The organism is Hahella sp. CR1 (assembly GCF_029813005.1).
Classification (GTDB): Bacteria; Pseudomonadota; Gammaproteobacteria; order Pseudomonadales; family Oleiphilaceae; genus Hahella.
In genome coordinates this window covers 1-57,671 of sequence record NZ_JAPELK010000012.1, presented here as the reverse complement: position 1 = coordinate 57,671, position 57,671 = coordinate 1, and the positions used below count along the sequence as shown (strand labels likewise).

At 54.3% G+C, this 57,671-nt stretch carries 52 protein-coding genes (1 of these 52 running past the window's edge); 21 read left to right on the top strand and 31 right to left on the bottom strand.

Annotated features, from left to right (window positions below):
- The 3 genes in view from narJ to ONV78_RS24560 are tightly spaced (at most 13 nt apart) and all read right to left on the bottom strand, a layout consistent with a single transcriptional unit that may run on beyond the window.
- Positions 1-28, bottom strand: partial view of a nitrate reductase molybdenum cofactor assembly chaperone gene (gene narJ / locus ONV78_RS24570; protein WP_279507082.1) — the start only. It extends 707 nt beyond the left edge of the window; the window shows 28 of its 735 coding nt (coding positions 1-28); its start codon is at positions 26-28; the stop codon falls past the left edge of the window.
- A gap of 2 nt (positions 29-30) precedes the next feature.
- The gene (narH, locus tag ONV78_RS24565) at positions 31-1,563 is read right to left on the bottom strand and encodes a nitrate reductase subunit beta (protein ID WP_279507081.1); all 1,533 of its coding nucleotides are present in this window, start codon (positions 1,561-1,563) and stop codon (positions 31-33) included.
- 13 nt (positions 1,564-1,576) lie between these two features.
- The gene (locus ONV78_RS24560) at positions 1,577-5,302 is read right to left on the bottom strand and encodes a nitrate reductase subunit alpha (protein ID WP_279507080.1); all 3,726 of its coding nucleotides are present in this window, start codon (positions 5,300-5,302) and stop codon (positions 1,577-1,579) included.
- 293 nt (positions 5,303-5,595) lie between these two features.
- Here ONV78_RS24560 and ONV78_RS24555 point away from each other — a divergent pair, with 293 nt between their 5' ends.
- Together ONV78_RS24555 and ONV78_RS24550 are read left to right on the top strand one after the other, a co-directional pair.
- Entirely contained in the window at positions 5,596-7,458 is a 1,863-nt protein-coding gene (locus ONV78_RS24555; protein WP_279507079.1) for a HAMP domain-containing protein, read from the top strand.
- A 693-nt stretch (positions 7,459-8,151) separates the two neighbouring features.
- Entirely contained in the window at positions 8,152-9,075 is a 924-nt protein-coding gene (locus ONV78_RS24550; protein ID WP_279507078.1) for a hypothetical protein, read from the top strand.
- 49 nt (positions 9,076-9,124) lie between these two features.
- Here ONV78_RS24550 and ONV78_RS24545 read toward each other — a convergent pair whose 3' ends face one another.
- Positions 9,125-9,589: a hypothetical protein gene (locus ONV78_RS24545; RefSeq protein WP_279507077.1), complete on the bottom strand. Its 465-nt coding sequence runs from the start codon at positions 9,587-9,589 to the stop codon at positions 9,125-9,127.
- Positions 9,590-9,836: 247 nt separating this feature from the next.
- Between ONV78_RS24545 and ONV78_RS24540 the strand changes: the two genes are divergently transcribed.
- Complete coding sequence (locus ONV78_RS24540) at positions 9,837-10,547, top strand: phosphoadenylyl-sulfate reductase (RefSeq protein ID WP_279507076.1); 711 nt, start codon at positions 9,837-9,839, stop codon at positions 10,545-10,547.
- 66 nt (positions 10,548-10,613) lie between these two features.
- Here ONV78_RS24540 and ONV78_RS24535 read toward each other — a convergent pair whose 3' ends face one another.
- Positions 10,614-11,666, bottom strand: a complete 1,053-nt coding sequence (locus ONV78_RS24535) for a hypothetical protein (protein ID WP_279507075.1) — start codon at positions 11,664-11,666, stop codon at positions 10,614-10,616.
- A gap of 185 nt (positions 11,667-11,851) precedes the next feature.
- Here ONV78_RS24535 and ONV78_RS24530 point away from each other — a divergent pair, with 185 nt between their 5' ends.
- The gene (locus ONV78_RS24530; protein ID WP_279507074.1) at positions 11,852-12,712 is read left to right on the top strand and encodes a cytochrome c oxidase assembly protein; all 861 of its coding nucleotides are present in this window, start codon (positions 11,852-11,854) and stop codon (positions 12,710-12,712) included.
- Between the two features lie 30 nt (positions 12,713-12,742).
- Entirely contained in the window at positions 12,743-13,330 is a 588-nt protein-coding gene (locus ONV78_RS24525) for an SCO family protein (protein WP_279507073.1), read from the top strand.
- Positions 13,331-13,456: 126 nt separating this feature from the next.
- Here ONV78_RS24525 and ONV78_RS24520 read toward each other — a convergent pair whose 3' ends face one another.
- Positions 13,457-15,073, bottom strand: coding sequence for an antiporter (locus ONV78_RS24520; protein WP_279507072.1), 1,617 nt, complete (start codon positions 15,071-15,073; stop codon positions 13,457-13,459).
- Positions 15,074-15,478: 405 nt separating this feature from the next.
- On the opposite strand from ONV78_RS24520, the gene narL reads away from it, so the two are divergent.
- Entirely contained in the window at positions 15,479-16,117 is a 639-nt protein-coding gene (narL, locus tag ONV78_RS24515; protein ID WP_216738058.1) for a two-component system response regulator NarL, read from the top strand.
- Between the two features lie 96 nt (positions 16,118-16,213).
- Positions 16,214-17,344, top strand: coding sequence for a hypothetical protein (locus ONV78_RS24510; protein ID WP_279507071.1), 1,131 nt, complete (start codon positions 16,214-16,216; stop codon positions 17,342-17,344).
- Positions 17,345-17,406: 62 nt separating this feature from the next.
- On the opposite strand, the gene ONV78_RS24505 is transcribed toward ONV78_RS24510, so the two are convergent.
- From ONV78_RS24505 to ONV78_RS24460, 10 genes are all read right to left on the bottom strand, one after another.
- Positions 17,407-18,348, bottom strand: a complete 942-nt coding sequence (locus ONV78_RS24505) for a cation diffusion facilitator family transporter (RefSeq protein ID WP_216738060.1) — start codon at positions 18,346-18,348, stop codon at positions 17,407-17,409.
- A 262-nt stretch (positions 18,349-18,610) separates the two neighbouring features.
- Complete coding sequence (locus ONV78_RS24500; RefSeq protein WP_279507070.1) at positions 18,611-20,389, bottom strand: ATP-binding protein; 1,779 nt, start codon at positions 20,387-20,389, stop codon at positions 18,611-18,613.
- A gap of 130 nt (positions 20,390-20,519) precedes the next feature.
- Positions 20,520-21,059 carry a response regulator gene (locus ONV78_RS24495; RefSeq protein WP_279507069.1) on the bottom strand — a complete coding sequence of 180 codons (540 nt, stop codon included), beginning with the start codon at positions 21,057-21,059 and terminating at the stop codon, positions 20,520-20,522.
- A gap of 12 nt (positions 21,060-21,071) precedes the next feature.
- Entirely contained in the window at positions 21,072-22,415 is a 1,344-nt protein-coding gene (locus ONV78_RS24490) for an HD domain-containing phosphohydrolase (protein ID WP_279507067.1), read from the bottom strand.
- Positions 22,412-24,235 (bottom strand): ATP-binding protein, encoded by a 1,824-nt coding sequence (locus ONV78_RS24485; RefSeq protein ID WP_279507066.1) that lies wholly within the window; start codon positions 24,233-24,235, stop codon positions 22,412-22,414. The genes ONV78_RS24490 and ONV78_RS24485 overlap by 4 nt, the downstream gene beginning before the upstream one ends.
- Before the next feature lie 25 nt (positions 24,236-24,260).
- Entirely contained in the window at positions 24,261-25,112 is an 852-nt protein-coding gene (locus ONV78_RS24480; protein WP_216738065.1) for an HDOD domain-containing protein, read from the bottom strand.
- 35 nt (positions 25,113-25,147) lie between these two features.
- Complete coding sequence (locus ONV78_RS24475; RefSeq protein WP_279507065.1) at positions 25,148-25,957, bottom strand: response regulator; 810 nt, start codon at positions 25,955-25,957, stop codon at positions 25,148-25,150.
- Positions 25,958-26,111: 154 nt separating this feature from the next.
- Positions 26,112-26,531 (bottom strand): oxidoreductase, encoded by a 420-nt coding sequence (locus tag ONV78_RS24470; protein ID WP_216738066.1) that lies wholly within the window; start codon positions 26,529-26,531, stop codon positions 26,112-26,114.
- Between the two features lie 196 nt (positions 26,532-26,727).
- Entirely contained in the window at positions 26,728-29,901 is a 3,174-nt protein-coding gene (locus ONV78_RS24465; protein WP_279507064.1) for an efflux RND transporter permease subunit, read from the bottom strand.
- On the bottom strand, positions 29,901-31,049 hold the full coding sequence (locus ONV78_RS24460; protein ID WP_279507063.1) for an efflux RND transporter periplasmic adaptor subunit: 1,149 nt from the start codon (positions 31,047-31,049) through the stop codon (positions 29,901-29,903). The genes ONV78_RS24465 and ONV78_RS24460 overlap by 1 nt, the downstream gene beginning before the upstream one ends.
- 339 nt (positions 31,050-31,388) lie before the next feature.
- Here ONV78_RS24460 and ONV78_RS24455 point away from each other — a divergent pair, with 339 nt between their 5' ends.
- On the top strand, positions 31,389-31,748 hold the full coding sequence (locus tag ONV78_RS24455) for a hypothetical protein (protein WP_127969953.1): 360 nt from the start codon (positions 31,389-31,391) through the stop codon (positions 31,746-31,748).
- Positions 31,749-31,887: 139 nt separating this feature from the next.
- On the opposite strand, the gene ONV78_RS24450 is transcribed toward ONV78_RS24455, so the two are convergent.
- Positions 31,888-32,898, bottom strand: coding sequence for a DUF2914 domain-containing protein (locus ONV78_RS24450; RefSeq protein WP_279507062.1), 1,011 nt, complete (start codon positions 32,896-32,898; stop codon positions 31,888-31,890).
- A gap of 476 nt (positions 32,899-33,374) precedes the next feature.
- Between ONV78_RS24450 and ONV78_RS24445 the strand changes: the two genes are divergently transcribed.
- Positions 33,375-35,288 carry an EAL domain-containing protein gene (locus ONV78_RS24445; protein ID WP_216738070.1) on the top strand — a complete coding sequence of 638 codons (1,914 nt, stop codon included), beginning with the start codon at positions 33,375-33,377 and terminating at the stop codon, positions 35,286-35,288.
- Positions 35,289-35,810: 522 nt separating this feature from the next.
- Entirely contained in the window at positions 35,811-36,365 is a 555-nt protein-coding gene (locus ONV78_RS24440) for a hypothetical protein (RefSeq protein ID WP_279507061.1), read from the top strand.
- Between the two features lies 1 nt (position 36,366).
- Here ONV78_RS24440 and ONV78_RS24435 read toward each other — a convergent pair whose 3' ends face one another.
- Positions 36,367-36,669, bottom strand: a complete 303-nt coding sequence (locus tag ONV78_RS24435) for a hypothetical protein (protein ID WP_279507060.1) — start codon at positions 36,667-36,669, stop codon at positions 36,367-36,369.
- Positions 36,670-36,719: 50 nt separating this feature from the next.
- Here ONV78_RS24435 and ONV78_RS24430 point away from each other — a divergent pair, with 50 nt between their 5' ends.
- Positions 36,720-36,911: a hypothetical protein gene (locus ONV78_RS24430; protein WP_279507059.1), complete on the top strand. Its 192-nt coding sequence runs from the start codon at positions 36,720-36,722 to the stop codon at positions 36,909-36,911.
- 51 nt (positions 36,912-36,962) lie between these two features.
- The gene (locus ONV78_RS24425; protein WP_216738073.1) at positions 36,963-38,255 is read left to right on the top strand and encodes a flavohemoglobin expression-modulating QEGLA motif protein; all 1,293 of its coding nucleotides are present in this window, start codon (positions 36,963-36,965) and stop codon (positions 38,253-38,255) included.
- A 56-nt stretch (positions 38,256-38,311) separates the two neighbouring features.
- Here ONV78_RS24425 and ONV78_RS24420 read toward each other — a convergent pair whose 3' ends face one another.
- A complete protein-coding gene (locus tag ONV78_RS24420; RefSeq protein WP_127969946.1) occupies positions 38,312-39,868 on the bottom strand; it encodes a bifunctional GNAT family N-acetyltransferase/carbon-nitrogen hydrolase family protein in 1,557 nt (518 codons plus the stop codon).
- Positions 39,869-40,376: 508 nt separating this feature from the next.
- Here ONV78_RS24420 and uvrY point away from each other — a divergent pair.
- The 4 genes from uvrY to ONV78_RS24400 all read left to right on the top strand — a co-directional run bounded on the left by uvrY (position 40,377) and on the right by ONV78_RS24400 (position 44,092).
- Positions 40,377-41,036: a UvrY/SirA/GacA family response regulator transcription factor gene (uvrY, locus tag ONV78_RS24415; protein WP_011397823.1), complete on the top strand. Its 660-nt coding sequence runs from the start codon at positions 40,377-40,379 to the stop codon at positions 41,034-41,036.
- Positions 41,037-41,139: 103 nt separating this feature from the next.
- Complete coding sequence (gene uvrC, locus ONV78_RS24410; protein ID WP_279507058.1) at positions 41,140-42,978, top strand: excinuclease ABC subunit UvrC; 1,839 nt, start codon at positions 41,140-41,142, stop codon at positions 42,976-42,978.
- Positions 42,971-43,549, top strand: a complete 579-nt coding sequence (pgsA, locus tag ONV78_RS24405) for a CDP-diacylglycerol--glycerol-3-phosphate 3-phosphatidyltransferase (protein WP_279507057.1) — start codon at positions 42,971-42,973, stop codon at positions 43,547-43,549. Before uvrC ends, pgsA begins: the two co-directional genes overlap by 8 nt.
- Before the next feature lie 246 nt (positions 43,550-43,795).
- Positions 43,796-44,092, top strand: coding sequence for a hypothetical protein (locus ONV78_RS24400; RefSeq protein WP_011397826.1), 297 nt, complete (start codon positions 43,796-43,798; stop codon positions 44,090-44,092).
- A 39-nt stretch (positions 44,093-44,131) separates the two neighbouring features.
- Here ONV78_RS24400 and ONV78_RS24395 read toward each other — a convergent pair whose 3' ends face one another.
- The gene (locus ONV78_RS24395; protein WP_279507056.1) at positions 44,132-44,875 is read right to left on the bottom strand and encodes a L,D-transpeptidase family protein; all 744 of its coding nucleotides are present in this window, start codon (positions 44,873-44,875) and stop codon (positions 44,132-44,134) included.
- A gap of 310 nt (positions 44,876-45,185) precedes the next feature.
- On the opposite strand from ONV78_RS24395, the gene ftsH reads away from it, so the two are divergent.
- Positions 45,186-47,045 carry an ATP-dependent zinc metalloprotease FtsH gene (gene ftsH, locus ONV78_RS24390; RefSeq protein ID WP_279507055.1) on the top strand — a complete coding sequence of 620 codons (1,860 nt, stop codon included), beginning with the start codon at positions 45,186-45,188 and terminating at the stop codon, positions 47,043-47,045.
- An 86-nt stretch (positions 47,046-47,131) separates the two neighbouring features.
- Here ftsH and ONV78_RS24385 read toward each other — a convergent pair whose 3' ends face one another.
- The 5 genes from ONV78_RS24385 to ONV78_RS24365 form a co-directional block, all read right to left on the bottom strand.
- Positions 47,132-47,671, bottom strand: a complete 540-nt coding sequence (locus tag ONV78_RS24385; protein ID WP_279507054.1) for an Hsp20/alpha crystallin family protein — start codon at positions 47,669-47,671, stop codon at positions 47,132-47,134.
- Between the two features lie 282 nt (positions 47,672-47,953).
- Complete coding sequence (locus ONV78_RS24380; protein WP_279507053.1) at positions 47,954-48,640, bottom strand: hypothetical protein; 687 nt, start codon at positions 48,638-48,640, stop codon at positions 47,954-47,956.
- A 129-nt stretch (positions 48,641-48,769) separates the two neighbouring features.
- The gene (locus tag ONV78_RS24375) at positions 48,770-49,351 is read right to left on the bottom strand and encodes a macro domain-containing protein (RefSeq protein WP_279507051.1); all 582 of its coding nucleotides are present in this window, start codon (positions 49,349-49,351) and stop codon (positions 48,770-48,772) included.
- Positions 49,352-49,437: 86 nt separating this feature from the next.
- Complete coding sequence (locus ONV78_RS24370; RefSeq protein WP_279507050.1) at positions 49,438-49,764, bottom strand: hypothetical protein; 327 nt, start codon at positions 49,762-49,764, stop codon at positions 49,438-49,440.
- Between the two features lie 63 nt (positions 49,765-49,827).
- On the bottom strand, positions 49,828-50,451 hold the full coding sequence (locus tag ONV78_RS24365; protein ID WP_279507049.1) for a hypothetical protein: 624 nt from the start codon (positions 50,449-50,451) through the stop codon (positions 49,828-49,830).
- A 144-nt stretch (positions 50,452-50,595) separates the two neighbouring features.
- Here ONV78_RS24365 and ONV78_RS24360 point away from each other — a divergent pair, with 144 nt between their 5' ends.
- Positions 50,596-50,898 carry a TfoX/Sxy family protein gene (locus tag ONV78_RS24360; protein ID WP_279507048.1) on the top strand — a complete coding sequence of 101 codons (303 nt, stop codon included), beginning with the start codon at positions 50,596-50,598 and terminating at the stop codon, positions 50,896-50,898.
- Between the two features lie 160 nt (positions 50,899-51,058).
- Here ONV78_RS24360 and ONV78_RS24355 read toward each other — a convergent pair whose 3' ends face one another.
- The gene (locus ONV78_RS24355) at positions 51,059-51,550 is read right to left on the bottom strand and encodes a GNAT family N-acetyltransferase (RefSeq protein ID WP_279507047.1); all 492 of its coding nucleotides are present in this window, start codon (positions 51,548-51,550) and stop codon (positions 51,059-51,061) included.
- Positions 51,543-51,947 carry a rhodanese-like domain-containing protein gene (locus ONV78_RS24350; protein WP_011397836.1) on the bottom strand — a complete coding sequence of 135 codons (405 nt, stop codon included), beginning with the start codon at positions 51,945-51,947 and terminating at the stop codon, positions 51,543-51,545. Before ONV78_RS24350 ends, ONV78_RS24355 begins: the two co-directional genes overlap by 8 nt.
- A 127-nt stretch (positions 51,948-52,074) precedes the next feature.
- On the opposite strand from ONV78_RS24350, the gene ONV78_RS24345 reads away from it, so the two are divergent.
- Positions 52,075-53,046: a helix-turn-helix domain-containing protein gene (locus ONV78_RS24345; RefSeq protein ID WP_279507045.1), complete on the top strand. Its 972-nt coding sequence runs from the start codon at positions 52,075-52,077 to the stop codon at positions 53,044-53,046.
- Between the two features lie 144 nt (positions 53,047-53,190).
- Positions 53,191-53,544: a hypothetical protein gene (locus ONV78_RS24340; protein ID WP_279507044.1), complete on the top strand. Its 354-nt coding sequence runs from the start codon at positions 53,191-53,193 to the stop codon at positions 53,542-53,544.
- A 17-nt stretch (positions 53,545-53,561) separates the two neighbouring features.
- On the opposite strand, the gene ONV78_RS24335 is transcribed toward ONV78_RS24340, so the two are convergent.
- Positions 53,562-54,335 carry an ABC transporter substrate-binding protein gene (locus ONV78_RS24335; protein WP_279507043.1) on the bottom strand — a complete coding sequence of 258 codons (774 nt, stop codon included), beginning with the start codon at positions 54,333-54,335 and terminating at the stop codon, positions 53,562-53,564.
- A gap of 153 nt (positions 54,336-54,488) precedes the next feature.
- Entirely contained in the window at positions 54,489-54,773 is a 285-nt protein-coding gene (locus ONV78_RS24330; protein ID WP_216740430.1) for a hypothetical protein, read from the bottom strand.
- A gap of 402 nt (positions 54,774-55,175) precedes the next feature.
- Between ONV78_RS24330 and ONV78_RS24325 the strand changes: the two genes are divergently transcribed.
- The gene (locus ONV78_RS24325) at positions 55,176-55,919 is read left to right on the top strand and encodes a transporter substrate-binding domain-containing protein (RefSeq protein WP_279507042.1); all 744 of its coding nucleotides are present in this window, start codon (positions 55,176-55,178) and stop codon (positions 55,917-55,919) included.
- 315 nt (positions 55,920-56,234) lie between these two features.
- On the opposite strand, the gene ONV78_RS24320 is transcribed toward ONV78_RS24325, so the two are convergent.
- Both ONV78_RS24320 and ONV78_RS24315 read right to left on the bottom strand, forming a co-directional pair.
- Positions 56,235-56,549 (bottom strand): hypothetical protein, encoded by a 315-nt coding sequence (locus ONV78_RS24320; protein WP_279507041.1) that lies wholly within the window; start codon positions 56,547-56,549, stop codon positions 56,235-56,237.
- Positions 56,550-56,908: 359 nt separating this feature from the next.
- On the bottom strand, positions 56,909-57,556 hold the full coding sequence (locus tag ONV78_RS24315; RefSeq protein ID WP_279507040.1) for a hypothetical protein: 648 nt from the start codon (positions 57,554-57,556) through the stop codon (positions 56,909-56,911).
- Between the last annotated feature and the right edge of the window lie 115 nt (positions 57,557-57,671).

Here is a 57,671-nt window from a genome sequence, read left to right as displayed (position 1 = left end):
ACCGGGATATCAACTTCAAAATGACCATGATTAATCCTCCTGCCGCACCGGAATGACCTGACGCACCGTCGCCTGTTTACCGCCAAACAGGTTCACCGGGTTGTCGCCGTCGGAGCAGCCATTGCCGAAGCTGAAGCCGCAACTGCTCTTGAGGTCATAAGCGTTCTCCGCGTATTCCCGGTGGGTGGTGGGAATCACAAAGCGGTCTTCATAGTTAGCCAGAGCCATGATGCGATACATGTCTTCCACCAGGGATTTAGTCAAACCCACCTGCTCCAGGACTTTCAGGTCCTCGACCTTATCCACGTGCTTGGCGCGCATGTAGGCGCGCATGGCGATCATGCGCTCCAGCGCCCGCACTACCGGCGCTTCATCTCCCGCCGTCAGCATGTTGGCCAGATAACGCAGGGGAATACGCAGGCTTTTCAGGTCTGGAATCTCGCCGTTCATGCCAACGTGACCTTGCTCCACCGCATTCTGGATCGGGCTGAGCGGCGGCACGTACCAAACCATGGGTAAGGTGCGGTATTCCGGGTGCAGCGGCAGCGCCACTTTCCAGTCAATCGCCATCTTATAGACTGGCGACTGCATGGCCGCTTCCAGCCAGGCCTGGGGAATGCCTTCCGCCCGCGCCGCTTCCTGCACTTTGGGATCATGCGGGTCGAGAAAAATATCGCATTGCGCCTTATACAGATCCTGATCTGAGGCGGCGGAGGCCGCGTCTTTGATGCGATCCGCGTCGTATAACAACACGCCCAGGTAACGGATGCGGCCGACACAGGTTTCCGAACAGACGGTCGGCTGTCCGCTTTCTATGCGCGGATAGCAGAAGATGCATTTCTCGGACTTACCGCTCTTCCAGTTGTAATAGATCTTTTTGTAGGGACAGGCGGAGACGCACATTCTCCAGCCCCGGCATTTGTCCTGATCGATCAGGACAATGCCGTCCTCTTCCCGCTTATAGATGGCCCCGCTGGGACAGGAAGCCACACAGGCGGGATTCAAACAGTGCTCGCATAACCGCGGCAGATACATCAGGAAGGTTTTTTCAAACTCGCCGTACATGTCCGCCTGCACCTGATCAAAGTTTTTGTCTTTGCGGCGCTTGGCGAATTCCGTGCCCAGGATTTCCTCCCAGTTAGGCCCCCATTCGATTTTCTCCATGCGGCGACCGTCAATCAGCGAGCGCGGACGCGCAGTAGGCTGATGCTTGCGATCCGGCGCGGTGTGCAGATATTGATAGTCGTAATCGAAGGGTTCGTAATACTCATCGATTGTCGGCAGGTCTGGATTGCCGAAAATATTCGCCAACACCCGATGACGGCCGCCGATGCGCGGCTTCAAAGTTCCGTCGGCGCCGCGTTTCCAGCCGCCTTTCCATTTCTCCTGATTCTCCCATTCTTTGGGATAACCGACGCCGGGCTTACTTTCCACGTTGTTGAACCAGGCGTACTCCACCCCTTCCCGCGACGTCCATACGTTCTTGCAGGTGATGGAGCAGGTGTGACAGCCGATACACTTGTCCAGATTCAGGACCATTCCGATTTGAGCGCGTACTTTCATAATCTGTCTCCAATCACTCTGTATCTAGCCAGTCAACATTGTTCATTTTGCGTACGATGACGAACTCATCGCGGTTGCAGCCGACGGTGCCGTAGTAGTTAAAGCCGTATGACTGCTGCGCGTAGCCGCCGATCATATGGGTCGGCTTCATGACCGCGCGGGTCACGGAGTTGTGGATGCCGCCGCGGGTCTGGGTCATCTCCGCTCCGGGCGTATTGATGATCCGCTCCTGCGCGTGATACATCATCGCCATGCCTTCCGGCACTCGCTGCGAGACCACCGCCCGCGCGGCGATGGAGCCGTTGACGTTGAACACTTCTATCCAGTCGTTATCCTCCAGGCCGGCCTTTTTGGCGTCGGTTTCGCTCATCCACACGATGGGGCCGCCCCGGGACAAAGTCAGCATCAGCAAGTTGTCCGAATAGGTGCTGTGAATACCCCATTTCTGGTGCGGCGTAATCCAGTTGAGCAGGATCTCCTTGTTGCCGTTGGGTTTGCTGTTCATCACCGGCGAGGTGGTTTTCAAGTTGATCGGCGGCTTGTAGACGCACATGGTTTCGCCGAAGTCGCGCATCCATTCATGGTCCTGATAGAACTGCTGACGTCCGGTGATGGTGCGCCAGGGAATCAGCTCATGGACGTTGGTGTAGCCTGCGTTATAGCTCACATGTTCATCCTCCAGCCCAGACCAGGTAGGTGAGGAAATAATCTTGCGGGGTTGCGCTACGATGTCGCGGAAGCGGATTTTTTCTTCCTCTTTCGGCCGCGCCAAGTGGGTGTGATCGAGACCCGTGGCGCGCCCCAATGCTTCCCAGGCTTTCACCGCCACATGGCCGTTGGTCTCCGGCGCCAGAGACAGAATCACTTCCGCCGCGTCGATGGCGCTTTCGATTTTGGGACGACCACTGCGGGCGCTGTCTTCGTCGTGAGTCAGGTTCAGTTTGGCGAGGAACGCCACTTCTTCTTTAGTATCCCAGTTGATGCCTTTGCCGCCGTTCCCCAGCGTGTCCAGCAGAGGGCCGACTGAGGTGAAACGGTTATAGGTGTTGGGGTAGTCCCGCTCCACCACGACCATGTTAGGCGCTGTTTTGCCGGGTATCAGGTCACATTCGCCTTTCCACCAGTGTTTGACGCCAAACGGTTGGGCGATTTCCGCCGGAGTGTCGTGCAGAATCGGCACGGTCACCAAGTCTTTTTCCACGCCCAGATGACCTTGCGCCGCCTTGGAGAACTGCTTGGCGATGCCTTTGAAGATGTCCCAGTCGCTGCGCGCTTCCCACACCGGGTCCACCGCTTTGGACAGAGGATGAATGAAAGGATGCATATCTGAGGTATTCAGATCGTCCTTTTCGTACCAGGTCGCCGTTGGCAACACAATGTCGGAATACAGACAGGTGGTGGACATGCGAAAGTCCAGCGTCACCAGCAAGTCCACCTTGCCTTCCGGCGCTTCGTCGCGCCAGGTCACGTCGTCCGGCTTGGTTTCCCCCATTTCCCCGAGATCTTTGCCCAGCAGACCATGCTTGGTCCCTAACAGATGACGCAGCATGTATTCATGGCCTTTGCCGGAGGAACCCAGCAGGTTGCTGCGCCAGATAAACATATTGCGGGGATAATTCTGCGGGTTATCCGGGTCCTCACAGGCGAATTTCAGCTGGCCTTCTTTCAACAGTTTTACGGCGTAATCTTTCGGGTCCATGCCCTCCACCGCCGCTTCTTTGGTCAGCATCAGCGGGTTCATGCCCAGCTGCGGCGCAGACGGCAGCCACCCCATACGCTCGGCGCGGGTGTTGTAATCAATGATGGAGGCGCTCCATTTGCCTTTGTCCGCCAGGGGCGACACCACCTCCGTCATCTGCAGTTTTTCATAGCGCCATTGGTCGGCATGGTTATAAAAGAAGGAGGTGCCGTTCATCTGCCGGGGCGGACGCTGCCAATCCAACCCAAACGCCAGAGGCAGCCAGCCACACTGGGGACGCAGCTTCTCCTGCCCCACATAATGCGCCCAACCGCCGCCGCTTTGGCCGACGCAACCGCACAGCATCAACATGTTGATCAGCCCGCGGTAGTTCATGTCCATGTGATACCAGTGGTTCAGCGCGGCCCCAACGATAACCATAGAGCGGCCATGGGTTTTATCCGCATTGCGGGCGAACTCACGCGCCACGCGGATCACGTCCGCCTGCGGAACGCCAGTGATTTTTTCTTGCCAGGCCGGCGTGTAGGGAATGTCGTCGGAGTAATCCTTGGCGCAGGCTGGATCGTCATAGCCATTGTCGACGCCATAGTTGGCCACGGTTAGATCGAATACGCAGGCCACTTTTACCATGGAGCCGTCCGCCAGTTGCACATGCTTCACCGGCACTTTACGGATCAGCAGTTCATCGTGATCGGTGTGCTGGAAGTAGTCATATTCGTGCTCTTGCCCGCCAAAATAGGGAAACGCCACTGGCGCGATTTCATCGCTGATATTTTTCAGACTAAGCGCCAGTTTTACTTCCGCGCCGGACTTACCGTCCAGTTGCTGGATATTCCATTTGCCCTGCTCGCCCCAGCGATACCCCACAGAGCCAGTGGGTGATATCAGCTCGCCGGTAGCTTCATTAACTGCGATGGTTTTCCATTCCGGATTGTTGTCCTGCCCCAGATTGCCGGACAGGTCTGAAGCGCGCAGAAAACGGCCTTGAATGTAACGGCCTTCGTGCTCTTCCAGCATGACCAGCATGGGCATGTCGGTGTAACGGCGCACGTAGTCGGTAAAATATTCACTGGGATTATCCACGTGAAAGTCTTTCAGAATCACATGGCCAAACGCCATGGCCAGCGCGGAGTCGGTTCCCTGTTTGGGCGCCAGCCAGGTATCGCCGAATTTGGAGCACTCGGAATAGTCCGAAGTGATGACGCAGGTCTTGGTTCCTTTGTAACGCACTTCTGTCAGGAAGTGCGCGTCAGGTGTACGGGTCTGCGGTACATTGGAGCCCCAGGCGATGATGTAGTTGGAGTTGTACCAGTCCGCCGCCTCCGGCACGTCGGTCTGCTCACCCCAGATTTGCGGAGACGCTGGCGGCAAGTCGCAATACCAGTCATAGAAGCTCAGGCAATTGCCGCCGATCAGTGACAAATAGCGGGAGCCGGCGGCATAGGACACCATGGACATGGCGGGAATCGGCGAAAACCCGGAGATACGGTCAGGACCATAACGCTTCGCGGTATAGACGTTGGCGGCCGCGATAATCTCGTTAACCTCATTCCATGAACTGCGCACGAATCCGCCCAAGCCACGGCGCTGCTTGTAGGACTTGGCCTTAGCCGGGTCTTCAACAATGCTCTCCCAGGCGTCGACGGGATCATCGTGCCTTTGCTTCGCTTCGCGCCACAGCTTGATCAGGCTTTGTCTGACTTTGGGATACTTGAGCCGGTTAGCGCTGTAGATGTACCAGGAATAACTGGCGCCTCGCGGGCACCCTCTGGGTTCATGATTGGGGAGGTCCGGACGCGTGCGAGGATAGTCGGTCTGCTGGGTTTCCCAGGTCACCAGACCGTCTTTGACGTAGATCTTCCAGCTACAGGACCCGGTGCAATTGACTCCATGGGTGGAGCGCACGATTTTATCGTGCTGCCAACGACGGCGATAACCGTCCTCCCAACTACGATCGTCTTTGGTGGTGGCGCCGTGTCCATCCGCGAAAGTCTCTCCTTTGCGTTTGAAAAACTGCAGTCTATCCAGAAAATGGCTCATGTCGGACTCCTCATCAGAACCTGCTTCGAAGCATGGAGCACAGCGTTAGAGACAGGTCGTTTTTTAATTTCAAATTCATTCTAGGAGAGCCCGGGGGACTATAATTGATGCAAATCAAAGCGGTTTTTTGGGGACGCGTCAGCATACTCTGGCGCATACCTCTTAGGGGGTAGAGGCGAAAAAAGCGTTGTTCATATTTTTCAATAAGTTATACATTGGAAGCATAGATTGATTGAGCTAACGACAGGTCTCGGTTCTTTGGTAGTACTCCCCCCTGGAAGGAGTTCGAAACGATGATTGCGCGATTCCAGAAATCCCTGATCTTCCGAATGGGCGCGTTGATGATCGCCATGGTGTCGCTGGCGATGATCACCATGCTGGCGTCATTCTTTATCTCCGAATCGGCGGAAAAAGACGCGGAGGCGGTAAATATCGCCGGCTCGCTGCGCATGCAGAGCTACCGCATGCAGGCGCGACTGCTGACCCTGGATGCGCCCTCCGCGGATTTCGTAGCGGCGCTGACCCGCCAGTTTGCTGACCGCATCGAAAATCCCGTGCTGGTGGCGGAAGCCATGAAAGACGAGTCCTCGGAACTGCATCATCAGTTCCTGCAGGTGCGAGAGCGGTGGGAAAAAGATGTCAGCGGCTTTATCGCCACCTACGCCCGCAATCCGGACCGCCGCATTGCAGATCAGCTGGGCGAGAAGATCGACAAGTTTGTCGATGAGATAGACAACCTGGTGCAGCTCTATCAGATTCGCGCAGAGAATCGCATCGAAAACCTGCGTCTGATACAAATCAGCGCCCTCTTTCTCACCTTCGCCCTGGTCAGTTTCTCCCTACTCATTCTCCATCATCATGTCGAGCTGCCCTTGCGCAGCCTGACGCAAAACGCCCGCAAAATCGCCCGCGGCGATTTCAGTGATCGTCTTGAAGTGAAAAACGACGACGAGCTGGGGCTGCTGGCGGAGACGTTCAATCAGATGAGCGATGCGTTATCGGAGATGTACGAGTCGCTGGAGACGCGAGTCAAAAACAAAACCCAGGCGCTGAAACGCAGCAATGATTCCTTGAACTTTCTCTATCATCTGGCCCGGGAAGTCAGCGAGAAAACCCATGAAAATATTGATTTTCAGGCCTGGCTGGAGGAACTCACCAGCATTACCGCCGTCGGCGGCGTCGAACTGTGCCTGAAAACGCCCGAAGCGGTGATTCCCTATGAGCACATCCGCAACGATTACATGATGGAGTTGCCTTCAACCTGTCAGCGTCAGGAATGCGAAAAGTGCATGGTGGAGAAAGCCCAGGTGTGCCGGGACAATGACGAGGTGCAGGTGCGTTACCCACTGATCAAGGAAGGCGTGCAATATGGCGTCATCGTTTGTTCTCTGCACAACAGCCAGTTTTTGGAAGGCTGGCAGCATCAGTTGTTGCAATCTTTCGCCGATCAGGTGGCGATCGCTCTGAGCTTAAAAAATCAGGGCGACCAGGAGCGACGGGTATCTCTGATGAACGAGCGTAACGTTATCGCCCGGGAGCTGCACGATTCCTTGGCGCAAAGCCTTTCCTACCTGAAGATACAGGTGGCGCGCCTGACCCGCGCCTTGCAATCCAAACAGGTGGAAGACGAACAGATTGAAGGCATTACCGCAGAACTGAAGGAAGGCATCACATCCGCCTATCGGCAGTTACGCGAGCTGCTCACCACATTCCGCCTGAGCATTTCCGAAAAAGGCCTGCATGCGGCGATTTTACATACCGTGGAGCAACTGACTGAGCAGAGCACAAACGTCAAAATCGTGTTGGATTATCGGGTGGAAGATATTCCCTTTTCCCCCAACGAAGAAATTCATTTGCTGCAAATAACGCGGGAGGCGCTGCAGAACGCCGTCCGTCATTCTCAAGGCAACCTGGTCATGGTGTCGTTGCATTCGGACCCAATGAAAAAAGTCACTTTAGCTATCACTGACAATGGCGTCGGCATTCCCGAGGACCCAGAGAAGCTCAACCACTATGGCCTCGCCATCATGCGCGAGCGCACCCGCAACCTGCACGGAGAGTTGTCTATTCAACGCATGCCGGAGGGCGGCACCGGCGTGCTTTTCAGCTTTACTCCCAGCTACGTGCAGGAGCGCAGAATCTCATATGCCGAATAATGTAGGAAATATCTCACACGCAATGCAGACATCGCGTCTATTTTCCTACCCCTCCCCACCCTAATATAGGCACCAAGAGGATGCGCTGACACATAAGGACATGAAGCAAGGAAGCAACAAGGACGACCAAAGCCGACGGAAATAGGCATCAAGGGAAGCATCTGACACGGAAGACGCAGCATGGAACGTTGCGTCTTTTTCTTTGTGGAGCACGAACGCTCGGACGCGTCGACTGAATGGAGTCAGACAACAGCAGGTACGGACACCGAGGCTGGATGGGATGAAGGATTGAGGGATGAACAGGCAGGACGCCAGGGTGTACGAGATATCCTACAAACAATGCAGATATGTCGTCTATCCTCCCTACCAAGCCATGGCTAATATAGCCACAACGGATGCGAAAACGCGGCAAGGAAAGCCCGCAAAGGACTGCAGCAAGGATAGCAAAAGAGCCGCAGGAACCGGCAAAAGGAAGCATCAAATGGAAAAGGCGCAATATGGATATTGCGCTTTTTGTTTTTCTGGACTCCGCCTTTCTAAACTCCCCCCACTCTTATCTCTTCATTGATTAGTCTACGCCCCGATTTCTTTTCACAACTCTATGACATGCATGCGAAATTTTATTTTGGAAACGCTATCCTTTATCCTCGCCGGCTATCATTAAAACCTATCAGCTATAGAAAGCCCGCCATTATGGATATGACATTCGTGGAGTTCGCCAATATTCTGGCGCAGAATCTTTTCCCAATTACCTTTAACAGCCTCGCCGCCATCATTCTACTGCGCTACTTCCGCAGCAGCGCGCTGGTCGTCACCTTGGCGGTATGTTTGATTGCAAGCGCACTTTATTACTTGCTATTTCCCTTCACTTTTTATTTGGATACGAGCGACGACAGGTTCATTTTCGGCTTGTATTCAGCGATTGGCGGGGGGTTTCAACAAGGAATGATGATCACTCTCATCGGCTTTCTGCTTTTCAAAAAGGAAAGAGTGGACAGACTTAGAGACTCCACCAAGGCATTGGGTGGATTTACTCTTACCCTCCTCGCCGCAGCCAGCGTCATGAGCGTATACACCAGCATTCTGGCTTTCTCGAAAAAGTCCTCATTCATGTACGGCGCAAGTGACGAGCTTATCTACATCCTGATTACTTACCTGTTCGCCACCACTTATTCACTGGTTTCACTGATGTTGATGACATACGTCCAGTGGCGGGTGATTCCTGAATCCAAACGCCCCCATTCGCCCAAATACATGGCCTGGTTGATGGCGATTCCGGTATTCAATATTTTCTGGTTGTGCAGCAGCTTGAGCCGCTGGGCGCAAACCGTCAAAGGCGCCCTTGGCGACGCCAATGCTCGCGAGGCGCAGCTGGCGGACCGGGTACGCTATGTCTTCATCAGCCTGCTGTGCGGATGGCTTTTCATCACCCTGATATCAGTAACCGTCAGATATCCGGACAAAGCGACCGTCATCTTCATGGGGCTGCTGTCACTAGTCTTGCTGGGACTAAGCATCGCCTACCTCGTTTACGTGATAAAACTCATCTGCAGCTTTCACACGTTGGAGAAAAAGATTCAGCAGACCAATACAGTTGAATCATCCATCGAAAGCTAAGTCATAAGCCGCCTCCAGGCGGCTTTTTTGATATAACCATACACAATGACTAATCGAATCCTCTATGTGCGATAACGGCGAGCCTTTCAGCGCTAATCCATACTATAGCCAAGTCAGAGAATCTATCATCACGCTCGAAAACATTGCTGTGCTCGATGTTCTCATTAACGAATCTCGCATTAGAGAGATAGCAGCCACCGTCGACAAGTGAAAGAAAGTCTTCAATAAAGCAATTTACAGTTTCTTCACTAGACATGAAAAAAGGTGGGTACTCCCCTACCAATGAGACGGTTAACATATGCCTAAGCTGCCGATACATTTCTTTATAAGAAATGACTTTCCAATTAACTTCTACGCACCCTATTTCATGAAGCTTGCCATTAACATAAACACGCAAGCCGTCTTCATCCCAACTTTCTGGGAATTCATTAATCGGCTCTATCAGTATGTATGGCTTGCAGTGCGTTCCACATGCAGCGACAAACCTGTCTATCAAGCTATCTGCAACACTCATTTATAGCACTCTTTTGGGAGGCGCCAAGCTATTCTCAACTCGCCCAATCAACGAATTAGACAAGCGACTTAACCTTAGACTAATCAAGTTATATCTAAGCAAAGATAGCGCATGTTCGCAGGCCACTTCGCTACCAGCATTAACAAAAACGCATAACAATAGAATTTTTTATTACTTTAAATTTTATGCTCGTTCCGTATCATGAAACCCGTGACTTGATGACCCGTAGTCTGGAGATGACCGATTCATGAACAGCGCGCAACTGATAACCCGCATAGGCGACAATAGCGCAGGGCTTTCTTACGAAGCCATCGCCGATTTGAACGCCTCCTATGCCCCGCTTGATTTTGAAGCGCGTATCCGTCGCCTGTATCAGGATTTCGCACCGGAGAAGGTGCTGGTGACGTCTTCTTTCGCCGCCACGTCCGCTTACTTCTTGCATATTATTTCTCGCATGCGTCCCTCGCAGAGAATTCACTTCATCGATACTCAGTTCCACTTCAAGGAAACCTTGGAGTACAGGGATTATCTCACCCGCTTGTACGGGTTGAATGTGGAGGATGTAAAACCGGACAGGCATCATCATGCTTATTCGGTCAGCGAACGCCTGTGGGAAACCGACCCCGATCTGTGCTGCTCCGTCAACAAGGTTCAGCCGCTGGAAGAAGTGAAAGAGAACTACGACGTATGGGTATCCAGCCTGATGAGCTGGCAGACCGAGCATCGCGCTGGCCTGCAGATTTTTGAAGAGCGCCGAGGCATTATCAAATTCAACCCGATGATTGATGTCACCAGAGAAGAGCGCGACGCGTATATTCGCGATCACAACCTGCCCTTCCACCCGCTCGTGAGCGAAGGCTACTCCTCAATCGGCTGCGAACACTGCACCCGTAAAGGGGAAGAACGCGCAGGACGCTGGCAGGGTAAAGAAAAGACGGAGTGCGGTCTGCACCTGTAAATCTGATGCCAAGGCGACGACGGCCACATCGTCGCCTCTCTCACTGAATCTCAGTCCCTTTATTCCTTATTCCCTCCCTTCCAATACGCTCTTTTGCGCAACCACAAGTGCTTCAATTTCACTTTCCGATGCGTTCAATACAAACGAATCAAAGGCTTTCTTGTCCTCAAAACTATGGCGGATCTGCTGCATCAACGCCCCAAGCTCGGTCCCTGTCAGGCCTGACAACCCACTGACCAACTCGCCGTTGAACTTCCGCTTGATCTCACGCTGACGAGCCAAGTCCGTTTCAGCAGCCCGCCAGGCAGCTTCCGCTTCAGGAAACTCGGCGAAAATCTGCGACAGCCAGGCGGTTTTGCTCGCCGGCCAGTCTTTAAAGTCTTCGCCTGTATAAGCCTCACGCAGCCAGTTGAGGAAGCCCGTATAAGTGGGTCGCTTGGCGTCGCGGACGCGAGCGTTGTGGCTGCGGTTTTCCAGCAAATAGATGTTCTTGTCGAAGTATCTGGAAGCTGAAATAAACTGATATAACTGAATCAAATCGTCAAAGCCCTGCTTCCAGCGAGCTATATCGAACCCCAAAAAGCGGACGGCCTTGTCGAAATCCCGCGTCACCAGCACTTCGGTAAACAAATAGTCACCATCCCGAAAAGGTAGCCACAAGCCATTGTGGCCGAACTTCATTCCCATTTTATGGGCGACGCGACCAATCAGATTGCCGGCGTCGTTCCAAGAAAAGTAACTCAATGCAAAATCGAACTGAGACGCGGGCGTATACAACAGGTCCACCTGAAAGACGCCGCCCTGCTCCAACGGGGCGCCAAAACTGGCCACGCCGCCATTGGCGATGAACGGCAGCGGTTGGCCATCACCCAATACGTTACCCAGTAATTCAGCCATAAAAGCATTGCCTAAATCACGTTTAACGCCGTCGCTGACCACAATATCAATGTCGCCGTAGGTCTCTTTCTTCCGGTACGCCGTGACGATCTCCGCGCGCACCGGCGCGCCGTCATGACACCGCAATGCCTGAATAGCATGAAGCGCCTTCTCGCCTATGCGCAAAGCGTCTGCGGTGCACAAGCGCTGCGCGCCGTAATCTTTTAATGCGTTACCGCCCAAAACTCACTCCTGTCATATAGATCGTTATTTCGCCGGCGCGTACCGTATTTTTCACCGCGCGGCGGTTATTGTCATTTCTCGTGGCGACTGGTAAAACAAGGACTCTGCCGAACAGAATTGAATAACAATAACTTAAATCACCACCGCCCTCACGTTAACGCGGCGGTGTAACAGAAAGGTCGCTCATGCCCGATAGTGCTCCGACATGGATTACCGTTCTCGCGCCCTGGGAATTTTACCCTTCGGTCGTTTTAGTTTCCCTGGTCACTGTCACGCTGTACATACGCGGCATGCGCAGATTGCGTGCAACGGGTCATCCTGTCAGTTTCGCCCGCTCTCTGTCATTCTTTGTCGGCGTGGCGATTACTTACGCTGTTCTGCACACGCAATTTGATTACTACGCTCAATACCTGTTTTTCGCGCATCGCCTGCAGCATCTGGTGCTGCATCATCTAGGACCGTTTTTTATCGCTCTGGCGGCCCCCTGGTCAGTGCTGGCGGCGGGTTTGCCGCAACGCTGGCGCGACGTCAACTGGGGCGCCCTTCCCGGCGCGTGGCTGATTGTGGGGGGCTACCGGATATTACAGTTTCCTCCCCTGGCCGCTTTTTTATTCGTCGGCATCATCTTTTTCTGGCTGACGCCGTCCATACACTTTTACGCCATGCTGGACTTGAAGCTCTATCACTTGATGAACTGGAGTATGTTTCTGGATGGACTGTTGTTCTGGTGGCTGATTCTCAACCCTTCGCCCCAGCAAGGCCCTTCCTTTGGCTGGCGCATCATCATTTTATTGGCCATTATGGTGCCCCAGATTCTGCTGGGCGCGTATATTACGCTGTCGGAATCCACCCTATACGATATCTACGCCATCTGCGGACGCGCCTTTCCCATTGCGCCGGCGGCGGACCAAATGGTGGGCGGCGTGATCACCTGGATTCCGCCTGCGATGATGAGCGCTATCGCCATTTTGGTGATGTTATCCTATATCCGACGCCAGGACATGGTGAGCGCACGCAGCCCAGGCGCTCTCACCGGCGCTGCTTGAGTTTTCAGAGACTATTAAGGAGATCCCTTCGTGACGGCGATACGCCTCGTTTTTATCGCAATCGTAATGGCGCTGACCAGCGCCTGTAGTCAGGAACCATTGGAATGGTCAGGGACCGATATCGGTGGCATGCTGCCGGAGCTGAAGTTTTCCCTGCAGAGCGAAAACGCCACACAGGTGTCGGAGCAGGATTTCGCTGGAAAATACAATATCCTGTTTTTCGGGTACACCTACTGTCCAGATATCTGCCCCACCACCCTCGCCAGACTGAAGTCCGCACTGAGTAAACTGGAGGCCTCCGAGCAGCAGCGCATCAATATCCTGTTTGTCAGCGTCGACCCCAAAAGAGACGCGCCGGAACAACTCAAAGCCTATACCGACGCCTTCGGTTCGGAGTTTATTGGCCTTACTGGCGATATGGACGCGCTACAGACCCTAACGAAACGCTACCGGGTAGCGTTCGGTTATGGCAAGCCCGATGAAACCGGCAACTATGAGGTCTCCCACAGCTCCGCCGCATTCGTGTTCGACGCGGACGGCAAGGCTCGCCTGTTGCTGCGGGATGATCTCAGCGCAGACATGATCGCCAAGGATTTGGACCAGCTGCTCAAAAGCTGACCCTTATCTGCCGCAACCTGCCTCAGCGCAATAAAAAAGCGCGCCCTAAGGCGCGCCAAGATCAAGTTCCATCCCAGCTGCGTGAACGACGGGACGGAACTCCACTCCGCAGGAGTGACTCAGGAATCAAGGGTTATAAAACTCAGCGCCTTTACGCAGATAGAAGAACCAGTTCACCAGAACGCATACCGCGTAGAACACCGCAAAACCAATCAGCGCGTATTCCGGCGTGGCGGCTTTGATCTGCTCGCCGAACACCTGGGGAATGTAGAACGCGCCGTAGGCAGCCACTGCAGAGGTCCAGCCCAGTACGGGGCCCGCCTGTTCTTTCGGGAACACCATGGCGATGGTGCGGAAAGTGGAGCCGTTGCCAATGCCGGACGCCGCGAACAGCGCCAGGAACAAGATGAAGAAAGGCGCAAAGTACTCTTCAGGGGTCGCTGAGTTATAGGCCGCGCTCATGTAATAGGCGACCGCCAGAGCGCACACCACCATCACCAGTGAGCAAATCTGCGTGACCAGCGCGCCGCCGAATTTATCGGAGATCCAGCCGCCCACCGGGCGAATCAGCGCGCCAATAAAAGGCCCCATCCAGGCGTACATAAGTGCGCTGGGACCGTTGGGGTTAACGGTATTATGAGTCATAACCCCGTCCACCATCACATGGCTGTATCCGAAGATCACTTTGATCGCCAGCGGAAAGGCCGCCGCGTAGCCGATGAAGCTGCCGAAGGTCATGGTGTAGATAACGCTCATCACCCAGGTGTGACGATTGCCGAAGATACGATACTGACGATTCAGACTACTGCGAATCTGTCCCGGCAACAGCTTGAGCAGGAACACCGTGGCGGCGATGACGGCCACCAGCACCAGTTCTTTAGGGATGCCCCACCCTGCGCCGTTGGCGGACTCAGGCAACATCAGCCAGAGTCCGGCGATGGAAGTCAGGAATCCGATCAGCAGCATGAAGGTGATTTTGGAGAAGGAGCCGACAGGCCCGCCAATGTCCGGCGACACTTCATCGGTGCGAATATTGTTCATGCCGAACCAGCCAGCGAACGCCAGTGGAACCAGGAACAGTAGCCACACAAAGCCTGCGTTTTGAATCCAGGTTTCAGAACCCGCAGGAATCTTGCCGATTAGCGTGCCGGATGGATTGACCAGGGTCATGGGGTCGCCGCCGGCCGCACCAAAGGCTCCGAACGTCATGAATAACGGCACCAGTATCTGCATAGTGGTGACGCCGAAGTTACCCAGACCTGCGTTGAGGCCCAGCGCCAACCCTTGCTGTTTCTTGGGAAAGAAAAAGCTGATGTTGGACATCGAAGAAGCGAAATTGCCGCCGCCCAGACCAGATAGCAACGCCAGCACCTGAAACACCCATAGCGGAGTGTCTTTACTTTGCAAGGCGATGCCCGCGCCGACTGCAGGAATCATCAACAGCGCCGTGGTGAAAAATATCGTGTTGCGACCGCCGCACAAGCGAATGAAAAAGCTGCTGGGTATGCGCAGCGTGGCGCCGGTCAGACCGGAAATCGCCATCAATGTGAACAATTCCGACGCCTGAAACGGAAAGCCCAGATTTAACATCTGTACTGTGATGACGCCCCAGTACAACCATACGGCGAAGCCGCACAGCAAACTCGGAATGGATATCCACAAATTCCGATTCGCTACTTTCTTACCGGTTTTTTGCCAGAACCCGCTGTCCTCTGGATTCCAGCCAGCAGTGATGTCCGCCATATGCCTTACCTCTGCGTTGGGCCTGAATAATAATCTTCGGCTCAACTATCTTTATAAACAGACGGGGCGACAATGCTCCGGAGGGGGTAGCGTTTAAGACCGGGGCCGTATGGATGATCTGCTCACAAGCGACTTTAGATCGCGCTATCATTTTCTTTATTTTCATATAGTTAGAGCGATTCCCGAGAATCTGTGCAAGACTTTAGATACCCCCAATGAGGTAGACGAATCCGGCGCCAAAGCGGTAGGTCTTCGGTATGCGCAGCTCAGGGTCATCGTTGGTAAACCTGATATGGATCAAGTCCCTATCGCGCCGTCGCAGGGGCTTCTCTGAGTTCGTGTTATGCTGAAAACGTCAGATAACGCTGGCCGTATAAATGAAAAGAATGACAAGGTGAAGCTGAGATGAGCGCAAAAGCAACGATCATGATGGTGGACGACCACCCCCTGTTTCGCAAAGGCATCCGCCAGTTGATCGAAATGGAGGATGAGCTGGACATCGTCGCCGAAGCCAAAAACGGCGAGGAAGGGCTGGCCAAGGCGAAGGAACTGGAGCCTGATCTGATTCTGCTGGACCTCAACATGCAGGGCATGGACGGGTTGGATACCTTACGCGCCATTCGCGCCGCCGGCGTGGACTCGCGCATCATCATGCTGACAGTGTCCGATAACGAAGCCGATGTGGTGAACTGTTTCCGCGCCGGCGCTGATGGTTATCTGCTGAAGGACATGGAGCCGGAAGACATCCTGGAGAAAATCAAACAAGTGACGTTGGGTAAAATGGCGATCAGCGAGCGCTTGACGGAAATTCTCGCCTCAGCCCTGCGCAAACCTGTGGAAGCCGCCGATCCTTCCGCAACCCTGACCAGCCGTGAATATGAGATCCTCACCCGCATCGCGCAGGGACACAGCAACAAAGTTATCGCCCGCGATCTGAATATTTCCGACGGCACTGTGAAAGTCCACGTTAAGCACATTCTCAAGAAGATGGGCATGCGCTCCCGAGTCGAAGCGGCGGTATGGCTGGTGAATCGCAAGGCGTGACATTGCGGGCGCGCCACTCGTTTGAGTGATGTTCGCCCTTGGTTAATCGAAGACAATTTTCCTTCCAACAACAATAAATCATCAGGAAGGAAATCCATGAATCATTACAACTGGCGCGCTGCGATTGCCGCCGCCATCCTGCCGCCGTTATTGGGCGGATGCCTGGAAAAACAAACCCTGGTCGCCATTCCCGATGCGGAAAATATTCTGTTTACGGCGGACGGCCAATTACTGGTGACCGGGGGCAAAGGCATATACCGCATCGACACCCACACGGACGCCAATGGCGAGGTCGTTTACGTCCCCACGGAGCTTTCGCCCCCACAACTGGACAGCTGCAATTACACCGGTATGGCGCAACATGGCGACTGGGTGCTGACGTCCTGTGTGGAGACGCGCTGGCTGGTCATTCGCAACAATCACCTGCTGGCCGCCAATCTGAGTCGACCGGACTATCGCTTCGAATTCGTGACACGCAGGGATGATACACGGGACCCATTCGATGCGTTGGCGATCCCCAATGGCGTGGCCTTCGCCCCGGATGGCGCATTGCTGGTGGCGGATGAAAATTTCTTCGCCACTTCCGGCCTGACACGCATTACACTGGCGTTTCCTGAAGCCGGTTCCGCCGGAACGCCGCAAATCACCGGTTTCCAGCGGGACTGGATCGCGGGAGAGCACGGCCTCGGCTCCCCCAATGGCGTCAGAGTGGTCGGTGATCAACTATTCATCAGCGATGGCGACAGCGTGAAGCGTTTCCAGTTTGACGCCGACGGTTCCATACCCGCTCTGGTCACTGACCGCGACGGCAACTATCAAACTAATCTGGGCGTCACTCTCTGGCGGGAGCCCGGCGCGATCGTGGATGACATCATGCCTTATTGCGGCGGCGTCGCCTTGACCAGCTTTCTCAGCGGGCGCTTGCATTATGTCGCTTCATACACCGATCCCGCGACGGGACGCGAATACTTTCCAGAACTTTACGCCACACCCTGGTTCGCCTTCGAAAATCCCAGCTCGTTGGCGATCGGCCAAGGCCCTTTGTTTGACGGCGAAGATTTGTTGATCACGGAGAAAGGCGTCTTATTCGAAGGCAAGTCGAGCTACGGCAATAAACTGACCCGTGCGCCTCTGTCCCTGAATCTGCACGATCCCGACGCCTGCCTGCTGATACAGGAAGAGGCCAGAGAAAAACTGATCCAGCAGGGTGTGATATTAGAGTCGTAAAGGCACAGGTTAGAAGTAAAAACAGCGGAGCCATGCGGGTCCGCTGCTAATATCGAATGGGGTTATACGTCGACCGTCGGCGCCGCTACGGCCGCCTTTTTACGACGGCTTTCCGCCTCTACGAAAATGCGCTTGCACTCAGGGAAGGAGGATTTGATCTGTTCGTCGAGGCCGGCGATGCGGGTTTCAATCTCGCCGGCGGAAATGCTGTCTTTGAAATCCACCGAGATATTCACCAGTACGAAGTCAGGCCCCATGTGCATGGTCAGCACTTCGTTGACATGTTCCACGCCCGGAATAGCCTGGGTCATTTCACGAATGCCTTTCACCACCTTCTTGTTGGCGCTTTCACCGATCAACAGCCCTTTGGTCTCCACCGCCAGCCACAGCGCCGTCAGGCCAAGAATACAGCCAATGATGACCGAGGCGACGCCATCGTAAACCGGATTGCCGGTGACCTGTCCCAGCACAATGCCCCCCAACGCCACCACAAGGCCGAGCATGGCGGCGGCGTCTTCAAACAGCACGACAAACATGGAGGGGTCTTTGCCCCGTTGCACCGCTTCCACGTATCCCATCTGCCCTTTGGCGTTGCGGAACTCCTTGATCGCCATGACGAAAGCAAAGCCTTCAAAAAGAATCGCCAAAGACAGCACGATATAGTTGACCACCGGGTTTTCCACCACCTGCGGATGCAGGATGTGCTCAATGCCTTCGTAGATGGAGATGCCCGCGCCCAGGGCGAAAATCAGGATCGCCACAATAAAGGACCAGAAGTAAATTTCCTTACCGTGTCCGAAGGGGAAATCTTCTGATGCGGGGCGCTGGGAGCGCTTCATTCCGTGCAACAACAACACCTGATTACCGGTGTCCACCACGGAGTGAACGCCTTCGGAAAACATCGCCGAGCTGCCGGTGAAGGCCGCCGCCGCAAACTTAGTGAGCGCGACCATTGCGTTGCCGACCAAGGCCGCATAAATCACTTTTTTAGAACCTGACGCCATGCGTACGGGTCTCCTTTTCTTTATCTGTCAGTATTGAGTTATCTAACTGTGCTTACTTGTTAAGCCACATGGATGTTGCAAATTTTCATGCGTCACACGCAATGAGAGCCGACCAATGTTTGAGCGACTCTCTCTGGTATTTCTTGTATGGATTAGGAAAGCGACATAACGGATGAGTTTCCCGCTTTCTCATGAAGCATGGAATTCTAAGGAAATTTGCCGCCTGACAATAGGCCTAATTTGCCCGACGGAAGCATCTTCTTCAGGCGGCGGAGGAAGGACGCTCCGGCTGCGCCTTGCGCTGGGCGATCGGCAGTTTGATGATGAACGTCGATCCTACCCCGGTCCGGCTTTCCACTTTAATGTCGCCGCGATGCTTATTGACGATGATGTCATAGGAAATATTCAGCCCCAACCCAGTGCCCTTGCCTACTGGTTTGGTGGTGAAAAACGGATCGAAGATCTTGCAGACGATATCCTGGGGAATGCCGCAGCCGGTATCCGACACTTCCGCATACACCCATTCCGAATCGCTGTGGGTGCGAATGCGCACCTTGCCGTGCCGTTGCGTTTCCTTAATGGCGTGGCTGGCGTTGACCAGAATATTGGAGACTACCTGATTGATCTGTCCCTGGTTGCCGCAGGTCAGCTCAGTGTTCTGCAAATCGGTTTCCACGTCACAGTCATATTTCAGCTCGTTCCACACCAGTTTGAGCGTGCTGGTGATGACGTCGTTGATATTGAAGTCCAGGTGAACGTCGCCCTGATCCACACGGGAATAGTTCTTCAGGTTTTCGACGATTTCCTGCACCCGACGGCTGCCCTCCAGGCAATCTTGCAGGAGTTCAGGTAAATCCTCTTTTAGAAAGTCGTAGTCGATCTCGTCCTTCACCCGATCCAGTTCCGCCGCCACTTCTATCGGCACACGGTCATAGTGCGCCTCCACCACCTGAAACAGTTTTTCGAAGTCTGAATAGTACTCTTTCAGCCGGTTGATATTGCTGGCGACATAGCCGATGGGGTTGTTGATTTCATGGGCGACGCCCGCCGCCAGCTGCCCCAGAGACGCCAGCTTTTCCTGCTGCACCATTTGCGACTGGGTCACCTGCAACGACTCCAGCGACTCCTGCAAACTGGCGTTGGCGCGTTTCAATTCCCAGGTGCGCTCCTGAATGCGGTTCTCCAGTTCTTCATTCAATTTGCTCACATGTTGCGAACGTTGCGACAGCTCCGACGCCACTACGGTAAACGCCTGCATGACCTGGGCGAAGGCGCGGATAAAATCCCCCATCTCATCTTCCCGGTGGGTGTCGACACCACTTTGCTGCAGCAGCTTTCCCAGGTCAGGCAGAGCATTCTCGTTATGATCGCCCTGCTCCATCTCGCAACGGTACTTATCCAGGCTGCCGCCCAAGTTCACGGCCAGTTGATGCATGCCTAAAAACGGCCGGCTGAACCAGTGGCTGAAAATGTAGAAAAGCGCCAATAAGTAGAGGAATAGAAAACCCAGTAAAGCCAGCACAAAGCTGGCGGTTTGTTCTTCCAGTTTGGCTTGCACGGGACTGTCGCTGAAATACAGATAGGCGCGGCCGATGACCGAGTTTTCCCAGACCACTTCCCGCTCCTGACGAAATACGTAGCGACTGCGTTCCGGCTCCAGCACATCCAGGCTGGGAGAGCGCTGCCGTACTTCTTCGATGCCGCCGATATTGCCGGTAAAGAAGCTGCCGCCGTTCTGAACGGCGTCATACACCTCAAAGATGACAGCGCTGACAATGGGATCTTTGGACAGGGATTTGGCGAACTGATTGCTTTTGCTCAGGTCGAAATCCCACATGTTCTGGGCGTTCGCCTGCACGGCGATTTCCATGAGGTAGTCGGCGCGGGCGTAGAAATCTTCGTACACCTGTTCCTTCAGGCTGGACAGCGTGTAAAAGGCGAAGCCTCCGTAAAACAGCAGCAACGCCCCGGCGATCGCGACCATCAAGCGCCGGGTGAGTCTTAATCTGCGAAAATAGCCCGCCTTCAACAATATATCCATGCCCTAATTATCCATACGACGTTTACTTCTCCCTCATCATGAGGATGTCGCGCGGCCGGGTTTTTCCTGGCGCTCCCTTGCGGGGTCGCCTTATGCTGTGGAGCGCTTAGGGGCTCCGAATTTTTCGACGTCAGAGTTCGTCGAAGTCCTCATCCACCAGATCGATGCTGCCGTCTTCATTCCAGCTCACCTGGGTAATGCCCGGCGTCGCGGCCTCCAGCCGCTGTAGTTCTTCCAGCTGTTTCTTCAGCGCGCCTTCCTGTTTCCGCACCAGATCCAGCAGGCGGCGGTTCTCCCGCACCAAAGCGTTATGCTCCAGGGCGTTCTCCAGGGTCATTAACAGATCCTCGTCGGACCAGGGCTTGGAGATAAACCGATAAATTTCCGCATCGTTGATAGCCGAGGTAACGCCATCAATATCCGCTTGTCCGCTCAACAGGATGCGCAACGCATCCGGGCGTATTTCTTTGAGTGCGTTGAGCAACTCCACGCCATTGATTTCCGGCATCCGATAGTCGGAAATGACCAGATCAACGGGCTCTTTCTTCAGTGCGTCGATAGCCTCATAAGGGTCGTTGAAGGTGAGCACCTTCCAGGGCTTCTTGCGTAATATCCGCTGCATGGCGCGCAGCACGTTTTCTTCGTCATCGATTATCGCCAATGTAGTCATATAGACTCCCGCCTATCTTTTCATTACGAACACACTGAGTTTGCGGTTTTCCAACTTCTCCAACGACAGCATTTTTTCGATGATTTTCTCCGTCAGCACATGGCCTTTGGCGATGAGCAGAATGCCATTGGTGTTTTTCAAGTCCCGGGATAACCGCATGCCGGGAACCAGCGCTCCCACGCCGAGCTTATCTTCGTGAGGCAACACATCGTCGCCGGTATAACTGTCCACCAGCGGCGCCAGCAGTTTCACCACCTGGGCATCGTAACGCTTGCCGGCGTTGTCTTGGATCAGTTTGAAGGCGTCGTCCTTGGTCATGGCGTCGGTGCGCATCAGCCCGCTCTGCAGCCCCACAAAGTCGCGCACGGCGCGGATGATGCGCGAGCCCATGGGAATGGCGTCGCCTTTCAACCTGTCAGGAAAACCGCTGCCATCCATGTATTCCGTATGATGGCGGATAAAGCGGGAGGTCGGCTCCAGCTCCGCAATCGCCGTCAGCGCCATTTCGCCCAGCAGAGGGTAACGTTGATACTCCACCGCATCCTGTCGGGTCAGTTTGGCTTCCGCCCGACTCAACACATCGTCAGACAGACTGAGCTTGCCCACCTCATGCAGCAAGCCGGCGTAGTAGATATGTTTGACGTCCGCCTCCGGCAGCGCCATGGCTTCCGCGATGGTTTTCGACAAGTCCGCCACGCTCTGTGAATGGCCCTTGATCAAATAACCGCGACTGGTGATAAAGGTGGAGAACACCCTGACGAAATCGTCATAGCTGTCTTTCAGTTGCTGGTACGCCAGCTCCAGCATGTCCGCAGTCTGGCGCACTTCCTCGGTGCGCGCGGCGACCATTTTTTCCAGATCCTTGTTGAACTTCTGCAGCTCCCGGTTCTGTTGCTGGGTGACATTAAGCAGGCGTTTTTTCTCCCGCTCCAGACGCCTTATGCGCAAGCCCTCGTGAATCACTTCAATCAGGTTTTCATCATCCCAGGGCTTGCTGATGTAGCGATAGATGCCGCCTTCATTAAGCGCGGTCACCGTGGCGGAAATATCCGAGTGGCCGGTCAGCAGCATACGCACTGTCAGGGGCCAGCGCGCCTTCACCTGAGACAGAAACTGAGCGCCGTCCATATTCGGCATGCGCATGTCGGAGATCACCAGATCGACCCGCTGCGACTCAAGAATTTTCAGCCCATCCGCCCCGCTCTCCGCAAACAGACACTTAAAATCCTGTTTGCGCAGTAAACGCTGAATGGAAGAGAGGATCGGCTTCTCGTCGTCGACAAACAGCACATAATCAACGTCCGCATCAGAGGCCGCGGGTGAGGCGGAATCCGGCGAAGCCAGGTCTTGCGTCATTGCTCCTCTCCCTGTTTAGGTTGCTTAACGGGCAGATAAACGTAAAACGTCGTGCCTTTCCCCAGTTCGCTCTCCACTTCCAGGCGGCCATGGTGTTTGTTGACGATGCCGTAGGACAGCGCCAGCCCCAGTCCGGTGCCCTGTCCCACCGGCTTGGTGGTGAAGAAAGGGTCATAGAGCTTGGACAGATTTTCTTTGGCGATGCCGCTGCCGTTGTCCGCCACGGATACGCAGATGAAGCCGTCCTCCACCACTTTGGTGGATACTCTGATAACGCCGTTGTGCTCGATCGCATGACCGGCGTTGACCACCAGATTCAATATCACCTGGCCAATCTGCGACTCCACCATCTCGATCTTGGGCAAATCGCCAAAGTCCTTGATAACTTCCGCCTTGTATTTGATCTCGTTGTGAACAATGTTGAGCGTCTTGTTGATGTACTGGTTCAGGTCGCCCAGCTCGAATTGACCGGTATCCGGCCGCGAGAAATCCTTCAGGGATTGAATGATCTGCTTGACCCGATAGATGCCCTCGTTGGACTCTTTCATCAGATCGGTGACGTCGCCCCGGATGTATTCCGTTTCGTATTTCTCCTCCAGTTCCTTGAAGATGGCCTTCACTTCCGCTTTGTCGCCGCCGAGACGTTCTTCGATTTCATCCAGCAGCTCAAACAATGTGCTGATGTATTCATTCAGGGTGGTCAGGTTGGAACTGACATAGCCGATGGGGTTATTGATCTCATGCGCCACCCCGGCCGCCAGTTGCCCGATGGAGGCGAGTTTCTCCGACTGCAGCAGTTGCGCCCGGGTATCCTGCAGCTGACTGATCAGTTTCTCCTGTTGCTGCCGCTCCAGCACCAGTTGCTGGTTGCTCTTCTCCAATTCCGCCAGCAGCGCGTTTTTCTCAAAGCCGCTATACGCCTGGCTGACCATCTGCGAGATATACATTTCATCCGCCAGGGAAAACACCGGTTTGCCTTTGCTCTTGGCGAGATACAAAGTGCCTTTGCACACGCCGTCGCCGGTCTGAATAGGAAAGATATTCAACTGGTCGATTTCGTGGCAACTGCCCGGCGGCTGGCACTTTTCAGACAGGTCGCCCAGACACAGCGATTTTTCCGACTCCAGAATCGACTCGTCGCCCAGAGCGGCGGCGATGCTTTTCAACTTGGCCAGCGTCAGCCCCTTCTCCAGCCATTTCGACGGCTCGCCCCGTTGTCCCCGCAGCTCCAGGGCGGAACCGCTGGCGCCGGTGACAATCTCCAGACGCACCAGTAACTCGCGGAAAAACTCGTCGTCTTCGTTCTCCACTCCTTTGATCCATTCCAGGGTCTCCGCCCATACGACCTGGAACAGCATCAGTTTCTGTAAATCAGTCAGTTGGTATTGCAGGACTTCATTACGCCGGGTCAATCCCAAGGTGGTCATCGCCCAACTCAGTTTGCTGTCCAGTCTCTCGGACAGTTTGAAGCGCTCATCCGCGCACACGGCAATGCCGCTGGAGGCGCTCTCGCTCAGTTTGATCTTGATATGCCAGCCGTGCAGGGTCTTGCCGTTGGCCAGGGGCAGCTCAAACTCGGTCCAGGCGTTGGGCTCCGAGGTTTCCACCCTTTCGCGCAGGGTGCTGATCGCCTCATCTCCCCATTTGAAACGGAATGAAATAACCGAGCTTTGCAGGTGTTGCGCAATATACTGACTTTGCGGGTCCAGCCACATCCAGCTTACCGAAACGCCTTCGTCTTCAGCGAACAGCGCTTCCAGCAACTCACTGATATTGCCCTGGTTACCGCCAGCGTCATGAACAACCTTATAAAGCAACATTCCGTTTATCCTATCTAACAGGGGCTCAGGAGCCGTTTTTCTTGCCTTTGGGAATAAATTCCGACGCCAACTCCTTGAACAACTTCAAACCGTTGAGGGTCATGGCGGGAACCTCTGAGATATCCACGCCGCTCGCTTCCACTTTGCAGGGAGCGATGCAATGCAACTGCACCCCGGCGATACAATTGCCGACAATACTGGTGGCCAGTACATCTCCCAGACTGACCGCCAACGCCATGGGCGTATTGATTTCACTGCCGGCGTTCAACACCTGCACAATTTCCTGGGGGAACGACCAGCACTCCAGGACGATGCCGGACAGCGCCCGATGATCTTTGCCAAGAATGCTGCGCTCCGACGACACCAGATGCTTTTTCTCCTGGCGGGCGACTTTTACGCATTCGGTAATTTCGTCGCCGTAAAAATAGTCCATCAGCACCACGCCCAGATTGTTGAACAGGCCGGCGGTGAAGGCGGTCAGAAAGTCGATGCCCTGACGCCGGGATAACTCCTGGGAGATACAGGCGGTCATCAGGCTGTGCCGCCAGATTTGCGTGTAGTCGAGCTGGGTATCCTGTCGGGGCCCGTTAAAACGGGAGAGCACCACCAGGGTGTAAATCAGATTGCGAATGGTATTGGCGCCAAGAATGACGCAGGCCATGTCCACGTCCTTCACTTCCTTGGTGAAGCCGTAGAACGAACTGTTGGCGAGTTGCAGAATACGGGCCGCCAGCACAGGGTCGGCCAATACTTTTTTACCGATAATGCCCAGGTCGCTAATGCCGTCATCCATCATTTTGATGATGGCTTCAATTTCCGGATTGGGCGATGAAAGCTCGGAAAGCTTGGTTTTGATCTCCTCCACATTCCAGGTCATATCCTTCTCTCCTGATTAAATCCGCAAGGCGCTGCTCATCCTTCCTCGGACAACATCGCCATGACGGTGCCTGAAACGTTGAAATTTCCGCTGAAACGTTTGATCAATAGATGCGTGGACTGGCCGCCTATCGCCGCCGCCACTTGCACGACCTCCCCTACTGACGATTTCACCGCCTCCATGTAGCTGTGAAATACATTTTCCGGAAACACCTGCATCACGAACATACCGACCTGCAGCCCCTCTCCCAGCAGACCGCGGGCGGCGGCGTTCACTTCGACGATCATGCCGTCATCGGAGACGCCGACGATGGCGACGGGTAAATGCTCAAGAATTTCCTGGGAAGCGCGCAGCGAGCGAACATTCAGTATCAACTCCAGGTTTTGCTCTTCCACTTTCTGTTCCAACTGACGATTCAACTCCTTGAGCTGCTCGTTCAGGCGGGCGTTTTTACTTTTCAGTTCATGAATGGAAAACGCCTCGCGGATATGCTGCAGCAGCTTTTCGTCTTCCCAGGGTTTGAGCAGAAACTTGTAGACGGCGCCGTCGTTGATGGCGGAGGTGATGCTTTCCAGCTCGGTATAGCCGCTCATGATCAGCCGGATGGTGTCTGGATAGCGGGACTTCACTTCCTTGAACATTTCCGACCCGGTCATGCCCGGCATACGCTGATCCGACAGAATCACCGCCACCGGTTCCTTCGCAAGTATGTCGAGGCCTTCCTGCGCGGAGTTGGCGGTTAAGATCCGGTATCCTTCGCGACGAAACAGGCGCGTGAGGGACCTGAGAATATTAACTTCATCATCCACCAGTAATAGGGCGTCGGGGAGCTGATCTGTTTCCACTAACAGTCTCTTTGATTCCTTCCAAACTCTCTCCACATAGTGTAGTAGCGATATGCTGTTGCGCAAACGTCAGCCAGGGGCTTCACGCTGAAAACGAAACTTCATCGACGCGATACTGAAGGGGATGATTGCAGAAGAATGGCGTGGGATGGGATCAGATTTTAGGCGGGCGGATTTTCTCCAGAACATGGCTGCGCATGCCGCGCGCCACTTTCAGTAATTCGTCGCGCGCCAGTTCCCGGTCAATGCCCTGCTCCACCAGAAACTCCAGGAAGTCGCCGAAGCGTTTGCGGCGTCTGAGACCGGCCTCGGACAGGTCGCGACGATTATTGAACACGTCCATCAAGGTGGAGCCGCAGGCGCAATTGCGAAACACCTCGACGATCATGGAGCCGTCATCGTCCTCGGACTCTTTCAGGCCGCTGCGGGTGTTGCGGATGTTTTCCGTTTCAGACAGGAATTGTTCTGCTGTCTCATAGACGCGACCACAAGTGTTGCAGCGCTTTGGGAAGGCAGACTCCGCCACTGCGCGAAGCCCCTTGAACAGTTCCCTATAAAATTCTTTCTCTTCCATTTCGGCCCCAGGCGAACAGAGACCGAACAAGCAGAGTTGTCCGGCGCGTTGCTCTACACTGCCTCAAGCTACGCCGAAGCAGTTTCGGCGTTTATCCCTTCCCCACGCACTGACCTCATGTCCCGTCGAGGGCGCGTCTGGATTTCAGGCGGCAGCCGTTTACAGTGTAGTTTTTAATCCGCGCCGGAGCCATCTATCACTTGCCGAAGATCTCCTCTTTGGGTCGTGGCGAGTTGCTGAGACCGCGCACCGGCGGCGGTTCAAGCCCCGCCTCCTCCTGCTCGCGACGGCGGAATCTACGCCGCCAAATTGAGCGCAACCTGGCGCCGGTTTTCTCACCAATCACCAACAGACAAGGCGTAATCAACAAAGTCAGGAAAGTGGCGAAAGTCAGGCCGCCTGCGATGGCGCTGGACAGCTCCGTCCACCACTGGGTGGAGGGTCCGCCAACGCCCAGAGACGGCGTCATCAGGTCCACATTCACCCCCAGCACCATGGGCATCAGCCCCAGCACCGTGGTCACCGCCGTCAGCAACACCGGCCGCAGACGCACTTTCCCGGTTTCCAGCGCAGCCTCGTAGGGCGACGCGCCGGATGCGCGCATCTGATTGTAGGTGTCGATCAGGATGATATTGTTGTTCACCACAATACCCGCCAGAGCAATCAGCCCCAGCCCCACCATGACGATGCCGAACGGCCGACCGGTAATCATTAACCCCAGCAACACGCCTGCGGTGGAGAATACGATAGCCGACAACACCAGCGCCGCCTGATAGATGCTGTTGAACTGCACCACCAGAATCAGCGCCATCAGCATAATGGCGATGAGGAAAGCCTGCGCCAGGAAGACCATGGTTTCACGCTGGTCTTCGTCTTCCCCGGCGAATTTCACCATGACATCATCCAGCGGACGTTTGGCCAGAGATTCCTTCAATGCAGTAATGCGCTCGTCCGCCTGCACGCCTTCCGCCACGTCCGCTTCCACCGTCAATGAACGCTCTCCGTCCACCCGATGCAGGGTGCCGGTTTTCGGCGCGGGAATCAGGCGGGTGAAGTTGGAGACCGGCACCGGCCCCATGGCGGTGCTCACCATCTGACCGCTCAAAGCGTCCAGAGTGCGTCGCTCCAGCGGCGCGCGCAGGCGGATATCCACTTCTTCCTCCGCATCGTCGGGACGATAGTCCGCCAGTTTCAGCCCCGTGGTCACCAACTGCACCACGTTGCCGACGGTGGCCACATCCACGCCATAGCGCGCGGCTTTTTCGCGATCCACTTCGATACGCCATTCGATGCCGGGCAGCGGGCGATTGTCAGAGATGTCAATAAAGCCGCCCAACTCCAGCAGACGCTCATGCAGTTGTCCCACCGCTTCCTCCACTTCCTCAGTGGAGCCGGAGAGACGCACCTTGACCGGTTTGCCTTGCGCCGGGCCGTCTTCCTGCTTGCGGAACTCCAGCTTCAGCGGCAAATCCTGAGCGCGGAGGCGCATGTCTTCCAATATGCGATTGGCGGGACGGCGTTCGTGCCAGTCGATCAACTGAAAACGGATGACGCCGATGACGTCTTCCGCCATATCCCCGTCCGCCATGGCGAAGGAGCGCGCATACAGCGCCCGCACTTCCGGCATGCCGGACAGACGTTGCTCCACGCTCTGCAACATGGTGTCTTTTTCGTACACCGACAGGTCGCCTCTGGCGTGCACCAGCACCTGAGCGGAGTCAGGCTCCACTTCCGGGAAGAATTCAACGCCGTAGTTGTAGCGGCCGTACGCGACATAGGTCAGCGTCAGCAACGCCAGGAACATCAGCAGCGTTTTCCCGGGCGCCGCCAATAATCGCGCCAGCGCCGCGGCGTACCAGTGCGTGAAGCGACTGGGCCCATTGGAAGCGTTGACCGGCGCCTTGGAGCGCCCGAAGACGCCGCCCAGCACCGGCATGAAAATCAGCGCCATCAGCAACGAAGAAATAAGGCAGACAATCACCGTCGCCGGCAGATATTTCATGAACTCGCCCACCATGCCCGGCCAGAACAGCAACGGCATGAACACCGCCAACGTCGTGGCGGTGGAGGCGATAACCGGCCACGCCATACGATAGGCCGCCTGCGCATACGCCTCTTTGCGCGACATGCCGTTTTCCAGATTACGGTCGGACAGTTCCGCCACTACGATGGCGCCGTCCACCAGCATGCCCGCCACCAGAATAAGACTGAACAGCACCACGATATTGAGCGTAAAGCCCAGCGCCTGGATCACCAGCAAACTGGCCAGGAAGGCGCCGGGAATGGTCAGCCCCACCAGCAACGCCGGGCGCATGCCCATAGCGGCGATCATAACGATCAACACCAGCACCACCGCAAACAGCACGTTATTGAGCAGGTCGCGCAACATCTCGCGAATCTGCTTGGATTCGTCAGTGATGTAGGTCACCTTGAGACTGGAAGGCCAGCGCTCTTCCGCGATCTTGACCACCGCCTTCACCGTCTCAATGGTTTCGATGATATTGGCGCCGGCGCGCTTGGATATTTCCAGCACCACGGCGGGTTTGCCGTCCACTCTGGCGAAGCCGCCCGGATCTTTGAAAGTGCGCTGCACCGTGGCGACGTCGCCAAACGTAATGACGCGGCCCTCATGAATTTTGATCGGCATGCCCAACAGGTCAGGCAGGTTTTCAATCACCCCCGGCACCTTGATCACCATGCGACCCGCGCCAGTGTCGATATTGCCTGCGGCCACCAGACGGTTGTTATTGGAGATCAGGGAGAACAACTGCGCATAGTCGATGCCGTAACGCTCCAGCACCTGCATATCCGCCACCAGCTCCAGCAAATCCTCACGGTCGCCGCCAATTTCTACTTTCAGTACCTCAGGAATGCCTTCGATATGCCGTTTCAGTTCCCGGGCGATGCGCACCAGCTGATCTTCAGCGAAAGGTCCGGACAGACTCAGGTTGAGCACCGGAAACTGCGACACGTTGATTTCCACAACGCGGGGCTCATCGCTCTCCACCGGCAGCTTGGCTTTGGCGGTATCCACTTTTTCGCGCACATCGGTCAGCGCCTGATCCGGATCGAAACCGGCCAGGAACTCCAGGGTCACTGAGGCGTAGCCTTCCGCCGCCACCGAACGCATTTCCTTCAGCCCTTCCAGAGAGCGCAGCTCCTGCTCCAGAGGACGGGCCAACAGGCGCTCCGCATCTTCCGGCGCGATGCCTTCATGGGATACGGAGACATAGATTATGGGAATAGTGATGTCAGGATTGGATTCTTTGGGCATGGTCATAAACGCCCAATAACCGCCAAGCCATAACATCAGCAATACAATCACGCTCGCTCGCGAGCGATCCATCGTCGCACGTATGAGCTTATCCATCAGTTCACCGCTTGTTTCATCGCCAGACTGGCGCTATCCGCATCCGGCTCTTCATCTTTGTCTTGATCGTGTTTGAGCAACTCTTCTTCTGGCGTCGCGTCGACCTTTTCACCCAGTTTGGCGTAACCGCGCCCCATGGTGATGAGCTTGACGGTTTCCGGCAGTCCGCTGACCCAGAGTTCCGTGTTGCTGGCGCGAATGCGCTCAACCGGGGTGCGGGCGATGCGCTGGTCCGCATCCAGATATTCCACACTGAGGCGGCCTTTTTCATCCAGGCTCAACAAAGCGGCGGAAATACGGTGGGCCATGACATCGCCGACGTCGATGTTCAAGGTGGCGGTGGAGCCGGCCACACGCAGACGCTGCGGGTTATCCAGCTCCGCTTCCACGGTAAAGGAGCGGGTGTTGGCGTCCGCCTGGGCGGCGATAAATGACACTCTGCCAGTCAGGGTTTCACCGTTCAGCAAGTGCGCCGTCACCGGCTGACCAATGCTGATCAGCCCAACCTGTTGCTGGGGCGCCTGCCCTATCAGCTTCAATTTGTGATCATCGATAAGACGCACCAGAGTAACGCCTTCCTGCACAGTCTGCCCCAGCTCCACCATCCGGTCTTCGATCACGCCAGCAAACGGCGCGTGAATACGCGTGTGCTTCAGGTCCTGCTCCAGTCTGGCGACAGCGGCTTCCGCGCCGGCCAGGGCGGCCTGCTTCGACTTGAGTTCAGTTTCCGCCTGCAGACCTCTTTGCATCAGGGATTTGGCGGCTTTCAATTCACTGCGCGCCACATCCACCTGCGCTTTGGCCTGGGCCATTTGCGCCGGCAGATCTTCTTCGCTGAGGGTCAACAAAAGGTCGCCCTGATTCACGCGACTACCGCGTTCCGCAGCGACTTTTTCAACCGTGGAGCCCAGACGGGATTGCAGATTCACCTGGCGCCAGACATCAATCTGGCCCTGAATCTCCAATGCTTTCTTGATCGTTTCAGCCTGCGCCACTTTATAAGCCACTTTAGTCGGCGCGGCCTTCTCTTGCTTCGCCGCTTCAGGCGCTTCGGTCTGAGCAGTCTGCACAGGCCCCGCCATCAGCCAGACAGCTAATGCGACGATAATTCCGAATGAAATCCAATAGGTGGGTATGCGCGTGCGCATTAGTGTCTTCTCCATTTCTTGACTCGTGCGGCGCAGAAATACGGCGGACGGGCGCGCCGCGGTGAGACAGCCGGAGAGGCGGCTCTGCGCTTAATATTTTATAAATGCAAAACAAGGGCTTAACCTTAGCCCTGCAACGTACTACAGTTTCAGTTTCACCGCGGTCGCTGTAAATCTGAATACGACGTTTTGATTAATTGCATGGCCCGTATACGGGTTTTCGGGAGCAACGCCCGCGCCGGTCAGCCTGGCAGTCGTGAACTGACAACGCGCCACCGGGACTAGTCGTTTGCGCCGACTCACACTTTAAATCGATAAAGGAAAATTTGGAAGTTAACGATGATAACTTATATATATTGGATTTTCGTCCTCGCCCTCACCGGGGGAACGCTTTACCTGCTTGGCATAAAACTTAAACAGTGGATACCCGCCGCGGTAGTCAGTGGCGTTATTCTGGTTGTCTGCGCTTCCTTCTATTATTTCTATCTGCAGCAAATGTTCGTGAAGCGCTGGGGCGGCACCATGAGCCTGTCTGTCCCCGAAGGCATGCAGCATGTCGCCGCCACCTGGAAAGACGACAATATGTGGATTGAGAATTACGACCCCAAAACCAACACCTGTTATTTTCAGGAATATTCCCGTGGCGCGATGCTGGAAGGCAAAGTGGTCATCAAGAATTGCAATCCGGTTCCTCGCTGAGCAGCCGCGCCCACGCCGAACTGCTACCTATCCTATCTATCCAAACAGAAAGCCCGACATTGCATCGGGCTTTCTTTCATTCATTTGTTCAATCGTTCAATCGTTCAATCGTTCAATCGTTCAATCGTTCAATCGCAGCCTAATTAACCGAAAAGGCCGCTTCAGCCAATATATTGCCTTCCGGTCCGGTCACTTTGACCGTCCACTGCCCCAGCATATGCCGATCAATAAATTTACTGGAGGAAGCGCGCATGGGCGAACGATGCGGCCGAATTCTTATGCGCGCCACCCGCTTATCGCCGCGATACCATTCGTGATAAAGCGTCTGTCCGGTCATATCCGTCATTTCCGTAAACAGATAGATGCGCAGCAGGCCTTCGTCGTTCATGACAATGCTATTGCGGAGCGCGTTGGTCGGCTCGCTATCGTCCAGTTCCTGGGTCAATTGCGCGCGACTGATGGCGTCCGAAAAGATTTTCACCGGCTCGCCGCCGCTGGAGACCGTTTCCAGATGTCTGCGCCTGGTGGGATCGACAGACTCTTCTTCTGCGTCTTGCGCGACTTCGACTTGCTCAACGTCCTCAAGCGTGTCTATTTCAGGCGCGGTCTCCGGGGCAAGCGTCGTGTCGGCAGAGTTGCTCTCTTCTTGTACTTGCAGCGGCGCTTCCAGCTCTGAGGCCGTTGGCAATGCGCTGGCGGCGGCTGGCTCGGCCATGACGACGCGCTCTTCAAGCTTGCTTTCCGGTGCGACAGGGTCCGGCGCTACGACTGGCTCCGCCGTGGTCTCTGGCGCGACGTTTACGATAACAGGCTCATCTATCGGAATTTCTACACGGCCATAAACACTTTCTTCACGCCCTTCTTCGGCGGCCAAAGAGACTGACGTCGACTCAGCCGCTTGCTCAGGCTGTTCGCCCGTTATAGACGGAGGTTCGTTCTGTGCAACGGGACCTGTCTGTGCAACGTCCAACGGCGTGGCGAACGCCCAGCGATATACGCCCCAAAACGCCCCGATAAACAGCGCGAATGCTACGCAGCCAGCGGCGATGATGCGATTCCAATGGTAAACCGTAACGGTTTGCGGCGGCTTGGCGGACGCATCCGCCAACGACTCCGCATTTTTGACTCGGATGACTAATTTTTGCGACATGTAAGGGTCCGACCTAAGGTTGTGTTCTTTTTTAATATAGCCACAGGCGGTTGATTATTTTGCGCTCGGATTCTACTCCCCAGCCACCGAATTTGACACTACTGTCACCTACGATCGGCGAGCTTTCGATCTAACCTATCCCTTTTTTAATGATTGATACGCAGCGACCGCTTATTGTCGATAAAACGTCCACACATACGACCTAGTCTCTCGACCTCAATACAGGGAATTTGCCATGACTAATGCAAGTCCGCCGGCATGGGCTTTGTAAAAGTTATTTAACAGTTTACAACCCGTAATCAGACCGAGGCGCTTTTTTTGAGGGGCGTCACACTCCGGCTTTGTCGCTTTACATATGGTTACGATGGTTACAAAATCTGACTATAGCAACCTGAGGCCAGCTTCTACACTGGGAGGCTTAAGAAGAGGCCCGCAATAGGTTACCGGATGGAACCTGGACACAGAGATGCAGATACATGCGAAAACATGGTGAGTTTTGGAACGTACTACCTATCTCGTTGCTTATGCTGGGAAGCGTCGCAACCATCCACTTGGCTTCGCTGTATTACTTTGAGGGCGAAAGCCTGTCCTGGCCGATTCTGACCACCCTCAGCATTGCTGTTATCTTCGCGTTTTTATCCCTGATTCAAATCCGCCTCAATCGTCAGCTCTCCGCCAAGGTCAGAGCATTGCATGAGCGTGACTTCAAGTTAAAAAAGCTGAGCAGCGCGGTCACTAACAGCGGCTGTTCAATCATCATCACAGACCGTCTTGGCCGCATCGAATTCGTCAACAACAAGTTCGTCAATGTCACCGGCTATGGTCAGGAAGAAGCCCGCGGCCGCTTCCTCGACATCCTCAATCCCAAAGACGTGGAAGAGGAAAAACCGCAGGAGCAGATCTGGGAAAGCGAGATTCTGTACGATGGCTGGGAAGGCGAAGTATTAAGCCGTCGCCGGGACGGCCATGATTTCTGGTGGGCGGTGACGGTCTCCACCGTCTGCGACAGCGACAACACCGTCACCAACTATGTGATCTCCGGGGTGGACGTCAGTGAGCTGAAGGAAGCCAACCGCAAAATGCAGCAAATGGCGTTGTACGACTCCCTCACCGGCCTCGCCAACCGTCGCCTGTTCGTGGACCGTTTGGAACAGGCGGTGAAAGCCGCCCGCCGCGATCGTAAACAAATCGCCCTGCTGTTTCTCGATCTGGACCAGTTCAAGCGCATCAACGACACTCTGGGACATGACGCTGGCGACAGTCTGCTGCAAACCGTGGCGCAACGTCTGAAAAACTGCGTGCGCGCCAAAGACACCGTCGCTCGCTTAGGTGGCGATGAGTTCACCGTGCTATTGACCGATATCGTCGACACGTTTTCCGTCACCCCTGTCGCCACGCAGATCCTGAAAGCGCTCAAGGAGCCCATTAAACTCAAGAAACATGAGGTGATCGTTTCCACCAGCATCGGCGTCACCCTGGCCCCCGCGGACGGCGCCAACGCGGACGTGCTGATGAAGAACGCGGATCTGGCGCTATACCGGGCCAAAGAGCATGGCCGCGACCGTTATCACTTCTATACGGAAGAGCTGAACGCTCATGCTCTCAAACAACTGCTGATGGAGCAGGAGTTGCGCCACGCGCTACAGTTCGAGGAATTCACCCTCGGCTTCCAACCCCAGGTCAATCTGGCCTCCGGCAAAATCGTCTGCGTCGAAGCGCTGATCCGCTGGCACCACCCCAGCAAGGGACTGGTGATGCCGGACAGTTTCATCAGCGTGGCGGAAGAAACCGGCCTCATCAATCCAATTGGCCGCTGGGTGCTGAAAAACGCCTGTATGCAGATGAAAATGCTGCAGGACCTGACCGGCTCCGCCATCAAAATCGCCGTCAACCTGTCCGCGCGTCAGTTCGATGATCCGAAACTGGAGCAAAGCATTGAGGAAGTGCTCAACGAAACCGGCCTGGAGCCGCAATGGCTGGAGCTGGAAGTCACCGAAAGCATGTTGATGGGCGATATTGAAGCCGTCACCGCCAAACTGAAGCGCCTCAAGCAAACTGGGGTCAGTCTGGCTATCGACGACTTCGGTTCCGGATATTCTTCACTCAGCTATCTGAAAAAGCTGCCGGTGAATGCGCTGAAGGTCGACCGGGAGTTCGTGCGCGATATTCCTGAGGACAGCAACGACATGGAAATCACCTCAGCGATTATCGCCGTCGCCCACAAACTGCAATTGAAGGTCGTAGCGGAAGGCGTGGAGACAGCCGATCAGAAAGAATACCTGATCGCCAATCAATGCGATTTCGCCCAGGGTTATCTGTTCAGCAAGCCTCTGTCCTTCGAAGATCTCTACATCTATCTGAACGAGCACAAGCTCAAGCAGACCGCCTGAGCCGTCAATCTCTTCTTCGCTACTCTTCTCTTACCTTCTCTTATTTACTCTTCATGCCCCGAGCGCGCTGGCACTCTGTCTGGCGCGCCAATAAGTCGTCCTGGTTAACGAATCTCGCATGCGGTTCTTCACAGTTTCAGCCTAATCCTTTCGACATAAAACAAAATGTCACCTGGATCACAGGCGCTTTTATGCGATTCGTATAACTTGATTACCAGCAGTTATAAGCATACGTTGCTGACGCCAGGCGGAATACCGACACCGCACGAGCAAGGACAAAACGCTGACAGGTCAAAGCAGTAAAAGAGACGGAAACTAAGAAATCACCCTGCGCGCTTAGCCGCCAGTGAGTCTTTTATTAACATGGCGATGATATTGGCATGTTGATAATCAGGCGCATGGATGCGCCTGTGCGGCGGCCAGCCGCGGGAGACAGGGCCTGACATGTGCAGGACCTGTCGTTGCAGACAAATAGAAGGGAGCTATTTGTCTGCCTGGTTAATAATAGGGATACTTCAATTTATGCAATGGCTGATCCACGGGATGGAGGCAATACTGTTCGGTCTTATTGTCTGCCTGATATACAGTCTGACTGAAGCCATGAAAAAGGACGCGGATGAACACGTCGTCCTCGGCAACCTCAGCGTCAACTCCGTGCGCAAAGATCCGCGCTGTTCCTGCGCGCCCTCCGAATCCATCAAACAACTGCAGATGTTCTGGTCAACCCAGGTGCTGGAAATGCGCCTGAACGGCTTCGCCCCGGATATCCTGCTGCACCCTGCACTGTTCGAACATACTCTGGACTATCTGCAGGGCGCGGCGGATGCAGCCGCGGAGTTTTTTCAGTGCAGCGACCGTCAGCGCCTGCAGATGCAGTGCTATCTCATCGCCAAAGGATTGGGCGCGCCGGGTCATGACGACAACGATCTGGAATTGATTGAGCGGGCGCAGTCTCACCGACACACAGAGATGTACGTCGCTGGCCATTGCGCCGCCGAGCAGTGGCTGTACAGCCAGGAATTTCCCAAAGAGTGCAGTTTGTTCAACAGCATCAACGCCTGGGGATTGGTGGCCTGAGTCAGCACAGTTCCCATTGGGAAGGAATCTGTCTGGGGGAGGCGCCTTCGCTTTCCCCGCCGTCAAGTCTGGTCGCGGTGACGCAAGGTTTCCCCCACTCGCCGTTATCCAGGCGTTGCATGGAGTCCAGGTCCACGGACTGCACCAGATAAACGCCGCCTTCGAACTTGATCTTGGTGCGATGGGAAATACCGTAGATGAACCGGCAATAGTCCATCTTCAGTTGCTGCAGTTCTCTTTCCGCTTTAACAATCTTCCGAACCAGAAATTCTCTCAGACTATCTGCATACTGCGTTGTGCTCATCCCCTTGAACTCCCCATAGCGCCGGACTCCCAGGCCCCGGCGGAAACCCTTTGGCGCGCGCGCAAGCGCACGTATTTAAAGAAGATTACAGACAAACCGGCGATTACGCCACCGCGTGCGCGGCCTTCACCACGGTTTGGGTGATCGGCCACGTCGAAACGCATAAATTGGCTTGGCGCGAAGCCGGAAACGCCACTAGAATCGAAACTGCCGGACCGCGCGAGGCGCCGCATTCTTCCTGACGCCAACTCGACCGGAAAGCAGCCGTCCAACAAGAGGAACTCACAGAGTCTATGCCGTCCAATCAAATGGGAGAGTCGTACCTCCAAACCCTGAAATCGCTCTCTGATCGCATCGTGGAGGCGCAAAAGCCGATCCGCATCCTGGACGCCATCAAATGGTCGCCGTCGATCCGTCAGCAGTTTTTTGATTCCGGTTTCAAAAAAGCGCCCCAGGTGGACCTTGAGTACTACCAGAAAAACTGTCCGCTGGGTTTCGATCCCGCCGCAAAAAAAGCCGAGTTCTACGAGATAGAACGCGAGATCAGTAAAAAACTGGGGCAAATGAACCCGGTCACCCAGATCATGCGCCGCGTATGCCGGGAATATCAGATGGTGGTGCGCATGCTGGAAGCGCGGGGCACGCCGGAGTTCAGCTATATCTCCCAGGAACTGTACGGCTCCCCCAGCGACGCGTTCCATGCCGGTGATCCCACTCTGGCGGAGCTAGGGGAAATGATGGAGATGACCCTGTCCAATCTGCTAAAAGACAACTCCATGCAGGAGTCGGAAAAGAATTTACCCGCGCAATATGTGGTGGACGAATTGAACGCCCGCCTGTCCAACTTTTTCGTCGGCGCCGGTATTCGCGTCATGATCTCCGACGGTATCGCCGCAGATGCGGCGGCGGGCACGGATTACATCAAGATCCGCAACGACGCCCTGTTCAATCAACAAGACGTGGATGTACTGGAAGTTCACGAGGGCTGGGTGCATCTCGGCACCACCCTCAACGGCGGCAGCCAGCCCTACTGCACCTTTCTGAGCAAAGGGCCGCCCTCCGCGACGATCACCCAGGAAGGCCTTGCCGTTTTGAGTGAAATTCTTACTCTGCGCTCCGGCCCGACGCGCCTGTTCAAGCTTATCAATCGGGTGCGCGCAGTGACTCTCGCCGAGGACGGAGCCACCTTTAACGATGTGTTTCATTACTTGTGTGAGAAAGGCATCAGCGAGGACGAGAGCTTCACCCTGGCAGCCAGGGTGTTTCGCGGCAGCACTCCCAATCTGGGCCCCTTCGCCAAGGACATCACCTACATCAAGGGCTTTGTGCTGACTTACAACTTCCTGCGTCTGGCCTTCGCCAGGGGCAAGATCGACCGCCTGCCCATGCTGTTCTGCGGCAAGATCGTACTGGATGATTTGGCCAGCTTGCATGATCTGGAGGAGCAAGGCGTCATTACCGCGCCCCGCTATGTGCCACCCTTCTTCCAGGATTTGAAAGGGTTGGCGGCCTGGATGAGCTTCTCCCGCTTTATCGGGCAGCTTAACTTCAACCAGCTGGAAGCTGACTACAAACACCTGTTGTAGTCAGCTCTTCCCGGTTCTCTCGGTCCCGATTTGATCAAACCGGAGTAGCCCGACGGCTACTCCTGCTCTCCCTGCCATTCGATGCGATACAGATCGCGGCGGCGGTCCAGATAGTTACGCACGGAACCTTCGTTCTGCAGTTCCTGCAGCTTGTTCAAATCCAGATCGACGATCAGCGTCATCTCTGTATTCGGGGTGGTTTCCGCCATGATGGCGTCGTGGGGGAATGCGAAGTCTGAGGGCGAAAATACCGCTGACTGGGCGTACTGAATATCCACGCTGTCCACCTGAGGCAGGTTGCCCACCGAACCGGCGATGGCCACGTAGCATTCGTTTTCAATCGCCCGCGCCTGGGCGCAGCGACGTACGCGCAGATAACCATTCTTGGTGTCGGTCCAGAACGGCACCAATAGAATCTCCACCTCCTGATCCGACAGCAGACGCGCCAGTTCCGGGAACTCCACGTCGTAGCAGATCAGGATGCCCACCTTGCCGAAATCCGTGTCGAATACCGTCAGCGCATCGCCGCCCTGCATGGTCCATTCTTTCTTTTCATGGGGGGTGGGATGCAGTTTGTATTGGGATTCAATCCCGCCGTCGCGACGACACATGTAGGCGACGTTATAGAGTTCGCCGTCTTCGATCACCGGCATGCTGCCAGCCACCACGTTGATGTTGTAACTGACCGCCAGGCGGGAAATTTCCTCCAGCATCTTGTCAGTAAAGCCCGCCAGATACTTGATGGCGTCAATGGAATTAGCATGACGCTCCAGCCCCATCAGCGGCGCGTTGAAAAACTCGGGGAACAACGCCACGTCGCACTTGTAGTCCGACAATGCGTCGATAAAGTATTCCACCTGCTGCAGCACCTCTTCCGCACTGCGCATCTGACGCATCTGCCACTGCACGCAACCGACGCGAGCAGTGGTCTTGGCGGCGCCGATCAGTTGCTTGGCGCCGGGCTCATAATTCAGGTTATCCCACTGCAACAGGGTGGCGTAGCCTTTGGACTCTTTGTCCTCCGGCAGGTAACCCGTAATGATTTTTTTCACCATGAAATCATTGGACAGCTGGAACGTCAGAATCGGGTCGTATACCTCTTTACGACTGACCGCTTCGAGGTACTCCTCCGGCGTCATGCTTTTCGCGTAGGACTGATAATTGGGAATGCGCCCCCCTGCCACGATGGCGCGCAGGTTCAGGTTGCGGCACAGCTCTTTGCGACCTTCATACAAACGACGCCCCAGGCGCATGTCGCGGTAGTCCGGATCAACAAACACATCCACGCCATACAGCACATCGCCATTGGGATCGTGGGTGGTAAGATAGGCGTCGCCGGTGACCTCATCATAGGTGTGCTGATCGCCAAATTTGTGATAATCGATGATTACCGAGAAAGCCGCGGCGACCACCTTGCCGTTGTCTTCGATACAGATCTGGCCTTCCGGGAAAGTTTTCAGCTGCGCGCGAAATTTACGTTTGGTCCAGGCGCCGCCCAGGTTGTGATAGACCTTGTCCATCACCTCCTTGATGTCGTTGTAATCGGCCAATAACAGGTGGCGCAGTATCAAGTGATGATCAAGGCTTTCCTCTTTGATTTTGTCGTCTTTCATATCCATTCCCAGTTTTTAGTTATCTCGACTTCCCTGCCTCCGCGACAATGCGCGACTGGATAAAGGGAAGCGCTTTCGATGAAAATTAGCTTTATTTAAACAATCACTTATAAAGTTGTCCAAATATTCAGATTAATATACGTTAAGCTCCCTGCGCACGTCGTCTCATTTTAGTCGCGCTTTTCCAAACCTATACTTATACGTGAAGGCGCTGTGTTTTTGATCAAAACCTGCAACAAATATCGATGATATTTATTCATTCGAATATGCGGAATCTATCGCCATACAAGTGGTCGACGGCGCTTTTAAAATGGCGGATGCAAATTTAATCCGACAGCGATTTCATATCGTGATAATGTCTAAAGGTAGCCGACTTTTTCGTCTATCGTTTTAGTTACACGTTTTTTATAATGAGCGCCTTAGCTCTGTTGAGATTTGCGAGTGTTTTGGGAATTTACGCCCGGTCGGCTCGAACAAGGATCAACAAGGAAGACTGCGAGGTGATACTTTGATCAGGGTGTTAATTGTTGATGACCACGAGCTGGTGCGCGCCGGCTTGTCCAGAATGTTAAAAGATGAAGACGGTATTGAAGTAGTCGCGGAAGCCCGCTCGGGCGAGGAAGCGGTCAGTATTGTCCGCCAGCATCCTATCGATATTATTCTCATGGATATTCGTATGCCCGGTATTGGCGGGCTGGAAGCCATGCGCCGCATTCATCGTATTGATGAAAGCGTAAAAGTGGTGGCGGTCACCGCCTGTGAAGACGACCCGTTTCCTTCACGGGTCATGAAAGCCGGCGCTTCCGCTTACATCACTAAGGGCGCGGATATTACCGAGATGGTCAAAGCCATCCGCGTGGTGCATGCGGGGCAGCGTTACATCAGCCCGGACATCGCTCAGAAAATGGCGTTGCGTCCGTTCGACGCGGAAGAAGGCGACGTGTTCGAAAGTCTGTCCGAGCGGGAAATGCAGATCGCCATGATGATCGTGAATTGCCATAAGGTGCAGGAAATTTCCGACAAACTCTGCCTGAGCCCGAAAACGGTCAACAGCTACCGCTATCGTATTTTCGAGAAACTGAACATCAACAGCGATGTTGAACTCACCCTTCTCGCCATCCGGCATGGTATGCTCGACGCCAATCAGGTCGGCAGCCTGAAAACCTGAACTTAAGGACTCTGGCGATATAAAACGTCGCCAGCCCCGGGCGCCGTTCCGCACTGGCGGAAAACGGCGCATTTGACAGCAATCCGACGGAAAACTCTGATCGGTGGAATCGCAATCCATTTTCGACGCTAAACCTTTTCTCAAACAACTCACCACGCATCCCGGCGTCTATCGCATGATGGACGCCCGCGGTGAGGTGTTGTACGTCGGCAAGGCGCGCAATCTGAAAAACCGCGTCAGCAGCTACTTCCGCAACACCGGCGTCAGCATCAAGACCCGCGCGCTGGTGGAGAAAATCGCCGACATTGAAATTACCATCACCCACAGCGAAACCGAAGCGCTGCTGCTTGAACAGAACCTGATCAAGACGCTGAAGCCGCCCTACAACATTCTGCTGCGGGACGATAAATCCTACCCCTATATCTATCTGTCGTCCGACTCGGACTACCCTTCGTTGACCTTCCGCCGGGTACGCCAGAAAAAGTCTGGCAAGGGCCGCTTTTTCGGTCCTTACACCAGCGCCGCCGCCGTGCGCGAAAGTCTGGCGCTGCTGCAGAAGATTTTCCGCATCCGCCAGTGCGAAGACAGTTTTTTCAGCAATCGCTCCCGTCCCTGCCTGCAACATCAGATCGGGCGTTGCAGCGCGCCCTGTGTGGGGTTGATCGACTCGCAGAGCTATGCGGAGGATATGTCCCACGCCACCATGTTCCTGGAGGGGCGCAACCCGGAAATCATCAACGAGACCATCCAGCAGATGGAAGCCGCCTCGATGCAGTTGGATTTTGAGCGGGCGGCGGTGCTGCGCGATCAGGTGGACTATCTGCGTCGGGTGCAGGAGCAGCAGGCGATTGAAGGCGTGGCGCGCGACATCGACGCCTTCGCACTCTCTTCATCACTGGAGCTGGTGGTGGTGCACGGACTGTTTATTCGCGCCGGCCGCGTGGTCGGCAGCAAGTCCTTTTATTTGTCGGAGAGACTGGAGAGCGATGACGGCGATTTATTGTCCTCCTTCCTCAATCAGTACTACTTCGGCGAGCACGCAATTTACGGTTTGCCTCAGGAAATCACCACCTCTGTCGCCCTGACGGACAAGGACGCGCTCAAAGCCGCCTTTAAAGAAGTCTTCAATCGCAACGTGCGGATCGAGCACAATGTGCGCAGCAACCGGGCGGAGTGGCTGCATCTGGCGCAAACCAACGCCAATCAGGCGCTGAGCACGCGCATGCAGTCGCAGGACGCGCAATTGCAGCGCTGGCAGTCATTCTGCGACGCGCTGAGCCTGGAAGCCTCCGTGAAGCGGGTGGAATGTTTTGACGTCAGCCATACCTTCGGCGAGGCGACCGTCGCGTCCTGCGTAGTGTTCGGACCGGAAGGGGCGATCAAGGATCTGTACCGCCGTTACAATATCAAGGATGTGCCCGCCGGCGACGATTATCACGCCATGGAGCAGGCGCTGACGCGGCGCTACAGCAAGCTGAAAGACAGCGATGTCGGTCTACCCGACATCATTCTGATCGACGGCGGCAAGGGGCAGCTCGGTATCGCGCACCAGGTCTTTGACGAGCTGCAAATCACCGGCGTCACGCTGATTGGCGTCGCCAAAGGCGTAACGCGGAAACCCGGCATGGAAACCTTGTTCATTTCCGCGGATAATTCGATCCTGAATCTGCCGGGCGACTCCACCGCTCTGCATCTGATTCAGCAGATCAGGGATGAGGCTCACCGGTTTGCGATCACTGGACACCGGAACCAGCGCAATAAAAAGCGAACGCAATCGGTTTTGGACGCCGTGCCCGGCATTGGTCCCAAACGCAGACGGGACCTGCTCAACTATTTCGGCAGCGTGCGCAATATAGAACGAGCCAGCCTCGAGGAAATCAAGCGCGTGCCTGGCATTAGTGAAGTGATAGCTCAAACAATTTATGCAGCCTTCCATGAATAAACGCTCAAAAAAGTCGGTTTTTCTCAATTTCCCCAACATCCTGACCTTGGGCAGACTTGTCCTGATCCCCGTCATTGTCGTGATTTATTACCTTCCCTTTCAGGGCAATTACGTGGTGGCGGCGGCGATTTTCGCCCTGGCGGCGGCGACGGACTGGCTGGACGGCTATCTGGCCCGACGCTGGAACCAGATGACGCCCTTCGGCGCGTTTCTCGACCCGGTGGCGGACAAAGTCATCGTGGCGGTGGCGCTGGCCATGCTGGTGGAGGCTCATCACAACCTGGCCCTTACCGCTCCCGCCATTGTCATCATTGGACGGGAAATCGTCATTTCCGCCTTACGGGAATGGATGGCGGAAATGGGCAAACGCGCCAGTATCGCCGTGAACTTCATCGGCAAAGTCAAAACCAGCTGTCAGATGCTCGCCATCACCGCCCTGCTCGCATTTCCGCCGGGAATGAAAGAAGCCTGGGCTGGCTTGGCGTTGCTCTATATCGCCGCCCTGCTCACGCTCTGGTCCATGTTCGTTTATCTGCGGGCGGCCTGGCCGGAACTGACCCGGGATTCCTGATTCCTCATCCTGTCCGGAGGTCTGTTCGCCCCCTTGCGCCAGACCTCCGCGACGCTCTGAACGTTACCCGCTGGTTACCTGATCATCGCTCCCTCTGCACAAAGAAACACCTGACCGCAAAACCGCAACAGGCCGATAACAAAGCGCCTGGTCGCCAATCTGATGTAACAAAAAACTCCCCTGGAAAACTGGCGAAACCTCACTATTTGACCAAGACTAGAGATAAGGGTGTAGAGGTGCGCAAATATGAAGGACGCGATAAGCAAACTAAAACCCGCCAAAGCCAAGGCGGTAATCGACAGTTTCGAAAACTCATGGATGATCTGGGAGATGGTCAGGGAGGCCAAAGCTCACGGTAGATGCGAACGTAAAATAGTCGTCGACCGCGATTTTTCCCCTCTTGAACTTGAACAGGCGTTTCGTTGTCTGGGCCTGAGTTTCGGTTCTTTCGTGGACAAAAAAGTGGATATGGCCGAGTGGTTTCTATGGCTAGTCTGCCCCGAAACCATCGTTTCCTACGCGGAGCCGGACCCGCCTTACTGAAGCGTCTGACGACGCTCCATGTAACATCGAAACCTTAGCTTAACTGGATTTGACGTCGCTGACGGCGAAAGGTCGCAGCGCCTGCTGGATATCCTGGTACAGCCCAGGCAACCACGCCGGCGCGTTCTGAGGCGGAGCCAAAGTACGCAGCCGGAAGTCCTGTGGCGCGATGATCACATCAATATTGCTTGCCCCCACTCGATTAGCCAGGATAAACAAATCCTCCACCGCCGGGTCGCCCATCGCCAGACATCCCACGGATGACGCCTTGCCATGAATGAAAATATCCCCGCCCGGCGACGTACGCCCTTCCGCCCTGGCGTGTTCAAGATCAAACGGGTTGGGATAGTTCAGCTTCATGGAGAGGTGGAAACTGCTGTTGGGATTGAAGCCTTCGATCCGATAAAAGCCCTCCGGCACCTGTCGGTCGCCTTCGCGTAACTTGGGACCGGCGACGCCGCTGGCGGCCTGAATGGGATAGGCGCTGACCAGAACCTGGGCGCCATCCTGCTCCGCCCATAACTCCAATCGTTTCTCCTCTTTAAACGCCAGCAGGGTTATGTGTTGCGGCGGATACGCCACGCCCGCCTTGGCGAATGCGGCCTGCAAGCCGGGCTCCACCACTGGGCCGATATTACGCACCACGTCATCCAGCGTGCGTCTTCCTTTCAAATCCAGGTACAGAGGAACCCAGATTGAGCGCCCAAACTTATAAAAACAGGTCAGGGCCAATGTCGCCGCCAGCGATACGCCCACCATGACAAACTTGAACTTCTTCGACATACCGCTCTCTTCCGCTCGTCGCCCTATCGGACGCCAACATGATCTTTAAGCCGCCTGATCATAATGACTCGCATCATCCGCCTCAACTCATTCATCTCATTCTTCCGGCCTCAACTTTATGCGCGTCGTTAACGCCGAAAACTCCTCCGCACTGCTATATTCAAAGTGAGGGGCAGTCGCGTTTTCTGAAGTCTGATCAAACAGCGGCTGTCGCGCCGGATCTGAGTGGCGACAAGCTGCGCTGCGTCAACGCGGCGCAAACCTCTATCGATAATGATGAGTACTGAATCAGTGAGTTAATGGACAGCACATGAGCAATACTGATCCTCAACCACCACAGAAGCTGCCTTTGAACTGGGTTGTATGGACCCTGGCGGTCGCTTTGATGCTTTATTACCTGCCTTCCATGCGCGACCGTCCGGAGCCCGCTGTTAAACTTCCCTACAGCGAATTCAAGATGCTGTTGCGGGAAGGGCAAATTGGCAGCGTCACCCTCCGCGGCAGCGAACTTGACGGCAAATTCATCACCCCACGCATGTTTCCAGAGCAGCGGCGGCAATACTCCCGCTTTCTGACCCAACTGCCGGATTTCGGCAATGAGGCCATATTGGCGGAGCTGGAGGAGCAGAATATTCCACTGGAAGTGAAAGAGGGTCACGACGCCAGCAGCTCCAAGGTGATTTTGCTGTCCTACCTGCCCTGGATCATGTTCATGATCATTCTGTTCTGGCTGTCCCGGCGCACCCTCCGCAACTTTTCCGGCCGGGGCGGCGCCTTCGATTTCGACAAGCGGCTGGAGACCCAGTTTGTCTGCCAGAAGCCGGACACCACGTTCGATGAGGTCGCCGGACAAACTAACGCCAAACGGGAAGTACAGGAACTGGTGGAATACCTGCGCGATCCGGACCGCTTCCACCGCGTCGGCGCCTTGGCCCCACGAGGCGTCTTGTTGATGGGGCCGCCCGGCACCGGTAAAACGCTGCTGGCCAGAGCCCTGGCCGGAGAAGCGGGCGTCAATTTCTATCCCATGTCCGCCTCTGAATTTATTGAAGTCTTCGTCGGCGTCGGCGCGTCGCGGGTGCGCCAGTTATTCAAAACCGCCAAAGAGACCGCCCCCAGCATCATTTTCATTGATGAGCTCGACAGCGTCGGCCGCACCCGGGGCGCAGGCTATGGCGGCGGCCATGATGAAAGGGAGCAGACCCTGAACCAGATTCTCGCGGAGATGGATGGTTTCGCCGGGCACGACGCCGTCATCGTATTGGCAGCCACCAATCGCCCGGACGTACTGGACCCGGCGCTGATGCGCCCCGGTCGCTTTGACCGTCACGTCACCCTGGATTTGCCGGATCAGGAAGGCCGCGTCGCGATTCTCAAGGTTCACGCCAAACGCATTCCTCTGGCGGACGACGTCAATCTCCCCCAGATCGCAGCGGGGACGCCAGGGTTCTCCGGCGCAGATCTGAAAAACCTGATCAACGAAGCCGCCATTCAGGCTGCGCGGGAAAATCGGGATCATGTACACAGTCTGGATTTCGATATCGCCCGGGATAAGATCATTATGGGCGCGGAGCGCACTCTGATCATTCCGCCGGATGAGAAGCATCGTCTCGCCGTACATGAGTCAGGGCACACCTTGGTGGCCTATTATCTGCCCAATACCGATCCGCTGTACAAAGTCTCCATTGTCCCCCACGGACGCAGTTTGGGCGGCACCCATCAAATGCCCTTGCAGGAGCGGCATACTTACCCGGAAGAGTATCTGCGCGACAAGCTCGCTGTGATGCTGGCGGGGCGCATCGCCGAGCGTGAGTTGCTGGGCAGCGTCAGCACCGGCGCTGACGATGACATTCATCAGGCGACGGGGCTCGCCCGCGCCATGGTCAGTCGTTGGGGCATGTCGAAAGAGGTGGGGCCAGTGGATCTGCGCGACAGCGAAGAACATCCTTTCCTCGGCCGCGAAATGGCCCAGCCGCACCACCACAGCGAGTTCTCAGCGGAAATCATCGACAAGGCCGTGCGCGAGCTGCTGGTGTCCTCGGAAACCATCGCGGCCGAGCTGATTCGCACGCACCGGGAAAGGCTGGACAAACTGGTGTCATTGCTGGAGCGCTCAGAGACGCTGCACAAGGCGCAGATAGACGAATGCCTGCAAACCGGGGCGTCGTAACGCCCCGAGTGGGACCGCTGGCGAGAATTCGCCAGGGAACCGCTGAAAAACTACCTGCGGCGGCGCCAATGTTGTTCAGAGGTGCGCTAGTCGCCTTTGATTTCCACTTCCCTGCCTTTCACCGTGACTTCGCCGGCCTTGGGCACTTTCAACGTTAATACGCCGTTCTTGAAGTTGGCGTACAAACGCTCGCCATCGGCGTTGTCCGGCAAAGTGAGGATACGCATAAAGCTGCCGTAGCTGCGCTCCACGCAGTGATAATCCTCTCTTTTTTCTTCCGACTCATGCTTCTTTTCGCCGCTGATGGTCAGCCGTTGGCCGTCCAGACTGACTTTTACGTCGTCTTTGGAGACGCCCGGCAGCTCGACGCTGATGCTGTAGAACTCCTTGCCTTCGGAAATATCCAGATTGGGCTTCAGCAAGCCCGCCCACTCCCTGCCCAGGCCAAATTCCGGCAGTTCGGGATATTTAAAGGAGTGCAGCATGTCATCGAAAAGGCGATCCATTTCCTGGCGGAACCTCGCCATGGGATAGTTACTGGATTGACGTGAACTGACAGGGACTTCGCTCGCTGTTTTACCTTCCTGGTGCAGCCAGTTCCAGGGAGACCATTTCTTCAGGTTCATATCGACCTCCTCGCTTTTCTTTCCATGGATAAATGCGTCGCCGACGCGCCGTCAAATGCGGGCGTCGACTCAGACACAGTGTAACGCTGCGAGGTGTTCTGGGGTGCTGAAGGCAGGTTGAATCTTGATGGAGATCAACTGGTTTTTAGTCGATTAATCACTATCAAATCCCGCGCTGAGCGCAATCTTTTATAACGTCCCAGTAAGAAAAAATGCCACTTCCATCAAAGCATTAAAGCCCTCCCGCAGAACGGGCGTCTACGGGAGAACGATTATCTTCATTTATACGAAGGTGTCCGCCACCAACGTCGGCTTGGCGGGATCAAAACGTACGACGCCAGTATGGGCGTCCATGGCGGTGGCGTGGCTGACGACCACCCAACCACTGTTGCGGTAGTACAGAAAGTTAAACGCCACAGGAAGATTAAGGCCAGGCAGATTGTCATTGCCATACTGACTGAAATCGAAGACCGAAATGACGCTGGGCGTCACGGCGCTGATCAGGTTATTGACGCCGACATTGCCGGGATGCTGGTGGTGATAGACGCGAAAGTAAGCGCCGCCAAGAGGCGATTCGGTAATGAAGAAGGCGCAACCGTTCATCGCTGCGGTAAACACGAATCGATGCTGAGGATTATGCCTCGGCACATCGACAAATCCCGGCAGTCCCGCGCCGTTGACATAGGGACACCAGTAGCCGGTCAACGCGCTGTCATTCGCAGGGTGGTCGTGGATCACCGCAAATCTGGATTGACGTCGGCCGCCCACTGGCGTCGCGGCGGGCTGTAAATCGAAACTTCCCATTTTCGTGTACGGCAACAGGTCCACTGCGGCCCTTTCAGCCATGGATACGCCCTGCGGATTGTTATTGCGCCTTTGGATATGCTCATCGAACCAGCGATGATTGATCGTATTGTTGTTCAGAAACGCAATGGGATCGCTTATGAACTGGGTATTGCGGTTATCCACGTTACAACTCCTTGATATGGCTGAATATAAGCTCACTGCACAATACAAGCCCAAGCGCCTGGACGCCATCAAACCCGCCATTAAAAATTCATCATGTCGCCGTCATTTTCAGAGCGTCCGGTAAAGCGCCTACTCCAACAGCGCCATGTGATCTTTCACCGCCGCCGCAAGCCCGCCCTGAGTTTCATATCGCTCTTTCACGCACACCTCATACGCTCTACGCATTTGCGCCGCGCAACGATGCGCCGGCATACGTCCTTCGCCGGTTCCCAGACCGGGACATAAGAGAGAGCGAATCTGACGGCCGCCCGGTGCGTTCATTTGATTGTGACGAATCACCGCTTGCAGCACCGCCTTGAAAGCCAGATACGCATTAGCGGTATGCGAAACGTCCATAGGAACGCGCATGGTGGGAGCGGAAATGAGGAAAGGAATACTTTGATGATCGGTTTCAACAACAATCGCCTGCCCAACGGGGATCTCACCGAAAAACTCAGACTCCAGCGTCTGACGTACTTTCGCTTCCAGCTCCCAACCAAAGTGTTGACTGTATTTGAGATCCAGACCGCCGTCCATGTAACCGAAGCTGTTGGCGGGACTGACGATAGCGTCGGCGACCTGTTTCAGAATATCGCCATCGACGACTTCTACATTCGCCAGCCCATCAAACTGGCGTTTCCAGGCGTAAAACAGATCCAGACTGTACGCCACTAATTGAATGGTAAAAATGCAACCTCCTTTAGACGACCCAGTATGGGCCGCAAGGGGGTGGAATGTAGACGATCAGCCGCAACAAGTCACCACAGATTTCCACTCGGCATATTCTCCAGGTCCTTGGCGCGCTTCAGGTGCTCCAGCAAGGCGAACAGCTTCTTGTTAACCGCCTTCTCCAGCACCCAGCGTTGTCCGCCGTATAAAATCACCGGGCAACTGTCGGACCAGTCGTAGACATAACCGCAATGGGAACAGGCGTGAGGCCAACGCACATGGTAAATGGACTCGGGCATCTGGGTCAGATAGTCCCGCAACTCCGGGTGATCGTCAGTGGCCCGCAATACGCCCAGCCAGCACTTCTTACAGCGCCACTCTTCCAGCTCAGCTCTGATGGGTTTTCTCTTTCTCATGCAGAATACTGTATATAAATACAGCATCAAAGAAAAGCGCTTTTTACTTCCACTGCGCGCGCTCTATTGCAGAATGGCGATCGTATCCCGGCAACGGCGAATAATGTCGAGCTGCATCAGCCGGGCCAGACGCCCTTCGCTGTCGCGTATTTGTTTGCGAAGAAAAATCGGGGCCACCAACGAAATGAGCACACCGACCGAGGAAACCGCAGGAAAGATCAACGCGATTTTGTAGGCGGCGGTGTCGCCGGAAAAATGCTGCACGGATTCCGCCAGAGCCCAAGCCACCAGAAAGAACGCGAAAAAGCACAAAGGCAGCGCCCAGCGCGCGGTTTTGTCCCGCTTGATATCCTCTTTGATGGTTTGCGTGCGCTGATCAAACAGTTTGAGCAGGCTCTGCCAGATATCTCTGGCGATGGCCTCCGTGTTCACCCGGTTCTGCTGAATGGAGCCGACGCGAAATAACAGCGGACGCTCAGGTTTGACCTTTTCCAGCGCGTAGACATCCAAATATTCCAGTCGCCCGCTTTCCGGGCTCACCAGATCGATTTCGCCGACCGCCAGATTCAATCTGCAGATCACCTGCCCTTTTTGCACTGTTTGCCCAATCGCGGCGATGGGATAGATAGAGCGTACGCGTAACATATCAAGCAGCGTTACATCCGGCAGATGAACGGCTATCTCCATGAACTGGCCTCATTTATAAACCGCGCTGCGGCAGCGTTTCTTTAGTCAACGATTCAAATATAGCCCTATTCCTGGGTTCGGGCGAAAAGGTGATAGTATGACTCCGCCGGGCGTCCCGCCTCATTGTTCAGAGACATCATTATTATGCGCCTCAGAGACCTTAAAGGGCTTGGACCCAAGTCAGAAAAAGACCTCATCGCCATCGGCGTCGATACGCCGGAAAAGCTCAGGGAAATCGGTCCGGTCAGAACGTTTCTGAAGTTGAAGCAAGCCAGCGCCGCCAAACCCAGTCTTAACTTTTTATACGCCATGGTCGGCGCCGTGGAAGATCGCCACTGGATGGAAATCGCCAAGTCAGAAAAGACGCGGTTACTAATGGAGCTGGAGGGCTATCGGGAATTGGAGGAAGTACTGCGCGAGGAAGGATTGAATCTGGAGCAGGATTAACCGGGCGCAGCCACGGTTACTCAGTTAATAAAGCGATTACAACTACTGTTACCAAAGCCGCCACAGCTAATATAGATGAAGCATTGCGACCGAGTCAGAGTTAAAGCGCATCCATGCGCCTGAGAACTCATATGGCGACATGCTCGCCACGCAACTACCTTCATGCATAACCGGCCAGTTTGGAAATATCCGACGCATTGAGGCTGAATATGCGCCAGTTATCCTCGCACTTCGCGCCCTGGGAGCGATAGAACATCGCCGCCGGCTCGTTCGTGGTCAGGACATCCCAGCGAATCTTGCGCCCCCCTTCACGCAGACACTCCCGCGCCAGCGCCGCCATCAGTTTTCCGCCAAGCCCCAGGTAGCGATACTGTTGCTCGATAAACAGCTCCTTGACGTAGATCCAGAGCGTCAGGTCATAGGTGAACGGCAAGCTGTAATACACCAGCATGCCCACCGCCTGACCATCCGACTCCGCCACATAGACGCCGAAATCGCGATTGACGAATAAACGTCGCTCCAACTCCTCCAACGTGACGGCGAAGTCCTCAGCATAGCCTTCAAACTCGGCCAGTTGCCGCATCATGCTCAGCAGGCGCGGTCCGTCCTCCAGGCGCGCCGGACGGATGACGCAGGGATTGTCGCTAGGCATCCGCATCCGTCTCCAAAGTGAAGCCCTCATCAATCCACCCTGTCACGCCGCCGATCATTTTTTTGACCGGACGTTGCAGACTCGCCAATTTGATCGCCGCCTTCTCCGTCGCATTACAGTGCGGGCCGGCGCAGTACACCACAAATAAGGTATCCGCAGGATAGGCCGCCAGATTCTGCTCGTTCAGACGCGTATATGGCAGGCTGATGGAGCCGGCGATATGGCCTTTGCGATAGGCTTCATCGCCTCTCACGTCCAACAGTACAAAATCCTGACGCTTGTTGCTGATGGCGTGATGAACGTCCCAGCAGTCGGTTTCAAACTGCAACAACGCCTGAAAATGCGCCAAGGCGGTTTGGCTGTCTGCGGCGGGAATTCTGGATACAACAGATGACATAAGATTCTCCTTTGGGTTAGTGCGTGATCATTATTGGTTTTCCAATGTCAATCCGCCATTGGCTTGAAAGACATTGTTCGTTAATATCAAGCCAACCTCTATTAAAGAGACGAACAGGAGATAGTCGATGCATAACGTGGCCATTCTGGCGTTTGAAGACGTGGCGTTTTTTGAGTTGGGCTGCGCGGTGGAGCTGTTCGCACTGCCCCGTTCGGGCATCGAAGACTGGTATCAGTGCGATCTCGTCTCGTTCACTCCCGGACCGCTGACGACTACCTCCGGATTTCAGATCTGCGCCCGCCAGGTGGAGAATCTCGATGCCTTCAGCACCCTGGTCATCCCCAGTTGGCCTACCCAGCTCACTGACATTCCCGCCCCCATCGCCAACGCCGTCACGCGTTTCTACGAACAGGGCAAACGTGTGCTGTCTCTCTGCTCCGGGGCTTTTCTGCTGGCGGAACTAGGACTGTTCGAAGGGCGACAGGCGACCACCCATTGGCGCTACGGCGACAAGTTCAAAAGCCGCTATCCCGGTGTCGACTATGTGGATGACGTGCTGTATGTATACGATGGCGTGATCGGCTGTTCGGCGGGCAGTTCCGCTGCGATAGACCTCTGTCTGGAAGTGATTCGCGACGATTACGGTTATAAGGTCGCCAACCGTATGGCGCGGGGCATGGTATTGTCCGCCCACCGCAAAGGCGGCCAGGCGCAGTTCGCGGAAACGCCCGTGCCGGAAAACAACAGTCAGTTCCACAACGCCATTGATTGGGCGCTACGCAACCTGGATAAATCCATCGACATCAATCTGTTCGCCCAGAAAGCCAGCATGTCCCGCCGCACTTTCGACCGGAAATTTCGCGCCGACTTTAATATCACGCCGAAGGAGTGGCTAACCCATCAACGCCTGAATCTGGCCAAAGAGATTCTGGAAAATCAAAACTACAGCATCGAGAAAGTCGCCGCCCTCTCCGGGTTTGACAACGCCACCACCATGCGCCACCACTTCCGCAAAGAATTCGGCATCACGCCGACATTGCACAGGAAGAACTTTAGTCCGCTGGTGAATGGGGACATGGTCAGCGAGAGTGTTACGTAGTATTACCTAGAACGAACCCACATTTTCGGTAACCTTACGAATACGCTTACGCCCTTATCCGCCGTACTCTATTTAGACACCATTTTTCTGCTCGTACACGGATTTACCCAGAAACTCCGACGTTTTCTATGGGGAACCTTCGTTTTGATAAAAAATTTCATTTCTAAAGTAACGGTCGCCAACACGGAGCAGTTCGCCGCATTTACCCCTTCAGAGGAACGCACTCGGCTTAGCGCTTCTCTTTACATCATGTCAGGAAAAATCATCGAAGCAGCGGGGAGACATAACCAAATGTCCATCGCCAAAAAAGCAGTTGAGCTACATCGCTGGTATGGCATGGCTCTGAACAACGCCGATATCAGCGCCATGCAACAATTTATTGAGCGACAGATGGTGTCGAACGACTATCCTGAGGACAGTCTTTTCCGCAGGTGGGCCACTTACTACTACAAGCATTTCAATATCAACGAGCCCCAGGAAGACACTCCGCAAAGATAAAGGCTTGCGCAGCGAGGTCACTCCAGGGGGAATTGTCCCAGGAAACGTTTGAAGACATCCGCCACAAAGCCGGACGCCTCCAGTTTCTTGAGCGACTGGTCATAGCCGGCTTGCAGTCGCGCCATCTCCGGATGCACGGAAGCCTTCACGAATACGTTGTAGTAAGGGCGGCTGACCAGGGGCTTAGGCAGATAGGTGATGAGCTTATCCAGGCCTCTCTGGCGCAAGTCGTAAAGCGCCTCCTGGGTATTCATCGGCGCGGCTTCTATGCGCCGGTTCAACAGCATCTCCACCAGCAGGGTATGGCGACTCACCTTGACGATATTCAAATCAGAGTTCCAGAATTCCGGCGTATACGCCCACTCATTCACGGCGCCAATACGCAGGTTTTTAAGGTCTTCCAGCGTATTGAAAGTGATATAGGGCTGATTGTCCTTGAGAACAAAGAAGTGCCAGCTCAGGTCTTTATAGGCTGCCTGAGGATAGTTCAAATATTCGGCGCGCTCTTCTTTGAAAGAAAAGCTCATCACCATATCCACTCGGCCCTGATGGGCTTCGCGAATTATTCGGGCGCCGGACTCTATCAGTTGGAATTCATGCTCAATCGACAAGTCATTGAGAATAGCCCTGACGATCTCAACATCGATGCCCGTGAAAACGCCGTTTATCTCCATTCGATAACGTAGTTCAGGCGTCCCTACCACGATAAGCGGTTTCGCCCCCGCCCCCATCGCGAACGATAGCAGGATAATCACCGCAAATCCCCTGAACCACCTTAGGAATACCGCCATAAGACTCCTTCATTCAGAGAAGCATTGGTCTGTAAAGATAAGCTTAGACGGTCGGCGAAGAGGCGGCAATGAGCTTGGAGATGCGCCGCCGCTTAATTGAAAAAATAGTCGCCCACACTGATAAGCATCGGGCGACCTGTTGCGAGCCTGGCCTTAAAAATCATCCGGCATGGCGTTTTCCATCCAGTCTCGATCAATATCGGAGCCGTCCCACTTCGCAGCCACCTGATCGATCAACTCCTGAACCGTGCCGCCCTGAATATCAACATCCGTTCCCATACCGAAAAAAGAGTACAGCACGTCTTCATAGAAGTTTTCCGGGTCCACTTCATATTCATTCGGATCAAAGGCCAGAATCTCCTCATCGGACTTATCGTCATCATAGTTATCACGATAGATCTCCAGAATATGCTGGGTCGCTTTTTCTTTCAGCGTCATCCTCTCTCTCCTCTGTGGAAACGTATTTCAAAGTCATGATGGCAAGGTTCTGGCGTACGGGCAATTGCGCTGCTGGGCGCTCGAAATCGCAACGCCTTCCCAACAACCCAATAACAAGCGTCAGACGTGGCGCGTCTGTATAAAAATAACACTGATCATAAATTGTAAAAATTCCCGGAAGCCCTACGGAATAAAGGGAAGCCAGCGTTTTCCAAAGAGATATCCACAGGTTGTGTGGATATCCAAAGCCGCAAAACAGGTCAAATAGCAGGCAATATCGAAAAAGTTAACCGCCCCAGCGCGGAATTTGAACAGCAATTGGATAATCCCGTCGCCTTGAGCTATCTATTTCTATACTTACAGCAAAGAAAACAACTCGCTACTTTTCAACATGGACCGGCTATGAAAAAACTTTATTTGGCGTTAATCGGCCTCGTGATGATGTCAGGCTTAGCTAAAGCAGAGACTGTGGAACTCGTCACCTTGCAATACCCTCCTTATCAGTATCAGGAACAAGATGAAGTACAAGGTTTGGTGGTGAATATCGTCAATGAGGCCTTTCGCCGTGTGGGCATGGACACCAGCATCCGCCTGAACGCCTGGCCTCGTTCATTGGAGATGGTAAGAAGCGGACAGGCCGACGCCATTTTCACTGCGTACAAAACTCCCGAGCGTGAAGAATTCCTGTATTACTCCAACGTGGTATTAATGCCACAGGAAATCGTCCTGTTCGCCAAAAAAGACAGCAACATCAGCTTCAATGGCGACCTGACCGCCCTCGCCAACGTAAAAATCGGCGTGGTGCGCGACATCAGCTACGGCAGCACCTTCGACGAAGCCCGTAAAAATGGCATGTTCAAACAAATCTCCGAAACCACCAATCTGGAACAAAGCGTTAAAAAACTCGAATCCGGACGCATCGACCTGCTCATCAGCAACAAATACACCGCCCTGGCGATGTTCAAAAACCTCGGCTTCGCCGGCCAGTTCAAAGAACTCACCCCCTCCATCCAAAGCGTCCCCAGCTACATCGCCTTCTCAAAAAAGAAAGACCTCACCGACCTACGGGACAAATTTGACGCTGCGCTGAAAGAGATGATGTCGGACGGGAGTTATGACAAGTATTTAAGTGCTTATTCTGATTAGAGACGCCAATAAATTATTGATAGTTATGCGCTCAAGGCAATCCACTAAAAATTAGAGCACGTATTATCAGTAAAGCTATATGCGCCACTTTCAGTGCTGAACAGGAAGTCAAGGGTGATTTACTCCGTAGCTCCCCCCAAAGAACTCCCTAGCTACATTGTCCCCAGTGCTTTGTATCATGGCATTGCAGCACTTCGCACAGTCGGGTAGAGGATCGCTGGCAGGACAACGGGTTCTTATCCATTTCCTCCTTGGCAGGATGAAACATTCATAGAAGCGACTTCGTGTTGTATTACAGAATTTTGAGCACACTTTTTACCATTGAGGCGGGGGAATATTTGTTGTTCTCTCTGATTTCTTAATAGGCTCAGAATTGGATATAGTTAGGCTACTACCATTCGAGTTAAAAAACTTAGAGTGGAGCTCTTCTTCAAAATGGTTATGGTAACCAGGTGTATTTGCTGTCGATAAAATGATTTTTGCTAATGCCGTCAGTCCGGCTTTATCTCCCTCAATGAAAATTTCATTATTAGGCTCAACTGTTACTTTGAATACATCCCCTTCAGAAAATTCAATAACTGGAATACTATGCTCATCAAAATCAAGTTCTACAGTTACATTTATTTTCATATAATTGACACTCAGTAAATTCATTCAAAAATTTTTCATACTTCTCGAAAATACAATCCACCTCAGACAAAAAACAGTGTCACAAGGTTATTAACAAGCATATATTTTACAACACTTGAAAACTTGTTATTAATTTCAAAAATCCACTACCTACGGTAAAATGAATAACTGAAACATTATGGGTGCTGGCAGGTTCTTTCAATTTCGCGATCCGCTTTGAGTAAGAGCTTACACATCCACATTACACTTCAACTTAAGCAGTGAGTGTAACCAAAGTCGAAAATCGCTAAATGGACATATCTAAAATTTGTAGGGATGACCATATATCTGTATCGGGTTAATAGCAACAGGTTAAAATACTATATAGCGCCAAAAAACTCAGCTTCTAAGCTGTTACCCTTAAGCGCTCCGTAGAAACCGTTTAGAGATATTTTCACCCCCTTGGCAGTTGTCTCTTCCGCATACGATATCTCATTTCCAAAATCATTAAAAGCCAATCGAGGAATAAGCTTCCTACTATATGGCTGGACATCTTTTCCAGATGAAAAAAGCCTCAAAAAATCAATAAATGTCGCATCTGTTAGAAGATATCCAGAAGTACCACAGAAAATTTCAAACATTTTTAAAAAAAACATAACATAAGACTCTCCTTTCTCCTCCAAACACCAACCAAGGCTAGAAAAGTATCTATCTGAAATAAGAAAGATAAAATATAGTTCGCCACCATACTCTACGCTTCCAAGTTCAAATTCATACTCATCTTTTTGCCACGCGGATATAAGCTGCCTATTGCCACTAGAAAAAAAATCAACCAGTCCTGGAAAGTCAAAATCGTCTTCCATAAATGTTCCTTCAGGTTCTCCAGCCAGAATTTCTCCACCTTTAATATACTCAGTGCAGCTCCCACCATATTCTATGCCTAAATTATCCATATAATCTTTAAACAAAAAATAACCATTTCTGTTTCTTTCCGAAACTTTAAAGGAAAACTTCACATTTGATCCCATTAGTCTAACAGCCTCCCCATAAACTCCTCAGTGCTATTTGTTAAGTGATCCAGAATATACATTTCATAGCTTGGCAATTTAAATCTACCAGCAGCGCCAAATGAGGGCTTTAAAT

Bases quoted from the DNA above. Each gene is read 5' to 3' on its own strand.
- narH (WP_279507081.1), bottom strand. From the start codon at position 1,563: ATGAAAGTACGCGCTCAAATCGGAATGGTCCTGAATCTGGACAAGTGT.
- ONV78_RS24560 (WP_279507080.1), bottom strand. From the start codon at position 5,302: ATGAGCCATTTTCTGGATAGACTGCAGTTTTTCAAACGCAAAGGAGAG.
- ONV78_RS24555 (WP_279507079.1), top strand. From the start codon at position 5,596: ATGATTGCGCGATTCCAGAAATCCCTGATCTTCCGAATGGGCGCGTTG.
- ONV78_RS24550 (WP_279507078.1), top strand. From the start codon at position 8,152: ATGGATATGACATTCGTGGAGTTCGCCAATATTCTGGCGCAGAATCTT.
- ONV78_RS24545 (WP_279507077.1), bottom strand. From the start codon at position 9,589: ATGAGTGTTGCAGATAGCTTGATAGACAGGTTTGTCGCTGCATGTGGA.
- ONV78_RS24540 (WP_279507076.1), top strand. From the start codon at position 9,837: ATGAACAGCGCGCAACTGATAACCCGCATAGGCGACAATAGCGCAGGG.
- ONV78_RS24530 (WP_279507074.1), top strand. From the start codon at position 11,852: ATGCCCGATAGTGCTCCGACATGGATTACCGTTCTCGCGCCCTGGGAA.
- ONV78_RS24520 (WP_279507072.1), bottom strand. From the start codon at position 15,073: ATGGCGGACATCACTGCTGGCTGGAATCCAGAGGACAGCGGGTTCTGG.
- narL (WP_216738058.1), top strand. From the start codon at position 15,479: ATGAGCGCAAAAGCAACGATCATGATGGTGGACGACCACCCCCTGTTT.
- ONV78_RS24510 (WP_279507071.1), top strand. From the start codon at position 16,214: ATGAATCATTACAACTGGCGCGCTGCGATTGCCGCCGCCATCCTGCCG.
- ONV78_RS24505 (WP_216738060.1), bottom strand. From the start codon at position 18,348: ATGGCGTCAGGTTCTAAAAAAGTGATTTATGCGGCCTTGGTCGGCAAC.
- ONV78_RS24500 (WP_279507070.1), bottom strand. From the start codon at position 20,389: ATGGATATATTGTTGAAGGCGGGCTATTTTCGCAGATTAAGACTCACC.
- ONV78_RS24495 (WP_279507069.1), bottom strand. From the start codon at position 21,059: ATGACTACATTGGCGATAATCGATGACGAAGAAAACGTGCTGCGCGCC.
- ONV78_RS24490 (WP_279507067.1), bottom strand. From the start codon at position 22,415: ATGACGCAAGACCTGGCTTCGCCGGATTCCGCCTCACCCGCGGCCTCT.
- ONV78_RS24485 (WP_279507066.1), bottom strand. From the start codon at position 24,235: ATGTTGCTTTATAAGGTTGTTCATGACGCTGGCGGTAACCAGGGCAAT.
- ONV78_RS24480 (WP_216738065.1), bottom strand. From the start codon at position 25,112: ATGACCTGGAATGTGGAGGAGATCAAAACCAAGCTTTCCGAGCTTTCA.
- ONV78_RS24470 (WP_216738066.1), bottom strand. From the start codon at position 26,531: ATGGAAGAGAAAGAATTTTATAGGGAACTGTTCAAGGGGCTTCGCGCA.
- ONV78_RS24465 (WP_279507064.1), bottom strand. From the start codon at position 29,901: ATGGATAAGCTCATACGTGCGACGATGGATCGCTCGCGAGCGAGCGTG.
- ONV78_RS24460 (WP_279507063.1), bottom strand. From the start codon at position 31,049: ATGCGCACGCGCATACCCACCTATTGGATTTCATTCGGAATTATCGTC.
- ONV78_RS24455 (WP_127969953.1), top strand. From the start codon at position 31,389: ATGATAACTTATATATATTGGATTTTCGTCCTCGCCCTCACCGGGGGA.
- ONV78_RS24450 (WP_279507062.1), bottom strand. From the start codon at position 32,898: ATGTCGCAAAAATTAGTCATCCGAGTCAAAAATGCGGAGTCGTTGGCG.
- ONV78_RS24445 (WP_216738070.1), top strand. From the start codon at position 33,375: ATGCGAAAACATGGTGAGTTTTGGAACGTACTACCTATCTCGTTGCTT.
- ONV78_RS24440 (WP_279507061.1), top strand. From the start codon at position 35,811: ATGCAATGGCTGATCCACGGGATGGAGGCAATACTGTTCGGTCTTATT.
- ONV78_RS24435 (WP_279507060.1), bottom strand. From the start codon at position 36,669: ATGAGCACAACGCAGTATGCAGATAGTCTGAGAGAATTTCTGGTTCGG.
- ONV78_RS24425 (WP_216738073.1), top strand. From the start codon at position 36,963: ATGCCGTCCAATCAAATGGGAGAGTCGTACCTCCAAACCCTGAAATCG.
- ONV78_RS24420 (WP_127969946.1), bottom strand. From the start codon at position 39,868: ATGAAAGACGACAAAATCAAAGAGGAAAGCCTTGATCATCACTTGATA.
- pgsA (WP_279507057.1), top strand. From the start codon at position 42,971: ATGAATAAACGCTCAAAAAAGTCGGTTTTTCTCAATTTCCCCAACATC.
- ONV78_RS24400 (WP_011397826.1), top strand. From the start codon at position 43,796: ATGAAGGACGCGATAAGCAAACTAAAACCCGCCAAAGCCAAGGCGGTA.
- ONV78_RS24395 (WP_279507056.1), bottom strand. From the start codon at position 44,875: ATGTCGAAGAAGTTCAAGTTTGTCATGGTGGGCGTATCGCTGGCGGCG.
- ftsH (WP_279507055.1), top strand. From the start codon at position 45,186: ATGAGCAATACTGATCCTCAACCACCACAGAAGCTGCCTTTGAACTGG.
- ONV78_RS24385 (WP_279507054.1), bottom strand. From the start codon at position 47,671: ATGAACCTGAAGAAATGGTCTCCCTGGAACTGGCTGCACCAGGAAGGT.
- ONV78_RS24370 (WP_279507050.1), bottom strand. From the start codon at position 49,764: ATGAGAAAGAGAAAACCCATCAGAGCTGAGCTGGAAGAGTGGCGCTGT.
- ONV78_RS24365 (WP_279507049.1), bottom strand. From the start codon at position 50,451: ATGGAGATAGCCGTTCATCTGCCGGATGTAACGCTGCTTGATATGTTA.
- ONV78_RS24360 (WP_279507048.1), top strand. From the start codon at position 50,596: ATGCGCCTCAGAGACCTTAAAGGGCTTGGACCCAAGTCAGAAAAAGAC.
- ONV78_RS24355 (WP_279507047.1), bottom strand. From the start codon at position 51,550: ATGCCTAGCGACAATCCCTGCGTCATCCGTCCGGCGCGCCTGGAGGAC.
- ONV78_RS24350 (WP_011397836.1), bottom strand. From the start codon at position 51,947: ATGTCATCTGTTGTATCCAGAATTCCCGCCGCAGACAGCCAAACCGCC.
- ONV78_RS24345 (WP_279507045.1), top strand. From the start codon at position 52,075: ATGCATAACGTGGCCATTCTGGCGTTTGAAGACGTGGCGTTTTTTGAG.
- ONV78_RS24335 (WP_279507043.1), bottom strand. From the start codon at position 54,335: ATGGCGGTATTCCTAAGGTGGTTCAGGGGATTTGCGGTGATTATCCTG.
- ONV78_RS24330 (WP_216740430.1), bottom strand. From the start codon at position 54,773: ATGACGCTGAAAGAAAAAGCGACCCAGCATATTCTGGAGATCTATCGT.
- ONV78_RS24325 (WP_279507042.1), top strand. From the start codon at position 55,176: ATGAAAAAACTTTATTTGGCGTTAATCGGCCTCGTGATGATGTCAGGC.
- ONV78_RS24320 (WP_279507041.1), bottom strand. From the start codon at position 56,549: ATGAAAATAAATGTAACTGTAGAACTTGATTTTGATGAGCATAGTATT.
- ONV78_RS24315 (WP_279507040.1), bottom strand. From the start codon at position 57,556: ATGGGATCAAATGTGAAGTTTTCCTTTAAAGTTTCGGAAAGAAACAGA.